The organism is Terriglobia bacterium (assembly GCA_032252755.1).
Classification (GTDB): Bacteria; Acidobacteriota; Terriglobia; order Terriglobales; family Acidobacteriaceae; genus JAVUPY01.
Genome location: JAVUPY010000002.1, coordinates 1 through 49,999 on the forward strand (window position 1 = coordinate 1; position 49,999 = coordinate 49,999).

Annotated in this window: 46 protein-coding genes and 2 tRNA genes; 19 read left to right on the forward strand and 29 right to left on the reverse strand. The window is 56.8% G+C overall.

Going from position 1 to position 49,999, the window contains the following annotated elements; translation table 11 throughout:
* Positions 1–96: 96 nt before the first annotated feature.
* From ROO76_00040 to ROO76_00050, 3 genes are all read right to left on the reverse strand, one after another.
* Positions 97–171: transfer RNA gene (locus ROO76_00040), tRNA-Asn, on the reverse strand.
* A gap of 282 nt (positions 172–453) precedes the next feature.
* Positions 454–2,901 (reverse strand): sodium-translocating pyrophosphatase, encoded by a 2,448-nt coding sequence (locus ROO76_00045; GenBank protein ID MDT8066534.1) that lies wholly within the window; start codon positions 2,899–2,901, stop codon positions 454–456.
* Positions 2,902–3,285: 384 nt separating this feature from the next.
* The gene (locus ROO76_00050) at positions 3,286–3,651 is read right to left on the reverse strand and encodes a hypothetical protein (protein ID MDT8066535.1); all 366 of its coding nucleotides are present in this window, start codon (positions 3,649–3,651) and stop codon (positions 3,286–3,288) included.
* Positions 3,652–3,758: 107 nt separating this feature from the next.
* Here ROO76_00050 and ROO76_00055 point away from each other — a divergent pair, with 107 nt between their 5' ends.
* Positions 3,759–4,658 (forward strand): mechanosensitive ion channel family protein, encoded by a 900-nt coding sequence (locus tag ROO76_00055; GenBank protein ID MDT8066536.1) that lies wholly within the window; start codon positions 3,759–3,761, stop codon positions 4,656–4,658.
* A gap of 18 nt (positions 4,659–4,676) precedes the next feature.
* On the opposite strand, the gene ROO76_00060 is transcribed toward ROO76_00055, so the two are convergent.
* On the reverse strand, positions 4,677–5,531 hold the full coding sequence (locus ROO76_00060; GenBank protein ID MDT8066537.1) for an isocitrate lyase/phosphoenolpyruvate mutase family protein: 855 nt from the start codon (positions 5,529–5,531) through the stop codon (positions 4,677–4,679).
* A 155-nt stretch (positions 5,532–5,686) separates the two neighbouring features.
* Between ROO76_00060 and ROO76_00065 the strand changes: the two genes are divergently transcribed.
* Positions 5,687–6,154 carry a DUF1203 domain-containing protein gene (locus ROO76_00065; GenBank protein ID MDT8066538.1) on the forward strand — a complete coding sequence of 156 codons (468 nt, stop codon included), beginning with the start codon at positions 5,687–5,689 and terminating at the stop codon, positions 6,152–6,154.
* Positions 6,155–6,382: 228 nt separating this feature from the next.
* Here ROO76_00065 and ROO76_00070 read toward each other — a convergent pair whose 3' ends face one another.
* Complete coding sequence (locus tag ROO76_00070) at positions 6,383–6,859, reverse strand: hypothetical protein (GenBank protein ID MDT8066539.1); 477 nt, start codon at positions 6,857–6,859, stop codon at positions 6,383–6,385.
* A 390-nt stretch (positions 6,860–7,249) separates the two neighbouring features.
* Between ROO76_00070 and ROO76_00075 the strand changes: the two genes are divergently transcribed.
* Positions 7,250–8,908, forward strand: coding sequence for a CCA tRNA nucleotidyltransferase (locus tag ROO76_00075; GenBank protein MDT8066540.1), 1,659 nt, complete (start codon positions 7,250–7,252; stop codon positions 8,906–8,908).
* Between the two features lie 124 nt (positions 8,909–9,032).
* On the opposite strand, the gene ROO76_00080 is transcribed toward ROO76_00075, so the two are convergent.
* A complete protein-coding gene (locus ROO76_00080; protein ID MDT8066541.1) occupies positions 9,033–9,602 on the reverse strand; it encodes a YdeI/OmpD-associated family protein in 570 nt (189 codons plus the stop codon).
* 67 nt (positions 9,603–9,669) lie between these two features.
* Positions 9,670–9,846: a hypothetical protein gene (locus ROO76_00085; protein MDT8066542.1), complete on the reverse strand. Its 177-nt coding sequence runs from the start codon at positions 9,844–9,846 to the stop codon at positions 9,670–9,672.
* Between the two features lie 89 nt (positions 9,847–9,935).
* On the opposite strand from ROO76_00085, the gene ROO76_00090 reads away from it, so the two are divergent.
* The 6 genes from ROO76_00090 (at position 9,936) to ROO76_00115 (ending at position 19,416) form a co-directional block, all read left to right on the forward strand.
* Positions 9,936–10,940 (forward strand): hypothetical protein, encoded by a 1,005-nt coding sequence (locus ROO76_00090; protein MDT8066543.1) that lies wholly within the window; start codon positions 9,936–9,938, stop codon positions 10,938–10,940.
* A gap of 180 nt (positions 10,941–11,120) precedes the next feature.
* Entirely contained in the window at positions 11,121–14,597 is a 3,477-nt protein-coding gene (dnaE, locus tag ROO76_00095; protein MDT8066544.1) for a DNA polymerase III subunit alpha, read from the forward strand.
* A 61-nt stretch (positions 14,598–14,658) separates the two neighbouring features.
* Positions 14,659–15,618 carry an acetyl-CoA carboxylase carboxyltransferase subunit alpha gene (locus ROO76_00100; GenBank protein ID MDT8066545.1) on the forward strand — a complete coding sequence of 320 codons (960 nt, stop codon included), beginning with the start codon at positions 14,659–14,661 and terminating at the stop codon, positions 15,616–15,618.
* Between the two features lie 227 nt (positions 15,619–15,845).
* Entirely contained in the window at positions 15,846–16,379 is a 534-nt protein-coding gene (locus tag ROO76_00105) for a dihydrofolate reductase family protein (protein ID MDT8066546.1), read from the forward strand.
* 158 nt (positions 16,380–16,537) lie between these two features.
* Positions 16,538–18,373 carry a 2-oxoacid:acceptor oxidoreductase subunit alpha gene (locus ROO76_00110; GenBank protein ID MDT8066547.1) on the forward strand — a complete coding sequence of 612 codons (1,836 nt, stop codon included), beginning with the start codon at positions 16,538–16,540 and terminating at the stop codon, positions 18,371–18,373.
* Positions 18,373–19,416: a 2-oxoacid:ferredoxin oxidoreductase subunit beta gene (locus ROO76_00115; protein MDT8066548.1), complete on the forward strand. Its 1,044-nt coding sequence runs from the start codon at positions 18,373–18,375 to the stop codon at positions 19,414–19,416. Before ROO76_00110 ends, ROO76_00115 begins: the two co-directional genes overlap by 1 nt.
* Before the next feature lie 72 nt (positions 19,417–19,488).
* Here ROO76_00115 and ROO76_00120 read toward each other — a convergent pair whose 3' ends face one another.
* Positions 19,489–19,809: a hypothetical protein gene (locus ROO76_00120; protein ID MDT8066549.1), complete on the reverse strand. Its 321-nt coding sequence runs from the start codon at positions 19,807–19,809 to the stop codon at positions 19,489–19,491.
* A 195-nt stretch (positions 19,810–20,004) separates the two neighbouring features.
* On the opposite strand from ROO76_00120, the gene ROO76_00125 reads away from it, so the two are divergent.
* Positions 20,005–20,340 carry a hypothetical protein gene (locus ROO76_00125; protein ID MDT8066550.1) on the forward strand — a complete coding sequence of 112 codons (336 nt, stop codon included), beginning with the start codon at positions 20,005–20,007 and terminating at the stop codon, positions 20,338–20,340.
* Between the two features lie 139 nt (positions 20,341–20,479).
* Positions 20,480–20,836 carry a hypothetical protein gene (locus ROO76_00130; GenBank protein ID MDT8066551.1) on the forward strand — a complete coding sequence of 119 codons (357 nt, stop codon included), beginning with the start codon at positions 20,480–20,482 and terminating at the stop codon, positions 20,834–20,836.
* Between the two features lie 128 nt (positions 20,837–20,964).
* On the opposite strand, the gene ROO76_00135 is transcribed toward ROO76_00130, so the two are convergent.
* From ROO76_00135 to ROO76_00160, 6 genes are all read right to left on the reverse strand, one after another.
* On the reverse strand, positions 20,965–21,846 hold the full coding sequence (locus ROO76_00135) for a tetratricopeptide repeat protein (GenBank protein ID MDT8066552.1): 882 nt from the start codon (positions 21,844–21,846) through the stop codon (positions 20,965–20,967).
* Between the two features lie 121 nt (positions 21,847–21,967).
* Entirely contained in the window at positions 21,968–22,702 is a 735-nt protein-coding gene (pal, locus tag ROO76_00140) for a peptidoglycan-associated lipoprotein Pal (protein ID MDT8066553.1), read from the reverse strand.
* 104 nt (positions 22,703–22,806) lie between these two features.
* The gene (gene tolB, locus ROO76_00145) at positions 22,807–24,132 is read right to left on the reverse strand and encodes a Tol-Pal system beta propeller repeat protein TolB (GenBank protein ID MDT8066554.1); all 1,326 of its coding nucleotides are present in this window, start codon (positions 24,130–24,132) and stop codon (positions 22,807–22,809) included.
* 80 nt (positions 24,133–24,212) lie between these two features.
* Positions 24,213–24,995, reverse strand: a complete 783-nt coding sequence (locus ROO76_00150; protein ID MDT8066555.1) for a TonB family protein — start codon at positions 24,993–24,995, stop codon at positions 24,213–24,215.
* An 84-nt stretch (positions 24,996–25,079) separates the two neighbouring features.
* The gene (locus ROO76_00155) at positions 25,080–25,490 is read right to left on the reverse strand and encodes a biopolymer transporter ExbD (protein MDT8066556.1); all 411 of its coding nucleotides are present in this window, start codon (positions 25,488–25,490) and stop codon (positions 25,080–25,082) included.
* 7 nt (positions 25,491–25,497) lie between these two features.
* Positions 25,498–26,202: a MotA/TolQ/ExbB proton channel family protein gene (locus ROO76_00160; GenBank protein MDT8066557.1), complete on the reverse strand. Its 705-nt coding sequence runs from the start codon at positions 26,200–26,202 to the stop codon at positions 25,498–25,500.
* Between the two features lie 1,096 nt (positions 26,203–27,298).
* Here ROO76_00160 and ROO76_00165 point away from each other — a divergent pair.
* Positions 27,299–29,530, forward strand: a complete 2,232-nt coding sequence (locus ROO76_00165; GenBank protein ID MDT8066558.1) for a protein kinase — start codon at positions 27,299–27,301, stop codon at positions 29,528–29,530.
* Positions 29,531–29,578: 48 nt separating this feature from the next.
* Positions 29,579–29,941, forward strand: coding sequence for a hypothetical protein (locus tag ROO76_00170; protein MDT8066559.1), 363 nt, complete (start codon positions 29,579–29,581; stop codon positions 29,939–29,941).
* A gap of 59 nt (positions 29,942–30,000) precedes the next feature.
* On the opposite strand, the gene ROO76_00175 is transcribed toward ROO76_00170, so the two are convergent.
* On the reverse strand, positions 30,001–31,380 hold the full coding sequence (locus ROO76_00175; protein MDT8066560.1) for a dipeptidase: 1,380 nt from the start codon (positions 31,378–31,380) through the stop codon (positions 30,001–30,003).
* Between the two features lie 484 nt (positions 31,381–31,864).
* Between ROO76_00175 and ROO76_00180 the strand changes: the two genes are divergently transcribed.
* Positions 31,865–32,830 (forward strand): alkaline phosphatase family protein, encoded by a 966-nt coding sequence (locus ROO76_00180; GenBank protein ID MDT8066561.1) that lies wholly within the window; start codon positions 31,865–31,867, stop codon positions 32,828–32,830.
* 202 nt (positions 32,831–33,032) lie between these two features.
* A complete protein-coding gene (locus ROO76_00185; protein ID MDT8066562.1) occupies positions 33,033–33,725 on the forward strand; it encodes a hypothetical protein in 693 nt (230 codons plus the stop codon).
* Between the two features lie 12 nt (positions 33,726–33,737).
* Here the strand turns inward: ROO76_00185 and ROO76_00190 are convergent, their stop codons facing one another.
* The 4 genes from ROO76_00190 to ROO76_00205 all read right to left on the reverse strand — a co-directional run bounded on the left by ROO76_00190 (position 33,738) and on the right by ROO76_00205 (position 36,700).
* The gene (locus ROO76_00190; protein ID MDT8066563.1) at positions 33,738–34,130 is read right to left on the reverse strand and encodes a hypothetical protein; all 393 of its coding nucleotides are present in this window, start codon (positions 34,128–34,130) and stop codon (positions 33,738–33,740) included.
* Positions 34,131–34,181: 51 nt separating this feature from the next.
* Positions 34,182–35,234, reverse strand: a complete 1,053-nt coding sequence (gene thiO / locus ROO76_00195) for a glycine oxidase ThiO (GenBank protein ID MDT8066564.1) — start codon at positions 35,232–35,234, stop codon at positions 34,182–34,184.
* Positions 35,235–35,270: 36 nt separating this feature from the next.
* Positions 35,271–35,834, reverse strand: a complete 564-nt coding sequence (locus tag ROO76_00200; GenBank protein ID MDT8066565.1) for a class D sortase — start codon at positions 35,832–35,834, stop codon at positions 35,271–35,273.
* A gap of 227 nt (positions 35,835–36,061) precedes the next feature.
* Positions 36,062–36,700: a hypothetical protein gene (locus ROO76_00205; GenBank protein MDT8066566.1), complete on the reverse strand. Its 639-nt coding sequence runs from the start codon at positions 36,698–36,700 to the stop codon at positions 36,062–36,064.
* A gap of 422 nt (positions 36,701–37,122) precedes the next feature.
* Between ROO76_00205 and ROO76_00210 the strand changes: the two genes are divergently transcribed.
* Positions 37,123–37,944, forward strand: coding sequence for a hypothetical protein (locus ROO76_00210; protein MDT8066567.1), 822 nt, complete (start codon positions 37,123–37,125; stop codon positions 37,942–37,944).
* Between the two features lie 71 nt (positions 37,945–38,015).
* Entirely contained in the window at positions 38,016–38,546 is a 531-nt protein-coding gene (locus tag ROO76_00215; GenBank protein MDT8066568.1) for a DUF421 domain-containing protein, read from the forward strand.
* 62 nt (positions 38,547–38,608) lie between these two features.
* Here the strand turns inward: ROO76_00215 and ROO76_00220 are convergent, their stop codons facing one another.
* The 4 genes from ROO76_00220 to ROO76_00235 form a co-directional block, all read right to left on the reverse strand.
* The gene (locus tag ROO76_00220) at positions 38,609–39,172 is read right to left on the reverse strand and encodes a hypothetical protein (GenBank protein MDT8066569.1); all 564 of its coding nucleotides are present in this window, start codon (positions 39,170–39,172) and stop codon (positions 38,609–38,611) included.
* 88 nt (positions 39,173–39,260) lie between these two features.
* A complete protein-coding gene (polX, locus tag ROO76_00225) occupies positions 39,261–41,009 on the reverse strand; it encodes a DNA polymerase/3'-5' exonuclease PolX (GenBank protein ID MDT8066570.1) in 1,749 nt (582 codons plus the stop codon).
* An 86-nt stretch (positions 41,010–41,095) separates the two neighbouring features.
* Positions 41,096–41,305 carry a cold shock domain-containing protein gene (locus ROO76_00230; GenBank protein MDT8066571.1) on the reverse strand — a complete coding sequence of 70 codons (210 nt, stop codon included), beginning with the start codon at positions 41,303–41,305 and terminating at the stop codon, positions 41,096–41,098.
* Positions 41,306–41,571: 266 nt separating this feature from the next.
* Positions 41,572–42,159 (reverse strand): NUDIX hydrolase, encoded by a 588-nt coding sequence (locus tag ROO76_00235; GenBank protein ID MDT8066572.1) that lies wholly within the window; start codon positions 42,157–42,159, stop codon positions 41,572–41,574.
* Between the two features lie 71 nt (positions 42,160–42,230).
* Between ROO76_00235 and ROO76_00240 the strand changes: the two genes are divergently transcribed.
* Entirely contained in the window at positions 42,231–43,100 is an 870-nt protein-coding gene (locus ROO76_00240) for a Rossmann-like and DUF2520 domain-containing protein (GenBank protein ID MDT8066573.1), read from the forward strand.
* Between the two features lie 15 nt (positions 43,101–43,115).
* On the opposite strand, the gene ribA is transcribed toward ROO76_00240, so the two are convergent.
* Complete coding sequence (gene ribA / locus ROO76_00245) at positions 43,116–43,739, reverse strand: GTP cyclohydrolase II (GenBank protein MDT8066574.1); 624 nt, start codon at positions 43,737–43,739, stop codon at positions 43,116–43,118.
* A 302-nt stretch (positions 43,740–44,041) separates the two neighbouring features.
* Here ribA and ROO76_00250 point away from each other — a divergent pair.
* A tRNA-Ala gene (locus ROO76_00250) sits at positions 44,042–44,117 on the forward strand.
* A 41-nt stretch (positions 44,118–44,158) separates the two neighbouring features.
* Here the strand turns inward: ROO76_00250 and ROO76_00255 are convergent.
* The 5 genes from ROO76_00255 to uvrA form a co-directional block, all read right to left on the reverse strand.
* The gene (locus tag ROO76_00255) at positions 44,159–44,782 is read right to left on the reverse strand and encodes a M48 family peptidase (GenBank protein ID MDT8066575.1); all 624 of its coding nucleotides are present in this window, start codon (positions 44,780–44,782) and stop codon (positions 44,159–44,161) included.
* A gap of 134 nt (positions 44,783–44,916) precedes the next feature.
* Positions 44,917–45,549, reverse strand: a complete 633-nt coding sequence (locus ROO76_00260) for a hypothetical protein (protein MDT8066576.1) — start codon at positions 45,547–45,549, stop codon at positions 44,917–44,919.
* Complete coding sequence (locus ROO76_00265) at positions 45,546–46,052, reverse strand: hypothetical protein (GenBank protein MDT8066577.1); 507 nt, start codon at positions 46,050–46,052, stop codon at positions 45,546–45,548. The genes ROO76_00260 and ROO76_00265 overlap by 4 nt, the downstream gene beginning before the upstream one ends.
* Entirely contained in the window at positions 46,049–47,374 is a 1,326-nt protein-coding gene (locus ROO76_00270; protein ID MDT8066578.1) for a tetratricopeptide repeat protein, read from the reverse strand. Before ROO76_00270 ends, ROO76_00265 begins: the two co-directional genes overlap by 4 nt.
* The coding region (gene uvrA, locus ROO76_00275; GenBank protein ID MDT8066579.1) for an excinuclease ABC subunit UvrA at positions 47,364–49,999 on the reverse strand (2,636 nt) is incomplete at its 5' end. The genes ROO76_00270 and uvrA, both read right to left, overlap by 11 nt.

A 49,999-nucleotide genomic window follows, 5' to 3' on the forward strand; every position in this document is an offset into this window, starting at 1 on the left:
GCCGGTTCTGCCGCCGCAGACGACCCAATCTGTGAGGGAATTGCTAAGTATTGCTAAGTGCCGGCCGAGGGTGCGCGGCGTAAGTCCTAGAAAGAATGGCTCCTCAGGTAGGACTCGAACCTACAACCCTCCGGTTAACAGCCGGATGCTCTGCCATTGAGCTACTGAGGAGTGAATGCGCCGAAGCGCCGTATTCAATTTTCAAATTCATTGTAACGGGACTCGAACTCCGCGTCAAAATTGAACGTCCCGAAGTCACGAATGAGCCCCGGCAAAATGCGCCGCTTCGCTCAAAAGAAAATGCCACAGCCAAGAGTGAGCACTCCAAAAGGAGACGCCACCCGGAAGGGTGGCGTCCGATAACCAGAAGCGAATCCTCAGAATCGAATCGTCTAGACCGAAACATCAGATCGACTCCTCAGATTCAATCCCGAGGACCGCTTCAGTGACCGTTTACGACCGTGTCGCTGCTTTCTGAGACGTTTCCACGTGCGATCCGATCCGCATTCCGTAGAACGACTTTCGAACGAAGTACACGGAGACCAGGAAGAACACGATCGCCAGCACTTCGCCGAGCACCGCTCTCTGTGCGCTAAACGTAACCGCCAGTTCCACAGCCAGCAATCCGAACAGGGTCGTGAACTTAATGACCGGGTTCATCGCCACCGAAGACGTGTCCTTGAAGGGATCGCCCACGGTATCGCCGACCACCGTTGCATCGTGCAGTGGCGTGCCTTTTTGCTTCAGTTCAACCTCCACGATCTTTTTCGCGTTATCCCAGGCACCGCCGGCGTTGGCCATGAAGATCGCCTGGTACAGGCCGAAGATCGCGATCGAGATCAGGTAGCCGATAAAGAAAAACGGTTCGACGAACGCGAATGCCAGGGTCGCGAAGAAGACTGCGAGGAAGATGTTGAACATGCCCTTCTGCGCGTACTGCGTGCAGATTTCAACCACCTTCTTACTGTCGGAGACCGAGGCCTTCTCGACGCCTTCGAGCTTGATATTCGCCTTGATGAATTCGACTGCACGATAAGCGCCGGTAGTAACGGCCTGCGTCGAAGCGCCCGTGAACCAGTAGATCATCGCGCCGCCTGAAATCAAACCGAGGAGAAAGGGGGCATGCAAAAGCGAGAGGTTGCCAACCAGCTCCGGCCGCAACCCCTGCGTCAGCGCCATTATGATCGAGAAGGTCATCGTAGTGGCGCCGACTACCGCGGTTCCGATCAGCACCGGTTTTGCCGTCGCTTTGAAGGTGTTGCCAGCGCCATCGTTCTCTTCCAGCAAGTGCTTTGCGCGCTCGAAATTCACGTCCATGTTGAAATCCCTCTTCAACTCGCCCTGAATCCCGGGAATGTTCTCGATGAGCGACAATTCGTAGACTGACTGCGCGTTGTCCGTTACAGGGCCGTAGGAGTCCACCGCGATCGTCACCGGACCCATGCCGAGGAATCCGAACGCGACGAGGCCAAAGGCGAATACCGCGGGAGCGAGCATCAGGGGTGCCATAGATGGGCCCGTAGTGAAGTAATAGCCAATGCCCATCAGCGCGACCATCGAGAATCCCAGCCAGTAAGCCGAGAAGTTACCGGCAACGAATCCCGACAGAATTCCCAGCGAGGCTCCGCCTTCCTGGGCTGATGTGACGACCTCTTTCACGTGGCTGGACTCGGTCGACGTAAACACCTTCACGAGTTCGGGAATAATTGCTCCCGCCAGCGTTCCGCACGAAATGATCGATGCCAGCTTCCACCACAACGTACCGTCACCAAGTGTTGGGATGATGAAGTATGACACGATATAGGTCAGGATGATGGAGATGATAGAAGTGACCCAGACCAGCGAAGTCAGTGGTGCTTCGAAGTTCATCTCATCCGAGTTGCCGTACTTCGCGTGGGCGAACACCCCGTTCAGGAAGTATGCGCCGGAGCTGGAAACCAGCATCATCACGCGCATGACGAAGATCCACACGAGCAACTGGACCTGCGTCTCGGGGTTTCTGACGGCCAACAGAATAAAGGTGATCAGCGCCACGCCGGTGACGCCGTAAGTTTCGAATCCGTCGGCGCTCGGGCCAACCGAGTCTCCCGCGTTGTCGCCGGTGCAGTCGGCGATCACGCCAGGATTACGTGCGTCGTCTTCCTTGATCTTGAAGACGATCTTCATCAGGTCGGATCCGATATCCGCGATCTTGGTGAAGATGCCGCCTGCGATACGCAGTGCCGCTGCGCCCAGCGACTCGCCGATGGCGAACCCGATGAAGCACGGTCCCGCATACGATCCCGGCACGAAGAGCAGGATGAACAGCATGATCAGGAGCTCGACCGAGATCAGTAACATACCGATGCTCATGCCGGCCTTCAGCGGAATGGCAGATATTGGATACGGCTTTCCCCGCAAGCCCGCGAACGCAGTGCGCGAATTCGCGAAGGTATTCACTCGAATGCCGAACCAGGCGACCCCGTAGCTGCCACCGATGCCAATCAAACTGAAAAGAAGAATGATCGGCAGCGTGACTCCTACGGATTTTCCGGGCACCGGGGCCAGGTACCCGAAGTACAGGGCAATGATGACGGCGATAAACGCCCAGAGTACAAGAATGAACTTGCCCTGCGTAATCAGGTAAGTCTTGCAGGTTTCGTAAATCAGTTCAGAGATGTCGCGCATGGAACGGTGAACCGGCAGGTTCTTGAGCTGCATGTAGATCATCAAGCCAAACAGCATGCCGCCCAGGCAGAAGAGCAAGCCGATCATCAGCAGTGAATGGCCGTTCATGCCGAGGAAGTTAACTTTTGTCAGGTCAGGAAGCACCAGGTTGGCCTCGCCGCCACCGTGTTCCGGTTGCGCGTAAGCGAGTGTGGGGAGTAGCAGGCCAGTCAAGGCCGCCACAGTCTTCGACATACGTTTCCTCCAGAGATCTGGTCTCGATTACGGGTTGGGGCGCATCAGTGAGCGGTCGGAGGCCCCGAGTCAGTCGTCTGATCCTTTCTCAAACGGTACTCACCCGGCTGTGAGCTTCGTCACCGACCTGTCGTTCGGTCTGAGTGCCGGAACCCCGAACGCGCTTCCACTTCAAAACGATAGGATTGAAATTTGGCCGCGTATGGGAAATCAGCGCTTGAATATCCTAAGGCGCTGAGCCAAAAAGCGTTTCTTTATAACATGCTGCAAAAAACCGGGTCAAACACCAAACTGCACGCAGGCCGCTGGGTCAATGGCTTGGATTCTCGGGGAGGATCGACGCGCAACCCGGAAACCTTAAAAAACTCCGTCAGGCGCTGGCTTTCAGTTGCCTTTCATCTTGGCGCGCACACTCTTTGAGAGCTTCTCGATCTGGTCACACTTGCGAATTACTTCCAATGACATAACATCTTGCCCTGACTTGTCGACGTATTGCTTTAATTCTGTCGCGAGTTCCAGTAACCTCTCAGAATCGCGCTTCAGGCTGTCATACCGGTCCCTCATCTGCTCCCTGGCCATGCGGTCGGCGATGTCCTTGGGGATAGGTTCCTCTTTCTGCCCCGGTACGCCAATCTGCCCCGGCTGCGGCTGCTGTGAGACAGGCGATTGCGCGAACATCGAAAGGGGTAAGTAGAAGAGAAAGAGAATCAGGATGCCGCCGAGAGCGCGACGAAGGTTAGCAGAGCCCATGGGAATGCCTCTTGTTTCGTGTTTGGGAGATTATACTTCTGGCTTATCTGTCCCGCAGAATCCACAATCGTTCCGTTGCAGCTTGGTGCCATTTATACTTTCTCGAAATGCTTGACCACCTGCTAGTAAGTTTCGGTCCTCCGGGCAAATGGGTTCACCTGCTCGATCAGTACGGTGACGACCTGTTTGACTTTTTGCATACCAAAGCGCCGAAGATCCTCGGTGTACTCATCATCGCTGCCATCCTGCTGGTGCTTTTCCGGATCGTGCGGAATCGCCTTGTGCACTTCACTGAGCGCGCGGCTGTGGCCGGAATACGAGCGCAGCAGATTCGGACGCTTGCCAGCGTGATTTACAGCGTTGGCGTTTTCCTGGTGGCGTTTTTTGCGCTTATGGAGATCCTGCCGCTGTTCAACATCAATATCGGTCCGCTACTCGCCTCGGCCGGAGTCGCAGGTCTCGCCATCGGATTCGGTGCACAAACGCTGGTCAAGGATTTCATCACCGGATTTTTCTTTCTTATCGAGAACACCTTCGACGTTGGCGATGTGATCCGGACCGCCGGCGTTCAGGGAACCGTCGAGTCGCTCACTTTGCGGCGCACCATGCTTCGCGACGCTGACGGTACGGTTCATATGATTCCCAACAGCCAGATGACAATCGTCAGCAATCTCACCCGCGATTGGACGCAACTCACGATGCACGTCGCCGTCGATTACAAGGAGAACAGTGATCGCATTGTTGCGCTGTTGAAAGAGGTCGCCACCGAGGTCCGCAATGACCCCAATTACGCCGATGCCATCGTGGCGGATCCTGACGTACCGGGGATCGATCGCGTGAGCGGCGATACTGTCGACTATCTGCTGCTGGTAAAGACGCGTCCGGGGCAACAGTACGCAGTCGCGCGCGAACTGCGGCGAAAGATCAAGGATTGCTTCGAGCAGCATGGAATCAAGCCGGCAGGTCCCAACCGTTTTTACGTAGTTGGCGACCCCGCGCACTCGTAGTGCGACGGCCGCGCGAACTCATGCTGCCCGGTTTCCCAGCGCCTGCGAAAACATCGCATTCAGGTCGGCGTATTTCGTGGCATCGTCGGCGAAATTGAAGGTGCCGTGCTCGATCATCTCGTGAGCGCCCCGTAGAAACGCGCCAAGGGCTGCTCGCGACAGTGCGCTGCCCACGCTGATTCGCTTTACGCCAATTTCCGAGAGTTCCGCCAGGCTCAGTTGAACACCCTGCAAGCCCATAATGACGTTCAACGGTCGATCCACCGAGCGCACAACGGTCGCAATGTCCTCCCTGGTTCTTAACCCAGGCGCGAACACGACGTCCGCTCCAGCCTCCTGGAACGCCTGCAGGCGGACGATAGTGTCGCGCAGATCCGGGCGGCCGACGATGTAGTTCTCCGCTCGCGCCGTCAGAGTGAACGGGAAGGGAAGTGCATGCGCTGTCTCGGCCGCGGCTCGAACGCGATCAACAGCCAATTGCAGTTCGTAGGGCTCTCCGCCGCGTCCAAGCGGAACGTCCTCAATGGAGCAGCCAGCAAGGCCCGCAGCGGCAGCCATTCGAATCGTTTCTCCAACCTTGGTGGGATCGTCGACGTAAAGATTCTCGAGATCGGCGCTCACCGGCAGACTCGTCGCGGCGACAATCTCCGCCGCATGTGTAATCATCTCGTCCCGGCTGAGTGCGCCATCTGGTTTCCCAACCGAAAAGGCATATCCCGCGCTTGTCGTAGCGAGCGCTTCAAACCCCAGCGACTCGAGCAGCTTCGCCGTTCCTATGTCCCATGGATTTGGAATGATGAATGCGTGATCCTGCTGGTGTAATTCACGAAAGCGCTTTCCTTTTTCTGCTTGCGTCCGCTGCTGATTTGGCATGGTCCGAACCCCTCAAGCATGGATGCGATGCGCCAATCAAAGATTCCGAAAGATAGCCTAGCCGGGAGATTCGAATTACCCGCAAGAAGCGGATATCGAAGATGCTCGAAACCGACGAAGATGGTCTCGTTAATTATGCGTGAGGAGATCTGTCCGTGAGCAATTACAGAATTATCGCGATTCCACCCAAAGTTGCCGACAAAGTGCGCGCTACCGGGAAGGCTCCGGGCTACGGGCATCCCGCCCATGTGGAGATCGCGACCGGATATGGTCCCTGCCGCCTCTGTCTGCAGACTTTTCGCATCGGAGAAGAGAGCAGAATCCTCTTCACATACGATCCGTTCTTCGGGATTGAAGCTATTCCTCTGCCCGGCCCTGTCTTCATTCACGCCCACAGATGTGAGCGCTATCCGGAGCACGGTGGCTATCCGAAAGAGATGATGGCCCATGCCGCGGTTCTCAATGCATATGCGAGAGGTCAGAACCTCGTGGCGCGAGTAATCGTCGATGCAAATGACGGGCACGAAGCAAAGGTTAGAGAGGTTCTGAATAGGAGTGACGTCGATTACATCGAAGTGCGCGATCGCGAAGCCGGCTGCTTCGACTTCCGCGTCGAACGCTGACCTAGTTGCCGCCCAGGGTGAATCGAAATCCCACGCGCGCAAGTATCGGCGGACCGATGGTGATCACCCGAGTTCGGCCAAGTTCGTATCGGCGGTCGAGCAGGTTCTAAGCTGCCGCGAACACTTCCAAGTTGTGTCGGATCGTCGAGACGTATGCATTCGCCACGAAATATCCGCCAGGAAGGAACTGGTTGCGATCATCGTCGTACTGACGTCCCTGGCCCCAAGCTACTGTTCGAACATTGGAACCTGGCGCAAGTCCTCTTCCGTGGGGCGACGCCTTGTCCGGCTACCGATGACGGCCAGCACCGTCATCTCAGCCAGAGCCGTACGTGGAATGAAAATTCTCTGCGTGTTCGCGCGCGTATCCGGAGGATTGAGAAAGAAGCCTTCTGCCGTGATCTGTGTCAGGTCATTCGGCATCAGCCCTTCGAGAGTCTCGTTGTCGCGAAACCGAACACGCACCCACAGACCCTCGGTCCGGGGACGGCTCGTGAATGTTTTTCGCGCCAGGGTTTCCGAATCCCCGAACTCCCGGACAAAATAGACCCCTTTAATGTCTCGCAGCTCGATGCTCACGACGTTGCCCGCCGTGTTCAACATCTCCAACTTGCCGTCATTCACGAAAGCGCCAGCCGCCACAAACCCGTTCACCGAGTCGCGGTCCATTTTCCGCACGACCACTTTCTTATGTGTTGAAGGCATTGACGGCAGGCTCCGTTGGGGTCTCCTTCTAATTTTGCCACCTTTTCCGGGCATTGGGTGCAGCGAACTCTGCTGCAGTAACCAATCGGTAATCGGTCTGCGTTATCTCAATGCCCCAGATCTGCCGCGATTCGCAGATGCCGTTTTTTTCTGGACCACCCACCAGCGACAATCGCGGTTTTTCTCAGAACTTTCTTTTCTTTATCAATGAAAGGCTTTATTATGCGTGGGTTGCAGGCTCGACTGCACCGAGAGTAGTGCGAAAGGTACTTTCCTTGTCCTGTGTGATTACTTATAAGTAAACATCAACGGAGCCAGCCTGGTTTTCCATACTTTTCGCACCGAAGATGTAAACAATTGATCATAAGGCACTTAGAAGGCTAGCAAAGAATGGCCGATTACATTTACACGATGGAAACCCGGCTCACACCGGACCAGATGCGTGGTGTGAACCTGATTCAAGACCTCGCCCTCAGCCACCAGATGAACGTTTACCTCACAGGTGGCACCATCCGAGACATTCTCACTGGCTTTCCCATTCACGACATTGACATCACGCTACAGGGAAACCCACATAAGTTACAGAAAGACTTGGAGAAAGCTGGAGCTACGGTATCCTGGGCCGATGAGGATCTGAAGGTCTTATATCTCGTCCTTCCGGGCAACGTCCGAGCCGAAATCAACATGGCCCGGCAGGAAATCTATGATAAGCCGGGCAGGGCCCCCGAGGTCCACCCTTCCGCCATCAACGACGACCTCCGCCGCCGCGACTTCACCGTGAATGCCATGGGACTCTCTCTGAATCCCGGCTCCCGCGGCCTGCTTCTCGACCCTTTCAATGGACTCGCCGACATCGAACTGAAGCTCATTCGGATCCTGCACAACTACTCCTTCCTCGAGGAGCCCTCGCGCCTCATCCGCGCTACCCGCTTTGCCGCCCGCTTCCACTGGCAGCTTGAGGAACGTACCCAGGCCCGCTACGACGCCGCCCGGGAAGGCGACTACATCCAGTACGTGAACAAGGACAAGCTTGGGTACGAAACCGAGCAACTTGCATACGAGGAAGACCCGCTCCACATCATTCGCATGCTTGAGAAGGACGGTTGGCTCAAGGTCCTCCATCCGCACTGGTCCACTGCAAAGATGGACACGGCTGATCTCGCCCGGCTCCAGAAATCGCGCGAGCAGATGATCAATGTCGGCATGACCGTCGATGCCGCTCCGGCCGTCCTCTATTTCCTTAGCCGCCGTATGGGCGACAAGGAAATCGGCGAGATACAGCGTATGATCCCGCGCAAGGACCTGGTCAATCAGTGGAAGCACATCGAAGATGGCGCAAAGGATCTCGCGAAACGCCTCACCGGGAAAGAAGCGGCGACGCCGTCACGTACCTGGGAGCTGCTCTCGCATGCCAGCCCTGAGGCCATCCTGTTCCTCGAACTGACAACGAAACAACAGGCCGTCGAACAGAAGATCGACAACTTCTTTGGCAAGTGGCGCCAGGTTCGCGAAAAACTACCCGTCCCGGAAATGGCTGAATTGCTCATCACCCCGGAGCACAAGGACTGGGAGAAACTCAACCATGAAATTTTCCTGGGCATGCTGGACGGGAAAATGCGCTCTCACACCGAGTTGATCAAGTTCCTCAAGCCATTTGCTCCGCCGCCGCCCCCGCCGCCGCCCCCGCCGTCGGCCAAACGCGGACGTGGCGCAAAGGCGGCCGCCGCAGCTGGCGCTACCGCTGCTGCCCAACCGGCGAAACGTGGCCGCAAGCCAAAAGAAGCTCCCGGCCCTGTCGCTGCAGCGCCCGAATCGCCAAAGCACGAGGCGAAGCCCTCGGCGAAAGCCGAACCAAAACCCGCTGCCAAGACCGAGCCAAAAGCGGCTGCCAAGGCTGAGCTAAAGCACGCTGCCAAGCCTGCAGCAAAAGCTCCGGCGAAGCCCGCCCAACACGCTCCGAAATCGGCCGCGAAACCCGCAAAGAAGCCAGCGCCCAAGCCGGCAAAGAAACCCGCGAAACCGGCAAAGAAGGCCGCAAAGAAAAAGTAGGGAAGCGTCAGAAATCAAAGAGGCACGAAGACGGTTTTAAGAATTCCGTTCTTCGTGCCTTCTGCTTTTCAGTCGTCGTGAGAAAATCGTCGATTGTCAATCTGGTTGTTCATTCTTCATTTCGTCATTCTTCAAACCACGACTTCTTCCCCTCCATCAGATACCGGATCGCCTCTCTTACCCACTTCTCCCTTGTCTCCGGCCTCTTCACGCTCTCAATCCGGTTCACAAAGTGCGCCTGGTTGCTGGGCGCAAGCTGCTCATAGAACGCCTTTGCCTTGGGATGTTTTTCAAACTCCTTCGCCAGGTCTGGTGGCGGCACTCGCCCCTTGCGCAGACTGATGAAAACTTTCCGCGTCCCATCCTTCCCAAACGCCTTGATTCCCGCCTCGGTCAGCAGCCCCGCCTTTTTCGCACGCTCATACCGCTCGACGTTGATCTCCGACCACGCGCTCTCTGGTTTGCGCGGCGTAAATCGTCGTGTGTAGCTATCGCTATCCATCTTCTTGATGATCCCATCGATCCACCCAAAGCACAGCGCCTCTTCCATGCTGTCCTCGTACGAGATCGTCGGCTTGCCGCTCGCCTGGTTACAGTACACCAGCCAAATGTGCGATGCCGTGGCATGATTCTTCTCCAGCCATTTGCGCCACTGCTTGCGGTTCTTGACGTAGAGCGTTTCGCCAATTTCCATCCGGGGTCGAGTCCTTTCCGTGTACTCGTGCCCTACCCCTCGCGTTTTTGCGAGAGGGTGGGGCCGTTCATCGCGCCGATGCCATTTGTGTGATCAGCACATATCCCAGCAACGCGGTTCCGGCGAAAATGATCACCAGCACTGCCATCCATATCAGCACAACTTTGGCCTCATCTTCGGGTTTCGGCGCGGTGATGCCGACGACATTGTGCAACCCGCGCATCAGATAACTCAGCAATCGCATTGTGCAAATGATAGCCTTTCATCGTCATTTCGACATGCGTCATTTCGTCATTGGTTCCCAATTGTCGATGTTGTCCTCCGGGAGGTGACATGAAACTCGCGATTGCCCTTCTGCTTCTTCTTCCTCTCTCGGCGCTTGGTCAGGACAACCATCTCGGCGTCACTCTCCCCGGCATCTCCGGACCGCCGCAGCGGCGAATCGATGTAGTGAAAGAACTCGGCGCAACCTGGTATCGCCCTGCTCCGGTTTATTTGAACGGCAGTGCGAAGTGCGAAGACTGCGACGCCGCTCACGCCGCCGGTCTCAACATCAGTCTCGTCGTCCGCAACGCAACCGAAGGAAAGCCAAGCACGCCAGCAACGAATCCCGACGATTTCAAGAAGAAGCTGCAAACCGTTCTCGAGCGCGACAAACCTGCCATGCTGGTCGTCGAAAACGAGCCCGAGGATCAGAAGAACTTCACTGGTACGCCCGACCAATATCGCGACGAATTTGCGGCCGCCTGCGAAGTCTCACACTCCTTGAAGATTCCGTGCGCCAACGGCGGCCTGAGTTCTACCGATGTCGGCGATCTCGTTATCGATCAGCGCTTTGCGTCAGACCATATCGACGCCGTGAATTTCGGTATAACGACCGAACTCACGCGGATTCACACTTCGAGCCGGTTCAATGTGCTGGGCAAGGGATTAGGTAACGACAAAGACGCGGAAGCGCAGCTCATCAAGGGAACCCAGGAATACCTCGCGAAGCACAAAGAAGAGATCGATCGCACTCGCAAGTTTATTGAAGCCGTCAATGCGGCGCATCCCGACCGGTTCAACTTCCACTGGAACGAACTCCAGCCCGACAACGTTCCGAAGGTCCTCGACAGCCTCCACCAACTCAGCAAGCTTGACCTGATGTGCGACGAAATGGGCCAGAAAGAGCAACGCGCCTTCGAAGTCGGCGAAAAACTCAAGAATGCCCTCGATAATTATGTCTGGCCAACCATCTGGCAGGGTACGGACGAGGATGGGATCGCCGGTCTGGTGGAGAAGAACGGCAAACTTCGGCCAAATGCAAATGCCTTCCAAATGGCTGCTAAAGGCCAATAGCGCTGTGCTCTGGCCTCCAGCATTCTGCAATCAGCACTCAGCATTGAGTCGTTAAGCTACACGGTCCTAAACCACTGAATGCTGACTGCCGAATGCTGAGTGCCCGTTTTTCCACCGCTCTCCACAGTATTCCCGCTATCAACCCAGCCCCCATTCCCGATACAATTTCTACAGGTTCCCATGTCCGACTTCGTTCATCTTCACCTGCACAGCGACTACTCCATGCTCGATGGCGCCAACGACGTCGAGAAGCTTTGCCAGCAAGTCAAAAAGCTTGGTATGCCCGCCGTGGCCATGACGGACCACGGCAACATCTTCGGTGCCGTGCACTTCTTCAATGCCGCGAAAGCCGCCGAGGTTAAGCCGATCCTCGGCTGCGAGCTCTACATCTGCAAGAAGGAGGATCATCGCGAACCGCCCGAGGGGGACAGCTACAACCACCTGATCGTGCTCGCTGAAAACGAAGAAGGCTACCGCAATCTGACCAAGATCGTCTCCGAGGCATCGCTGCACGGGTTCTATTACAAGCCGCGCGTCAGTAAGCGATTTCTGTCCGAGCACTCGAAAGGCCTCGTCGGCCTCTCGGCCTGTCTGAAGGGTGAAGTCGCCGAGCGCCTCACGGAAGGGAAGTACAACGCCGCGCGAGAAGCCGCCGCGACATTCCAGGACATTTTCGGAAAGGGAAACTTCTTCCTCGAAATTCAGGACCAAGGACTCTCCGAAGAGAAGGCGATTCACAAAGACCTGTTCGAGCTCGAGCAAGAATTGGGCATCCCGATGGTTGCCACCAATGACAGCCATTACTTGTGCGAAGACGACGCTCACGCTCAGGACGCGATGCTCTGCATCCAGACCGGAAAATCGATCCACGAAACCAACCGCATGAAGTTCGCGACGAACCAGTTCTACGTCAAAACCGCGGACGAAATGAAGAAGGTGTTCAACGGCGCCGAACAAGTCGTTACTCGCACCGTCGGAATCGCCGAGCGCTGCAATCTCAAACTCGAGAAGGTCAAGAACCCGTTCCCAAAATTCGACATCCCCGAAGGCCACACCAGCGACAGCTACTTCGAAGAAGTTTGCCGCAACGGTTTCAAGCGCCGCCTGGTTCTGCTCGGCGAACTGCAATCACAAGGCCGCCTGCGCCTGCCGCTCTCCGATTACGAGCAGCGCCTCAATCGCGAGATCAAGATCATCCAGCAGATGCAGTTCTCGGGCTACTTCCTGGTGGTTTGGGACTTCATCCGTTACGCCAAGGAACACGGCATTCCCGTAGGCCCGGGTCGCGGTTCGGCCGCTGGTTCGCTGGTCGCCTACGCCATGGCAATCACCGACGTTGATCCGCTGCAGAACAACCTCCTCTTCGAGCGCTTCCTGAACCCCGAACGCGTCTCCATGCCCGATATCGACGTCGACTTCTGCATGAATCGTCGCGGCGAGGTCATTCATTACGTAACCGAGAAGTACGGGCGCGAACAGGTCGCGCAGATCATCACCTTTGGCACCATGGCCGCCAAGGCCGCCATAAAAGACGTAGGCCGCGTGATGGACATGCCCTTTGCCGAAGTCGATCGCATCGCCAAACTCGTGCCAGCGACTCCGGGCATGACCATCGACAAGGCGTTCGACGCCTCACCGCAGCTCGACGAGCTCTACAAGAAAGAGCCACAAGTCAAAGAGATCATCGACACGGCGAAGAAGCTCGAAGGAATGGTGCGCAACGTAGGCGTGCACGCCGCCGGAGTCGTCATCTCGCCGCAGCCGCTCATCGATCTTGTCCCGCTGCACAAGACGAAGAACGAAGAAATCGTCACCGCCTACGACATGAAGGCGGTCGAGAAGATGGGCCTGCTGAAGATGGACTTCCTCGGGCTCACGACGCTGACGATCATCGACGATGCCCTCAAACTCATTAAGCAAACCAAGGGCGTCGAGATCGACCTGCAGAAGCTCCCGACGGACGACGTCGTCACCTACGAAAAGGTCTTCCACACCGGTCAGACCTCGGGCGTGTTCCAGTTTGAATCCGGCGGTATGCGCGACGTGCTCCGCCGCTACAAGCCCACCACCGTCGAAGACCTGACCGCCTTGAACGCGCTCTACCGCCCCGGCCCTATCCAGGGCGGAATGATCGACGACTTCGTTAACCGCAAGTGGGGACGCGCCAAGGTCGAGTACGAACTGGATGACCTGAAAGAAATCCTGCACGAGACGCTCGGCGTCATCGTTTACCAGGAACAGGTCATGCAGATCGCCAACAAACTCGCCGGCTATTCACTCGGCGAAGCCGATCTGCTGCGCCGCGCCATGGGCAAAAAGAATCCCGAGGAGATGGCGAAGCAGCGCGAGCGCTTCATCAACGGCGCGCTCGAACGCAACCACCCGTCGAAGAAAATCGAGAAAATCTTCGACTTGATGGAGCAGTTCGCCGGATACGGCTTCAACAAGTCGCATTCCGCCGCCTATGCGGTGCTCGCTTACCAGACGGCTTATCTCAAGACGCACTATCCCGTCGAATTCATGGCCGCCCTGCTCACGTCGGTCACGGGCAACACCGACGATGTCGTGAAGTATGTGAACGAGTGCAAGGAAATGGGCATCTCGGTCGAGCCGCCCGATATCAACATCTCCGACGCGAACTTTACCCCTCACGGCGAAAACATCCGCTTTGGCCTCGCCGCAATCAAGAACCTCGGCGGACACGCCATTGAATCTATCGTCGCCGCGCGCAAGGAACTCGGCAGCTCCTTCCGGTCGATCTACCAGTTCTGCGAAAAGGTAGATCTGCGCGTACTCAACAAGCGTGTGCTCGAATCTCTTATTAAATCCGGTGCAATGGATTCCCTTGGTCGCCGCGCCCAGGTCATGACCGTACTTGACAAAGCCATCGAGCAGGCCCAGAAAGCCCACCGGGATGCCGAAGCCGGACAACACGGCCTCTTCGGGGTCTTCGACGACGAACCCGAGCAGACCGCGAAGCACGAAAAGCTCCCGGACGTCGCCGACTGGGACGAGCACACACGCCTGCAGAACGAGAAAGAAGTCCTTGGCTTCTTCGTCTCCGGCCACCCGCTCGAAAAATATCGCGACAAAATCGAGGACTTCCGTGCCCTCTCCGCCGCCGACGCCCTCGAAATGAAGCGTTCCACCGGAAAGGGCGAAGAGCTTACTTTCGCCGGTGTCATCAGCGGCCTCAAGGTCCAGAAGTCCAAGAAGGGCGACCTCTACGGGCGCGGCTATCTCCAAGACATGACTGGCTCCGTTGAAATGTTCGTCTTCCCCGAGGCCTACAAGCGCCTCTCAGAGAAGGTGAAGCTCGAAGTTCCGGTGCTCGTTCGCGCCGGCGTTCGCGTTGACGAAGGCAGCGCCGCCCAACTCGCCATCTCGGAGATCACGCCCCTCGAGGACGCCAAGCCCAAGCTGCCCAAGAGCCTTCGCCTGATCATCTCGCTCGACACCGCCACAGAAGACACGATCGAAGAACTGCACAGCGTTTTTGAGAGCTGCAAAGGCGAAGCCAAGGTGATGTTTAACCTTGAGTCGCCCGACTTCGTGGCCGTCATGGAGGCCGACGGTTATAATGTGTTACCGGACCGCGTGTTCCTCCGCCGTGTCGAGGAACTCTGCGGTCGCGGCAGCATCAAGGTCATCGACTGAACGCTGATCTAATTCGAGTCCTTGTAGTTGACCCAGAACGGACTCCCCCAGGATCATTCGAATGGAATCATCGGGAAGTAAAGCCCAGCACGAACTCGAGCGTATCGAGCAGCAGATCCAAAAATTGGAAACCGTTGCTGGCGACAACCAGCTTGCGCACGACCAGCTTCACGCTCTCCTCGAACGCGTAGCCAACCTCCGCAAGCAAGTCTCGGCCACCCTGGGGCCGTGGGAGAAAGTCGAACTGGCGCGCCACCCGCAGCGCCCCTACACCCTGGACTACGTCGCGAATATCTTCACCGACTTCAGCGAGATCCACGGCGACCGCGGTTTTTCCGACGATGCTGCCATCATTTGCGGTATGGCCCGCTTCCATGGCCAGGAATGCCTCGTCGTGGGGCAGCAGAAGGGCCGTGACACCAAACAGAAGATCTATCGCAACTTCGGCATGCCCAGCCCCGAAGGTTATCGCAAGGCGCTTCGGGCCATGCACATTGCCGAAAAGTTCAATCGACCCATCTTCACCTTCGTCGATACTCCCGGCGCGTATCCCGGCCTCGGCGCCGAAGAGCGTGGCCAGGCTGAAGCCATAGCACACAATCTGCGCGAGATGGCCCGAATCAAAGTTCCTATCATCGTCACCGTTACAGGCGAAGGCGGCTCTGGCGGCGCACTCGCAATCGCGATCGGCGACCGCGTTCTCATGATGGAAAATGCCATCTACTCCGTGATCTCTCCCGAAGGCTGCGCCTCCATAATGTGGCGCGACGCCAGCAAGAGGGAACTGGCCGCCGCGGCCTTGAAGATCACCGCCAAGGACCTCGGCGAAATGGGAATGATCGATAACATCGTCAGAGAACCGGAGGGTGGCGCTCAGAACGACCACATCGAAGCCGCCCGCCTGCTCGACCTGGAGTTGCAGAAGGCCCTTGAAGAAGTGAAGAAACTCCCGGTAGACCAGATGCTCGACGCCCGCTACAACAAATTCCGCAAGATGGCCCAGTTCTTCAAGGAAGGCTAGGAACCGTCGCTGTCAGCCGCTAGTTAGTGCTGGTTCAAACTCAGCCCTGGGACTTTTGTCAGCAACCAGCGACCAATGGTAGTGTCTCAGTTTGAATCTCGGGATTGGGAAACGGACCTCTGGTTAATGGTCACACCGACAATGCGGCGCGGAGATAATGTTCAACCTCACCTCCGCGCGACGTCGGCTCAAGCTATTCTGAAGAACGTGGAAGGGAGATGTGCAGCATGGCAAAACTTGTCTACGGATTGAGCCAGTCCCTTGATGGCTACGTCGACCACATGAAGCTTGGGCCGCCTGCACCCGCGGCCTTCCGTCACTTCATCGGGCTGGTGCGCGGCGCGACGGGGCTCATTTACGGTCGTCGTACGTACGAGATCATGCGTTATTGGGACGAAGATCTTCCTGATTGGGACGCGGAGGATCGCGAGTTCGCGGTGGTGTGGCGGAGCCAGCCGAAGTGGGTCGTGTCGCGTTCCCTCAAGTCAGTTGGCCCCAACTCGACGCTTGTCGCTGATGACTTCGAGAAGGTGATACGCAGGCTGAAGGCCGAGCTGGCTGGCGAGATTCAAGTTGCCGGACCAGTCCTGGCGCAAAGCCTGACCGAGGCCGGTCTTATCGATGAGTATCGACTCTACCTCCGCCCCGTCGTGCTTGGTGGTGGCCAGCCATTCTTCGCGGGCCCCCGGCCGCCGCTCCACCTGGTGGCCAGTGATTTAATCGTCGATGACTTGATTCGGTTGACGTACGTTCCTGCTTAATCGCGCGACTCGCCCGACGTACTGCGCTCAGAAATTCTAACTGAGACACTACCCGACCAATCACAAGCGACGTTTTCTTGCCCCATCGGCGTATAATCGCTCATAAGCATTCGTGTGGGACCCCACATTTCAAGCCCATATCCAAGGATGGTGATCGAATGGCCTCCACGGACATAGCGGTCCATGAAGGGACCGCTGGTCAGACCCCTGAAAGGGTCATCAACGACTTTTCTATCCAGGTAGCAACGGTTAACGGCTCAGGCTCGCAGTCGGCCAATACCGTCCTTCTCCGAACCATCTTCCAGATGGGTGTCCCCGTCTCCGGCAAAAACATGTTCCCATCGAACATCGCCGGATTGCCGACCTGGTACACCATTCGCGCCAGCAAGCACGGCTTCATCGCGCGCAAGAAGGAAATCGACCTCCTCATCGCCATGAACCCGGAGACCGCGAAAGAAGACGTCATGTCACTCGCGCCCGGCGCCGCCGTCCTGTATGACGAGCCCCTGAACCTGCGCGAACTACGCTCCGACCTCACGTTCTACTCCGTGCCTTACGACAAACTCGTCGGCACTGTCTGCCCGGAAGCCAAGCTGCGCAAGCTGGTCAAGAACATGATCTATGTCGGCGTCGTCGCGCAGTTACTCTCGCTCGACATGGCCGAGGTTGAAAAGGCTCTGCGCAAGCAGTTTGCGACCAAGAAGAAAGCCGCCGACCTGAACTTCAATGCCGCGAAGGCCGGCTTTGACTACGCCGTGGCCACGCTCGAGAAGAAGGATCCATTCGTCGTCGAGTGCATGAACGAGAACGTCGGCAAGATCATCATCGACGGCAACTCCGCCTCGGCCATCGGAAGTATGTTCGCCGGAGTCACCGTCGTCACCTGGTACCCGATCACGCCGTCATCGTCGCTCGTCGAAAGCCTGATCGAGTACATGAAAGAGCATCGTGTCGGCCCCGACGGCAAGGCGACCTTTGCGATCGTTCAGGGTGAAGACGAGTTGGCATCGATCGGTATGGCGATTGGTGCCGGTTGGGCCGGAGCCCGCAGTATGACCGCCACCGCCGGCCCGGGCATCTCGCTGATGTCGGAATTTGCCGGCCTCGGTTACTACGTCGAAATCCCCGCCGTCATCTGGGACGTGCAGCGCGTCGGGCCCTCAACGGGCCTGCCCACGCGCACCTCGCAGGGCGACATCCTCAGCGTCGCCTTTCTTTCACACGGAGACACCAAGCACCCGATGCTCATTCCATGCTCACCCCTCGAGTGCTTCACCATGGCCCAGGAGGCTTTCGATCTTGCCGAGCTTCTGCAAACACCGGTGTTCATCATGAGCGACCTGGATCTCGGAATGAACAACTGGATGAGCGATCCGTTCCCATATCCCGAGAAGCCGATCAACCGAGGAAAGGTTCTTTCGAAGGAGGACCTCGATCGCCTCGGCGGCTTCGCGCGGTACAAAGATGTGGACGGCGACGGCATCGGGTATCGCACGTTACCGGGTACCGATCATCCGGCCGCCGCGTGGTTCGCGCGTGGCTCCGGACACAACGAGAAGGCGCAGTACAGCGAGCGTCCCGACGACTACGTTAACAACGTCGATCGTCTGAACCGCAAGTTTGAGCACGCCCGCTCCATCGTTCCCAAGCCCGAGTTGATTGGCAACGGATCGAAAGTCGGCGTCATCGCTTACGGTACAAGCCACTGGGCTATGGTCGAAACCGTCCATCAACTTGAAAACGAGAAGGACATCCGCATCGACTACCTGCGCATTAGGGCCTATCCGTTCACGAAGGAAGTTCACGAATTTATCGAGCAACACGATCGCATTTACGTCGTGGACCAGAACCGCGACGGCCAGATGTTCACGCTGCTCACGCTGGACCTGCCGAACAAAGAAGCCGCGAAGCTGCGCAGCGTGCGTCACTACAACGGACTACCTATTGACGCCCGCTCGATTACCGACGACATCACGCGGCAGGAGGGAAAGTAATGGCGACCACGACTTCTACACCGGCCCCCAAGACCAATCGCATCGGGCTCACCGTTCTCGACTACCGCGGGGGCAAAACCACTCTATGTGCCGGATGCGGCCACAATGCCATCTCCGAGCGCATTATCGACGCCTTCTACGAAATGGGCATCAAGCCCGAGCGCGTCGCCAAGGTCTCCGGCATCGGCTGCTCTTCAAAGAGCCCGGCCTACTTCATGAGCCGTTCAGCCAGTTTTAATTCCGTCCATGGACGCATGCCATCGGTGGCGACTGGCGCGGTTCTGGCCAACCGCAAACTCGTCGCCCTCGGCGTCACCGGCGACGGCGATACCGCCTCGATCGGCATCGGCCAGTTCATTCACCTCATGCGCCGCAATATGCCCATGATCTACATCATCGAGGACAACGGCGTGTATGGCCTGACCAAGGGTCAATTTTCGGCGACGGCCGATGTCGGCTCTAAGTTGAAGACGGGCGTCATCAACGAACTGCCGCCCATCGACACTTGCGCGATGGCTATCGAACTCGGCGCAACTCTCGTCGCCCGTTCGTTCTCCGGCGACAAGCGTCAGCTCCACGCCATGCTGAAAGCGGCGATCGCGCACAGCGGAACCGTGCTCATTGATGTCGTTTCTCCTTGCGTCACATTCAATGATCACGAGGGCTCCACCAAGTCCTACAAATACATGAAGGATCACGAGGAGCCGCTACACGACATTAACTTCGTGCCGGCATTCGAAGATATCGCCATCGACTACGATCCGGGTACGAGCATCAGCGTTACGATGCACGACGGCTCGCAGCTTCGCCTGCGCAAGCTCGAAGAAGACTATGACCCCACAAGTAAGCTGAATGCGATCAAGCGCCTCGCCGAAGCAAAAGAGAACAATGAAGTTCTAACCGGCGTTTTCTACGTCAATCCGAAGGCGCCAACGTTCCTCGAGATGATCGATATGACCGAGGATGCGCTCGCAACTTTGCCCCAGGACCGTGTTCGTCCCTCGCGCGAGGCTCTCGAACAAATCATGGAAGAACTGCGGTAAAACCGTCGCTGGTGATTGGTAGCTGGTGGTTGGTTTTTTCCACCAGCAACCAGCCACCAATCACGGTTTTTCTCATGCCGCTAAATCATCGTCCTTCTTTTCGTTCTGATTCTCTTTCTGGCGCTCTCCCGGGTCCTGATCAACCTCTTCCTCATCTTTTTCGACGTTTGAGTTTGTATCCCGTTCCAATTCGTTTCCCTCCTGCCTCTCTCCCGTGAACTCGGGTGTCTGCCCACGATTGTTCATTCCGCTGTCGTTCGCCTTGTTGAACGGGTCCTCGAATCTGTGGTCGAGTTGCGCTCGCAGCGGAGCCACGTTGGTCTTCTGCTCAGGCCTGTCCTGTTCCACCGCGCCCGTGTTTCTGAATGCGCTTTCCCGATTCGCTTCGTTCATGTTCTCAGGGATGGCTCCGGCATTCAGGCTGTTGCCATCCCAGAACGACAACCCGACACTTTTCGGGGACGATGGGCGGAATTCAACCTTAGTGCCAGAAAGTTGTCCGAAGCGATCCCATTTTTTCGCATCGTACTATGAGCAACAGCATGTCCCCTCCCTGAGGGACGATCCAACCAACAAGGAAGGGATTCCATGAAGAAAGCTACTCTGTTCCTCGCGACCGCTCTGCTCTGCAGCCCGGCGCTCTTTGCGCAGATGTCGAGCACACCCGCTCAGTCCACAACAACGCAGTCGACCACAACCTCGACAACGAAAACTACAAAAACGAAGTTGACGGCTGACCAGAAGGCGGAACTCAAGTCGCTCCACCAGAAGGTCAAGACCGAATGCAAGGCTGGTAAGACCAGCGAGGCCTGCAAGCAGGCCAAGGCTGACCTCAAGTCGAAGCAGGAAGAGTATGGCCTTACCGCCCATCATTCGATGAAGCACAAGAAGGGTGCTGCTGCGAGCACCACAAACCCCTCGTAAGACGAATCAAATCATCGCGCCTGCGGGCCATCGTGCCATTTCTCATGGCTCGACGGCCCGATCGCCCGATGGCTCGATTTCCCTCCCGGTATTACCTCGGATACTTCTCTCGAAGCCTGATCGCTCGTAGACTCTTCCCATGTCGACTCCCGGCGGACTCTTCCGTCCGTACCAAAAGCTGGTGAAGATTCGCCTCCTCGATCGCGAGTGTGAGGTCCCCGAGAACAACATGGTTCTCCGGGCGCTCCAATACCTCGCCACGGAAGGTATCGCCTATGGCCGCTTCTGCTGGAATGAAGAGTGTCAGTACTGCCGCATCGTCTACGACACGGGGGAAGGCTCCCCTCGCCACACCGCACTGGCCTGCAAAATGATGGTCAAAGAGGGAATCCGTATTCGCGAGATCAGCACAGAACTGAAGTACTGCCTGAGAGACTTAAAGCTGCAGTGCGGGCCGGAACAGTTGGTGAAGCAGATCACAAGAAATGACGAATGACGAATTTCGAAACGAGGAATGGGTAGATCGAAAAGGAAGGGAGTGTAAGAGCTGGTGTAGTTGGCAGGTCAATCGTAGATTGTCAAGCGACTTTCTCATTCGTAATTCTGTCGGTCCGACATTCGTCATTACTCCCCAGACCTTCTCCTTGCCGGCGAGGGCTTTGACGACTTCGGTGCAACTCCCAGCTTACGAAGCCGCTCTTTCGCCTGCGTAGCTTCTACTGAACGGGGATAGCGCTGGATGAGCGAGTTCAATTCCTGGATACCGGCGTTCTGCTGCCCCAGTTCGATCAGTGCATAGCCTTTCTTCAACTGCGCCGCCGCTGCCTTGTTTCCGCCCGGATATTGTTCCAGCACCTTGTCATAGTCCTTCACCGCCTGCTGGAAGTTCCCCTGGCGGTATTCGACGTCCGCGATGTAGTACTGCGCGTTCCCGGCAAGATCGGTGTTCGGGTAGTACTTGATGTAGTCTACGAACTGCTGCGAAGCCAAATCGTACCGCCCCGCGTTGTAGTCGCTTAGTGCGTTGTTGTAGAGAACGTCCGCCGGAGGCGCCTGCTGCTGTGGCTGGGCCTGCGCCTGCCCGCCGGGAGCGCCCGTTTGCTGCTGAGCATTCAAGTTCTGCTGCGCCGACTGGATATCGTTCAGCTGCTTCGACAAGTTATTCAGCCGTGCCTTCAGTTCGTCCACGGAGTCGTGCAGCGACTGGATCTGCCCGGAGACATCGTCGACCTTCGTCTGCGTCTGCTGTTGTGACGCCGCGATGTTCTTCTGCAGCGTATCGAGCGTCGACGCCAGCTTGTTCACCGTGTCCGAACTCTGCTCGATCAGGTTCTTCATCACGCCCATGCGCTCGTCGTTCGAGCGCTGCAGGTTCTGCATCTGATCCGTCAGCATCTGCATCTGGGTCTGCAGTTGGACAATTTCTTTCTTCTGTGCCAAGGCGGCAGCAGGGAACACCATTACCGCGGCTAGTGCCAGCGCAACCACACTTGCTTTACGAGTCATTGTCCCATCCCGTCTTCTCTTGATCTCAAAAACTTCGGGGCGCCGCCTCACTCAGACATTCTTCGGTCTTTGTTTCGGTCCGCCTTCGGCGAGCGCCCCTTATATTAGACGCAAATTCAGCCTATTCGGTCATAACGAAATGTGCCCGGCGGTTCTGCTGCCAACACTGGTCGTTGTGCTCAGTGCAGAACGGCTTTTCCTTGCCGTAGCTAATCGTCCTGATGCGATCCGCTGGAACGCCCGCCTGAACCAGTGCCGACTTCGCTGCATTCGCCCGATTGTCGCCCAGCGCCAGGTTGTATTCCGTCGATCCGCGCTCGTCGCAATGTCCCTCGATCGTAAACTTGATGTTGGGATGCGACTTCAGGAACTCTGCGTCCTGCTGAATCACGGCCTGATCGCCCGGACGGACATCGTACTTGTCGTAATCGAAGAAGATGTCCTTCACGTTCTTTGCGAATGCCTCGGCGTCAGTTTCTGTCGGCGGCGGTGGCGGTGGTGGTGGCGGCTGCGTTACGGTAACACGCGCCGTTGCATCTTGGGTTCCGCCGGGGCCCTTTGCGGTCAAGCGATAGGTAGTCGAGTCGGTCGGCGTGACCTGTGTCGAACCGTTCACATCTACTTTTCCGGTACCTTCCAACTCGACATCGGTCGCATTGGTCGTCTGCCAGGTCAAGGTGGCCGACTGGCCCTTCTCAATCGTTGTCGGATTCGCGGTCAGCGAAGCCGTGGGTGCTGGCGGCGGCGGCGGTGGTGGCGGCGGTGCCGGCTGCACTTTCTTCTTGCAGGCTCCCAGTACCAGCAGCCCACACAAGGCCAGTACGAGGACAACCCACTTCATTCTCTTTTCGATCACCTCATCCTCCAATGCGAGTTTCCTCGCCAGTAATGCTCTGCTGGGTGCGGCAGATTCCCGGTGCCGCACAGTTTCTAAACGCATCGGCTAGCCTGATGCCAGTATTACTTTGAAGCCCAGTTTGGTTGCGTGTTCGAACCCGTAGTCGTTAACTGCTTCTGCTGCGAACCATCTGCGAGCATCGACCAAATCTCTTCACGCCCGCTTCGGTTCGACTGGAACACAACATGGCGACCGTCGGGCGCCCAAGACGGAAAATCGTTTCGGCCGCCGTCATGCGTCAGTTGCACCCACTGGTGACTAGCGACGTCCATTATATAAATGTCCTGCGCCCCTGGCGCCCCCGGACCGTAGTGACGTATCCACGAGAACAACAGGTACTGCCCGTTTGGTGACCACGAAGGCGATACCGCGTATCCCTCGTTCGTCAGTCGCTGCAGGTTCGCGCCGTCCGCGTCCATGATGTAAATCTGCGGTAGCCCCGTCCGCCCGCTCACAAAGGCAATCTGTGCGCCCGTCTTCGGGTTGTAGACCGGTGAAACATCTGGACCCTTGTATGCCGTCAGCCGCTTCAGCCCTGTACCATCCGAATTCACCGTATAGATCTCGGGATCTCCCGTGCGCGAAGACGAAAACGCCAGCTTTGTTCCGTCTGGTGACCACGCCGGCGAAATATTTGTCCCGCCAAACCTCGGGAATCGTACCTGGCGCTTTAAGAGCCGTGAATAAATGTCGATATTTGGTCCGCCGCCCGCAAAGCTTGAAAACGCAACTTGCGAGCCATCCGGCGAAACTCTCGGCGAAAGCGTGATCGATCCAAGCTTCGTCACCTGCGTCTGGTTCGCGCCATCGTAATCCATCTCCCAGACTTCTTTATGTCTGGTGCGCGCGCTGATGAAGAATATCTTGCTCTCGGCTATTCCCGGCACCCCACCGCCCAACCGGAAAATAATGTCGTCTGCGAACTTGTGCGCGACCGTTCGCGCTCCATTGTCCGTCGCCTGGTCGTCATATTGTTTGCCCAGCACCTGCGGGTTCTGTGGATTCTTGACGTCGTACAACCAGCCCTGCATGTTCAGTTTGTCGCCATTCACCGTCAGGTTTCCGAAGGCGACCATACCGGCATTCGGTGGAGGATTTCCCCACGCGTCGAGCTTGATATCTGCCGGCGCGCCGAACTGTCCCAGCGGAAAGAAACTGGGCGACACCATGTCGAATATTCCCGAGTTTTCCAGGTCGTTGCGCAGGGTGTCGTCGAAGGTCTTTTGCAACTGGGCCGCCTGAGCTGCGTTGGTCGTCACCGCGAAGTCCGGCACCGCCATGCGTATCTTCTCAACGCCCTGGTTGATCCCTGTGAAGATCTGTCCTTGCTGTGCCTGCGCCGCCGTACAAACCAGCGCCAACAACGAAATCAGTAGAGCTTTCTTCATCACGCCCTTTCCGCCTCCCAAACTACCGCCATCCCGAGCAGAGCGCGCCGAGGCGCGCCAAATCGCGGTGACCTGCAGGCCTACCGCTTGTAATCGAACCAGAACTCTACGTTCACCTTGCTACCGGAGTACCCGCTCGGCAAGGGCCCGAACGTGTCAATCCGCTCCAGCGCGCGCTTAGCCGAAATATCCAGCGACGGCACTCCACTCGACTGTTCGATCTGAATATTCCCCGGCACGCCCGCCCGGTTGATATCGAACGCGATATACACGCGGCGCGCATCCGAGACGTTCGGGTCAACCTGGTACTTCAGCCAGTTCTCCGATACCTTCCGCCGAATCGTGTCCACGTACCATCCGTAAAGACTGCCGAAATCTCCCGTCCCGCCGGAAACCGAGAATCCGCCCTTCGCGTTATTAGTGCTGAATATGCCATACGGACCGCTTACCGGTCCGCCTTCGCCGTAGGGGATTCGGTTATCGACCTCGGCAACCTCTTTGGGTTTTTCTTCCGTCGGCGTCACCGGCTTTTTCGCGGGCTTTACTTTCGTGTGTTTATCTTGAATCGGAATCGCATCGGGCTCTTGAACCTTCGGTTTCGGTTCAGATTGCGTCAGCCCCTTGTTCTCGGTCGCAAGCACATTTTTTGCGTCAGGATGCGCAGGCAAGGGAATCGAGGAAACCAGGGTAGCGCTCATCGCCTCGCCGCCGATGCCGCCGCTCCCCCAACTCTGTCTCGGGCCGCCGAAGATGTACGCGTACCCAATCAGGCTGACGAACAGCAAAGCATGCAAAAAAACAGAGAACCCCAGCGGCCTCTTCCACTGTTCCCGCTCATCGTAAATTTCCGCGTTCAACGCCATCTTAAACTTATGTGCTCTGGGTGCCCCATCCTGGCCCGCAGTTGGCTAGGGTGGGGTAGTTGCCTTTTATCGTTGTTCTTCCGATCACTTCAACGGCTGCGTCACGATACTCACGTTCGTGATCCCCGTGCTCTTCACCGCATCCATCACCGTCGCGAACGCTCCGAAAGGAACATTCTCATCGCACCGCACGAACACCGACTGCCCGCGCGGATCGCGAATCTTCTGCCGCAACTTGTTTCCAATGTCGTTGATGTTCACCGGTTCGTTGCCGAGGTAAACCCGCTGGCTCTTATCGATCGAAATCACCGTGCGTTCCTCGGTGATTTCCTTGACCGTGCGCGTCTTCGGCACGTTCACGTCGATCCCTGACTGCAGGATCGGCGCCGTCACCATGAAGATGATCAGCAGCACCAGCACCACGTCGACTAGTGGCGTGACGTTGATGTCTGCCAGCGAACTCTGCGTCTTTCCGTTGCCGCTCGTAAAAGCCATAACGATCTCAGTCGTGACCCGCGCCCGTCTGCGTGCCGGTCGATCCGCGCTCGACCAGGTTCACCATCTCCAGCGTGAAGTCGTCCATCCGCGCCCCGAACTGCCGAATCTCGTTCAAGAAGTAGTTGTAGGCGATCACCGCCGGAATGGCCGCGAACAATCCCGCTGCCGTCGTGATTAGCGCCTCGGAGATGCCTGGCGCCACCGCTCGAAGCGATGCTCCACTCGCCGTACCCAGTCCGTGGAAGGCGTCGATGATGCCCCACACCGTGCCGAATAGCCCGATGAACGGTGTCACATTGCCCGTCGTGGCCAGCCAGGGCAGCCGCCGCTCAAGCCGCGTCAACTCTTCCGACGACGCGATTTGCGCTGCTCTCTGCACCGAGGGAACGTTTCTCAGGCCGGCCGACCCCTGCTTCCGCAGTTCGTCCACCACGCCCTCAAACACGCTCACCAGCGGGCTCGGCTTAAACTGCTCGGCCACCGCTGCCATATCCTGCAACCGCGGAGCTTTGCGGAACGCCCGGACAAACCTCCCGCTCTGCACCCGGGCACGCCGGAAACCGCTCCACTTGGAAATAATCACTGCCCAGGAAAACAGGCTGGCGAGCAGGAGAATGAAAAGTACCAGTTTGGCAACAGGACCGCTCTGCGAAATCATGTCGGCGATCTCGCCGCCAACGGCTACAAAAACGAGTTGGGGAATGAACATTCGTCTCCCAGACCGCGCAGGCGCGCGTTTCTTATCATTATAGAGAAACCCGCAGCAGCTTGGGGCTGTTGAATACTCGGTAATAGGCACTTAAATGATCAGAAAAGGCCCGGTGAACCACAAAGAGAAACACCTGAGTACGCATCGAGAGCAAACGTCGCATCCCAAACCAGGATTTCCACTGTCCCGTACCTCTACTCGCAACGGCCGATGTTTCCGGGTTCAAGGCTTTCGCGTCCGCAGCCGCTTGTCTACTCCAGGAAGCACTAAATTCGAAGTGGAGAAAGGCTCAATAGAGGAGGGCACGTCGCGAGTCGATCAGGCGGAGGAGTTCGGAGAGCTGCGAAGAGATGCGTCGCAAGATCCAGCAATTTCACACGCTTCACAACGCACGAAGCTGCTGATAACATCTCCCGGCCAACTGCAACACAACTCCCAGGCACGCTGCAATTACGACGGCTGTGTAGTCCACATCCTTCCTGTCCGCAAAGTATGGTCCCAGTGATCGAGTAGCTCGGAGACATGTCCCTCGAGCATTCCGGCCAGTATGATCACAGCCACCAGTAGTAGCAGCGTCTTGCGCATTGCGAATGAAACTGAGTCCAAAAGCGCACTACTTAGTCGTCAAATTCTGTACGGCAGCCCCTGTTCGAGAAGTCTGCTTCAGAGAATCGTTCGTTCAATAAAGCGTGTCTTTCGACGAAGGCAACGACTACTCCTACAGTGAACTCCCGCCGCATGCCACGGAAAATACTGCAAACGCATGGGTCTTTAACATCCTAACTTTTCATAGATTTAGGCTCTGTTTTGACGCAAAATATTGAAAACAATGAACGAGAATACTGGCGGGGTGGGGGGTGTGTTATCAGATGGTTAACAGCCTCTCCAGATTTCGCTCATAGCACTGTAACGTCGCTCTTTGCCTCCGCACTATTTCTCGACGGGGTCCTGCGGCAATCGAATAATCCAGTCCCTGCGCCTTGCGAAGGGGATATAATCGCGCCAATTTCGGTTTGGGCTTTTCTCCAGTCGTTAGAACTCGCGTCCCGGTGCAGGTGCTTTTGGGTGACCCTGCTACGAAGTAGAAGGTGGACGTATGGCACTCCCAGCTCTGGTGCCTCCCGAAAATCTCCTCGGCAACTACAGGATTATGTCTCGCCTCGCGGCCGGCGGCATGGGAGTTGTTTACAAGGCATTCGACGAAAAACTGCAGCGTAAGGTCGCATTGAAATTTCTCTCAGTAGATAGCGCGCTCACCGCTGCCGACCGCAACCGTCTCCTCCAGGAGGCTCGCGCTGCTTCTGCTCTTGATCACGAGAACATCGCCTCCATTCACGCAGTTGAAGAAGCTGGCGATGGAAAACTCTTCATCGTGATGGGTTTCTATGAAGGCGAGAATCTCGCGACGCGCATGAGTCACGCGCCGCTCACGATAGACCAGAGCGTCAGCGTAATTCGGCAGATTGCGCAAGGTCTCGCGCACGCTCATGCGCACAACGTGATTCATCGCGACATCAAGCCTTCGAACGTCATCCTCTGTTCCGACGGAGTCACCAAGATTGTCGATTTCGGTCTAGCGCGTGTGGTTAGTGAGGACGCGACCCAGAGCATCGGTGTCTCAGGAACCCTTCCCTACATGTCTCCGGAGCAAGTCACAGGAAAGAACGTCGATCGTCGCACGGACATCTGGTCGCTTGGCGTAGTGATGTACGAGTTGCTCACGCATCGATACCCGTTTCCTGTCGAGAATCCCGCGATGACGATCACGGCGATTGCTAAAGCCCAACCTGCGCCCATGGAGAACGTTCCCGAAGCCTTGCAGATGATCGTCTATCGGGCTATCGCCAAGCGTCCGGAGGATCGTTACCAGAACTGCTTGGAGATGCTTCGCGACCTGAAGCTCTTCGAGGCCACTCGCGCTGGAGCAACCATCACGCTCGATACCCGCGAACTCCGGCAGCGAATCCGAAGCGCTGGAGGAGATCAGCACAAAGTCCTGCCAACGAGAACGTCGTGGAGCTTTGCGGTGGTCATCATTCTGGCTGTCGCGGCACTCTTCATTTCCGTTCGTACAAACGTCACAGTTTCCCGAAAAGCAATGCAGAAGAAGTTCGCCGCGCAATCCGCGAGTCCCACCGCCTACGATGCCTATCAGAAGGGAATCGACCTCGTTCAGCACTATTACCGCAAGAACGCGCTGTCGCAGGCGATCGAGTTGCTCAACAGTTCAGTAAAGGCCGATCCGAGGTTTGCTCTGGCTCACGTAGCTCTTGGCGAGGCATATTTCCGGCGATTCCAGTTGGAAAGAGACAAGACCCTGATCGATGAAGCGGAGAAGGAGTGCAAAACCGCGCTCGCCATTGACGAACAACTTCCAGACGTTCATATCATGCTGGCGCGAGTTCAACTGGCAATGGGGAACCCGGGGCTGGCGCTGACCGAGGCACAGCGCGCGATCGACCTTGACCCCAACAATTCTAGGGCGTATTTGGCGCTCGCAGACATTTACGACACGCAAGGACGATCCGCCGAAGCAGAAACAACCTATCAGCACGGAATTGCGCTCAGTCCAGAGAATTGGGAGGGATATCACCGATTAGGATCCTTTTACTATTACCAGCGCCGATTCGAAGAGTCAGCGCAGCAACATCGTCGTGAACTGGAGCTTGTTCCTAACCAGGTTTATGCCCGAACGAACCTGGCGCTCGATTTGAAAGCATTAGGCAGAAAAGAAGAAGCCGAAGCCGAACTGAAGAAAGCGTTGGAGTATCAGTTAGTATTCGCTGCTTACGGCAATCTTGCGAACCTCTATAACGAGCAAGGACGCTTTTCCGAAGCGATTGAGCTGACCAAGAGAGCCCTGCAGGACAACCCGAATAACTACACAGCCTGGAATAATCTCGGAACATATTACGAGGAGATCGGCGATAAGAAGAACGCCGCCGAGGCGGATGAACACACATTTTCTCTGTTGAAGGAACAGATCAAGCTCAGCCCGCGTGACGCCACGATGAGGTCAGATCTAGGGATGCAGTATGCGAAGCGCCACATGCCGGTTGACGCGATTGCAAACCTCAATGCGGCCCTTGCTCTGCAATCGAAAGCGCCTCGCGCACTGCAAATTGCAGGCGATATTTACTGTCTGCTCGGAGATAAGCAAAAGGCAAAATCATATCTGCGCGACAGCATTCTGGCGGGGAACTCGGTCGAAACGCTGGCTCAGGATCCGGACTTGCGGTCACTCATGGCTGATCCGAAGGTCCGAGAGGAGTTGAACAGGGTTCAGAAGAAAACAGAATCGACAGCGGCAAACAAGACCGCGAGATAGGCTCTATTGGGGCACAGCATCGGATGAGTTTTCAAAGGAGAGAGAATTATGCCCAAGAAGATGAAGATAACTGCGAATTCCGTGATCCCCAACGTCCAGGACGCCGCCCGGTATGAGCCGGTTGAACTCACTGCAGAAGAAGAATGCATTGTCCTGCTCGGCCTCGGGTTAGGGATAAAGCTTCACAAGACTGAGACCTGCAAACTGGCAGCGACTGCGACTGGACATCACCGGTTCGACGTTGTGTACCTGCGCGACGGGGAAGGAGAGCCTGAAACGATGATTATGCAGGAGGAAAAAGTGGCCGTAGCGGGAAGCGACGCCGGCGGCGGAGTTGCGCTGATGAGCGGAGCCACCACTCTGTTAAACGCAGCAGCCGCCGGGCCGACTGGCGACATTCACGTTCCGTAGGAGGGGCAAACGAAAGGGCTGCCGAATAGGGCAGCCCTTCAATCCGAGGGAATTGTCGCTTACTTGCCTTCCGCCACGATGGTAAAGAAGCGGATGATCGCTTCGATTCCGCGGTAGAAGTTCGGAATGTGGAACTTCTCGTTGGGAGCGTGCAGATTGTCATCCGGAAGTCCCATGCCCATCATCACGGTTGGGATTTTCAGTTCGTTTTGGAAGTCCGAAACGATCGGGATCGAGCCGCCCGAACGGATGTAGACCGTGTCCTTGTGGAACACCTCATGCAGCGCTTCGTTTGCGGCCCTGATGTACTTGTTATCGGTGTCGACCACGCTCGCCGGACCCTTACTGTGTACCTGGATCTTCAACTGGATTCCTTTCGGGCACAGCGACATCACGTAGTCTGTGTACTTCTTCAGGATCTCTTCGGGGTCCTGGTCGGGCACGAGCCGCATCGAGACCTTTGCCGACGCACGCGCAGGAATGACAGTCTTCGCACCCTTGGCGATAAAGCCTCCCGGCATGCCGTGAACCTCGAGCGTCGGTCGCGCCCACGTGCGATAAAGCACCGAATATCCAGCTTCGCCGGTAAGAACGTTCGACCCGACTTCCTTCTTGCGGTACTCCTCTTCATCGAAAGGAAGCGCCTTCCAGGCTTTCAGCTCGTCTTTTGTAGGTTCCTTCACCTTATCGTAGAAGCCCGGGATGAGTATCTTCCCGTTAGGGTCTTTGAGCTTGCTGATGATCTCGACCAGCGCAAATAGCGGATTTGGCGCAGCACCGCCGTAGACGCCGGAGTGCAGGTCCTGCGCAGCGCCCTGCGCTTCGATCTCGGTGTAAACCAGCCCACGCAGTCCAACGCAGAGTGTCGGCAGGTCCGGTGCAAACAACTCGGTATCGCACACCAGCGCAAAATCCGCCTTCAAACGATCTCCGTGTTTGCGGACGAATTCGGCGATGGACTCGCCGCCAACTTCCTCTTCGCCCTCAAAGATCACGCGAATGTTGAGAGGGAACTTGCCGTTACCGGCCTTAAAGAGCGACTCGAATGCCTTTACTTCCATCCAGAGTTGGCCCTTGTCGTCTACGGCGCCGCGAGCATAGATGTTGCTGTTGCGCTCGGCAGGTTCAAACGGTGGAGTTACCCACTCTTCGAGCGGCTCTGCCGGTTGCACATCGTAGTGCGCATAGCAGAGCACCGTCGGCTTTCCCGCGGCATGGAGCCAGTCGGCGTAAATCAGTGGGTGACCCTGCGTGGGGATGACCTCGACGTTTTCGAAGCCTATCCGCTTCAACTCATCGGCGACGAACTTAGCCGCCTTCTGGATGTCTGGTTTGTGCTCGTCCAGCGTGCTGATACTGGGAATTCGCAGCAGTGCTTTCAGTTCATCCAGGAATCTTTTTTCATTTTCTTTTGCGAAGGCAACGGCGGTGGAAGACATGGCGGGGTCCTTTCAACTTGCAGGTTACGAGAGTTACATGACTGCGAACGGAAAAGTATAGCAATCGCGCAAGAAATGGGAAAACTTGGCCCTGAAGGACCTATTCGGGCTTTGCAGTTGTCTCTCCAACTGGGCCGCTGGTCGCGGGTTTTGGTCTACTACTAATGGGTTACGAATTCCCAAAAAAGGAATTCGGTATTGTGATTTGCATCACAGACACCAGAACTCACCTACCGTAGTCTTACATCAACAATTGAAATAATAAAGCGCGTACCGAATGCCATCCTCACCCCACACAAACTTCGGTACGCGCTTCTCCTTTTACTCATCATTAACAAATCAGGGAATTTCCGTGCAGCTTAACAAGCCACCAAAACCCAAGCTGCTCGAGACTTTTGCAGAGATACAGGACAACACCTCTGTCCAGCCTTGCGTCTGAACAAAGGCAGACGTTTCCCTGCTTGCGTGTTCGAAGTCGGACCTTATGAAGCGAGCTTTTGGGCTGAGTTGGATAGCATTGTCTCTGGTCTTTACATTGGTTGGTTGCCGTGGAATCGTCAACCTCACCAAGCCGCCAGATCCTATCCCCAACAAGGTCCCAGCCGATAGCCTCCCCCGCGTCTACCTGATCATGTTTGAGAACCAGGAGTTCGAAAAACTGGTCGGTAACCCGCACGCGCCCTATATCAACTCACTCGCTCAGCAGTACGCGGTCGCCACGAACTATTACGCGAACACCCACCCGTCGATCGGCGATTATTTTATGTTGACCACGGGAAGCATGGTAACGAACGATCTCTATTACGCCGAGGTGTATGACGGCGATAACCTTGCCCGGTTGCTGGGACAGCAGGGCATCACATGGAAAGCGTATCTCGAGAGCCTGCCCAGTGTCGGATACCAGAACGATCGCGCGTACCCGTACGTAAAGTCGCACAATCCCTTCGCCTATTTTTCAGACATCCATTTCATCGCCGAGCAGGACGACAACATGGTTCCGTTGACCCAGATGAATGCGGACATTGCCAGCGATTCTCTTCCGTCATTTGTGTATATCGTTCCGAACCAGCAGGACAATATGCATGATTGCCCGCCGACGATCTCACCCTGTACTAACAACGATAAGGAGGTATGGGGAGATGAATGGCTGAAGAAGACGATAGCGCCCATATTGGCACAACCCAGTTTTCAGAAGAATGGATTGATGATCATTGCCTGGGATGAATCCTGGGACAATGATGATCGGAATGGCGGCGGGCACATTCCAGTTATCCTGGTCGGCCCCAATGTGAAGCGTGGCTACCAGGGTAACAACTACCTCCAGCACGAATCAGTACTCCGCCTGATTTGCGAGACCCTGGGCGTGTCAAACAATCTGGGTGCAGCGGCAACGGCTACGAGCATGGACGATTTCTTGATTAAACCGCCTTCCAGCCCTTCGGGTCCCTAAACGGTCGCTCGCCATCTCCCTTGTAAATGCAGTACTGGTTCCCGTGGTCTGTCACCTGGTTGTACTTAGTACCGACCTGTGACTTTTCGCGTGCTAGAGCTATTGCCTGATTGAGCCTGAGTTGATGGTCCAGTAATCTCGCCTCTCAACCTTAAACCGCCCTGGCCTGAACGTGTGCGGTGTAACAGAGGAGGATGAAGGGATGAGATTGGCGGCAATCCTGTTTGCAGCATCGGTCCTGTCGCTCGCGGCCGTTGCACAGACAACGTTTAGCAACATCGAAGCGATGTCCGGCTGGCATTCCTGCAGCGGCTGTGCGAACGCGGGTGGTGGCGCGACTTACTCTATGACTCAACATATCAAGTCGCCTTCCCTCAACGGCAGCTCGACGAAATTCAGTCTCGGTGGAACTACTCCATGGTCGCACGCACTCTTTTATCGCAATATGTCCACCAACTCGACGGCGACGCACTTCGTTTATGACCTGCATTACTACTACAAATCCGCGAGCGGTTCTTCAGGAATGGAGTTCTCCGTCAGTCAACGCAAGGGCTACAAATGGTACCGCTGGGATACGCAATGCTCTTACCTCAACGGGAATTGGCGGCTCTGGGATAACAAGTACGCAAGATGGGTAGATACATCGATCCCGTGCCATAGGCCGTCGCCTTACAGTTGGACGCACGTGACCTTCGAGGGACGGCGATACAACGGCAAAGTTCTCTTCGTCTCGATCACGGTGAACGGCAAGAAGTACTACGTCAATCGCAGCTATTATCCCAAGTCGATGTCGTCCAGCAGCAGCCGGGTAATCATTCATTATCAGTTGAACGGTAACAAGTATCAGACCGACTACAGCACATGGGGCAACAAGTTCAAGCTCACGTACTGGTAGGAGGCTGGCCGATCAGGAAGCCGGAGCACCGGCCGTTCTTCGATCGGTATCAGTTTTGCGGATTGCAGCATATGTGCTCTCGGCTATTCCCAAAGCCGCGAAAACAATGATGATATGGCTCACCTGTATGGGGCCGAGATGGCGGAATGCCAACGGAAACTGCCTCAGGCCAATAACCGGCAAGAGAATCGCAGCGGCAATTCCGAGAACTCCCAAGGCGAAAATGCGCTTCGCAATCGCGATGATTGCCAGAATTCCCATGGACAGGGCAATCAGGAAACCGATTCCTATGTGAGAAGGAAGTACCTGTGGGAAGGTACCAAGCCAGATCAGGATCCCCAATACGATTGCAACGAGTGCTAATGCCCGGATGAGCATGATCAGGACTTTTGCAAATTTAGCCACGTAGCCTCCTCGAGTGTCCCCAGGTTCCTGCTATTAAAGATATCAGGGAAACTAGTGAAATCTCTCCGGTGCGAAAGGAATCAGGTTCATTTCCGGCGTCTCCCCGGTCACCAGATCTCCAATGATGCGTGCGCTAATGGGGGCGAGCAGGATTCCGTCGCGGAAGTGCCCTGTGGCGACGAGATAGCCGAGGTAGCTGGTCTCCCCGATCATAGGTAGTCCATCTGGGCTTCCGGGACGCAGGCCCGCCCAAGCCTCGAGGATCCGTCCTTTCCCGAGCTCTGGCATGAGGATAGCCGCCGCCTGGTGAAGTTCTTGGATTGCCACTGGATCCACCTGCTTATCAAATCCTGCTTCTTCGACCGTGGCACCGATGACGATCCGGCCGTCGCTGCGTGGAATCAGGTAACAGCCTGCACTTCGAACCACATGCTGAAGAGGGAAGTGTGTACCGTGCTTCGGTACGATCGACAGGATTTGACCTTTTACCGGTCGCGTGTGGAGGGAACCGGGAGTGATATTCGAAGCCCACGCTCCGGCGCAATTGATGGCAATACGGGTCGGGTACGTAGATTTATCGGTCCGGACCGCTGTGACCTTCCTCATTGCGGTTTCGACCGCAATCACGCGGCTCCCCGTCGAAATATCGACCTTCCGGCGGTGCAGAGCTTTCGCAATCGCCACCACGAGTCGCCGGGGATCGAGGCAAGCCTCCGGCAAGAAATAGGCCGGACTAGTACATACAAGGTGAGGTTCTTTGATCGCGAGTTCTTCCGCACTCATTCTCTGCCCGCACTCCGGGCTTGCATCGCCCAGAATAGCGATGGTGCCGTGCTGCCGAAGATCGACATGGACCCCGGTGTCCTCCTCAAGTTCGAGAACGAATTCGGGGTACATTTCGGCGGAAGCTTTGGCCAGGGGCCATAGCTTCTCGTGACTGTGAGGATCGCAGTGCGCCAGCATTCCACCGGCAGCGTGGGATGCCTCGTGCCCGAGTTCGCCACGTTCGAGTATGAGGACCTTACAGCCGCGTTTGTGCAGTTCGAGCGCGACACTGAGGCCAATGACGCCGCCACCGATAACGATTGCGTCCCAACTTTTCACGCCAGAATTGTAGCGAACGGGGAGACTGATGCGAAATCAGTGTGCGACGGCTCGCTGGGACAGCGGCTCCACCGACGGAGCACCGGAAGCACCGCTGGCAGCGGCGGTGTCGACCAGCTTCGAGGTGACTACCAACCTTTTGGGTGCAGGCCCGATGTAGTACGTCGGATAGCAGGTGATAAGAGTCAGCTCGGGATGATTTGAGGGCTTAAGAACCGACATGTCGGTCGGCTGCACAATTTGCTTCCCGGTGACTTCGTAATGGAAAGTCCGGCCGTTGCGCTGAACCAGTATCTCGTCTCCCTTTACTAACTGATGTATGTGGCGGAAGAAGGTATCACGGTGTCCGGAGATAACCGAGTTTCCCAGTTCGCCCGGTGCGGGAGTGTCTTCCAAATGTCCGGGGCCAAGGAGAAGGGCCTGGTGGTCGCTACCCTCAACCACGACAGCATTGAAATCGATGCTGGGGATTGAAAGCCTGGTGAGACCATCATCCTTGAGAGCGGCGGGTAAGGGGTGTGGCGTGGATCCTTTCGTCAATTTCGGCTGATGTTGCTGCAGCGCCCACTCAGTTTCCAACTGCTTTTGACTCCAGAACATCTCTGCGTATTCCGTACCCACGTACGCCAACAGAATAGCGCCGCAGAGTATCAGAGCTGTGGCGGCGTGTCGGCGAAAAAACGCGGGAAGCGCGAAAAGTGCTAACACGTACCTGCGCCAAGTTCTCGTATTACCACGCAGCGACATTCGCGGCTTCCTCCTTACGACGCGGGAGTTACAAAAAGTTGGATGCGGAATCCTGAGTCTTAGCGGGATTTTTCCAGCTGCTAGGAACGCGTCTTCATTGCAGAAATTATCCCGCCCACCAGCACTCCAAAGCCGATAATTGAGATCAACGGAAGCGGGCTGCTCGCCGGGGGAAGGTTTGAATCGTCGCTCTTTCCTGGGTCGGGCTGCTGAAACCTGAAACCGGCAATCTTCAACTCACGGTCCTTCGTTCCGGTTTCGGCGACTCCCTTGGGAGCTGTAGTAGAAGGCTGTGCTGTGGGGGAAGGAACGAAGAATTGAACAGCCGCGCGGCCGCCCTGAATCGGAGTTCCATTGGCGTCCACCAGTTCAACCGTGATCGTATGTACTGCGGGGGTGAGCCCAGTGAATACTTGCTGAGTCAGCGAGGTCTGGACAGGGGTTCTCCCGTCCATCTGCACGAGGTAATTTGGTGTGCCTGCGATTGCAGCGGGGTTCGTCAATTCGAACCGCACAGTCGTGGAAGTGCCAGCAAGGTTTTGGCTGGCGACCGGGGTCAGAATGCGAATGAGAGCGCTCTGGGACGCGGGGTTAACTGTCCCGGTAGTCGGGCTCGTACCGCCGGGTTCGCGCGATAGAGGCGCGGACGCTGTTTGCGCAGCGGCAAGCAAGGTAAAAGTGAGTAGCGCAATCAGAATAAATTTCGCGGCCCTGCCCATGTCTCTCCCCGAACAATGTGAGCACCTCAGGTTACGGTCTGAGTAGAGAGTTGCCCACCTATGGCGCTGTGCTTCCGCAGCTTCCGCAGACGCAGCGAAATCTGCTCTTTAACTTCTTCAAAACGCTGTGTTACTGCCCGTCCACAATCGTGCTGCTCATGACAGACTCATTTTCATGTGCAATTCCGATTCCAAGCCTTAGTCCTGGCGGGCCACCTCGACGATTTCTGCGTTTTTTCGGTACTTCAGTCTGTTGGTGGAATGGGACCTACAGCTGGAGACGCCTCGGCTGGCTTGCTTTCATGCAACGGGATCGCAGAGGAATGTGGTTTACTCTACCTGAATTCCCGGATTGACAGTGCCTTGTTTCTGCTAAACAATCCAGAGTTGCTGCCCATCCATTCATTCCCAAGGAGCCATCCATGTCTGACGAGTCTGGTGAGAACTACCCTCAGGAGACAGGCGAGTCCAATCTGCTGCGGAATGTTATCTACGCGGTCGTGGGTGTCTACATCATCCTCTCGCTTTTCCTGATCTTCGACCTGCGCAGTCGTGTGCAGGCCATGGAAGACCAGCAGAAAGCGACCATCGCGGCCCAGAAGGAGATCCAGGACAAGCTGCACATGACCAGCACAGCGATTGCGCAGTCGGTGCAGTCCGTGGAACAGAAGGTAGGCGAAACCAAGGAAGAATTCGCAAAGCGCACGGCTGACTTGCAGAGGCGTCAGCAGGCCGGCTTCAGCCAGCTTACTGAAGAACAGCAGAAACAGGCGCAGCAGGTTACGCAGGTCAGCGGCGAGGTCACAGGCGTCAAGACAGATCTCGGGGGCGCAAAGACTGACATTGCGAATACCAAGACCGATCTCGAAGCCACCAAGGCGAAACTCGAAAAAGCCATCGGCGATCTCGGCGTGCAGAGCGGCCTGATCGCAACCAGCCGTGAACAATTGGACGAGTTGAGGCGTCGCGGCGAGCGGAACTACATCGAGTTCACGCTGACTAAGAACAAACGGCAGCCCGTAGGCACCATCAGCCTCCAGTTGAAGAAAGCAGACCCGAAGCACAGCAAGTTCACTCTCAACGTGCTCGCCGACGACAAGACCATCGAAAAGAAGGATCGGACGGCGAACGAACCGCTGCAGTTCTACACCACACCCGGCGGGGTTCGGCAGCTTTATGAGTTGGTTGTGTTCACCGTGACGAAGAACCAGGTCAGCGGCTATTTGAGCACGCCAAAGATGTAAGTTATTGAAGAACGCATTGGCGAAGGCCTGCCGTCTGGCGGGCCTTTCGTTTCAAACAGGGAGACGGGAATATGTCTGGGCTTGTACCTTCCTTTAGTGTTCTGTTACAGATCCTTATTCGTACCGCTTGTATCTACATCCTGGTTCTGCTGGGGGTTCGGCTGACCGGGAAACGCGAAGTCGGGCAGATGACGCCGTTCGATCTGACGTTGCTGCTATTGCTGAGCAACGCTGTGCAGAATGCAATGACCGGGCCGGACACCTCTTTGGTAGGGGGTGCCGTGGCTGCAGTCACGCTCCTGCTCCTGAACTACGGGGTCGCAGAAGCGAGCGGGTTCAACCGACGCTTCCGGCGCCTGGTACAGGGTTCACCGTCTCTTCTGATTCACAATGGCGAATTGGTGCTGACGCATCTCGCGAAAGAGCACGTGACCGTCGACGAGATCCAGCGCGCCTGCCGCGAGCACGGCATCAGCAACATCTCCGACGTAGCCCTCGGCGTTCTGGAAGTCGACGGGTCTATTAGCCTGTTGAAGTATGACGATTGTCCCACCAGCGTTCATGCACCTCATCGGCTGAAGTTTTTGCAGAAGAAACAGTAACAGCAAGAGCTCTGCTAGCAAGGGTCTTGCCAGCAACTCGCGAAATTGCATTGCGTCCTGATTTATCTTTTAATCACCACCATCGGATGATTGTAGAAGCTAACGTTTGCCGATAAGCCACGACGCGCGTCGAAATCCTGCTTGGAGATCGGGAAGCTCACGATGGCGGTTCCGCTCACCTGGTTCCCGGGCGGAATAATGAGGTCGTACGGCAAACCCTCGATCGAGTGTTGCTGTAGGTCGGGAAAGGCCTGGAAATAGCGCTGGAAATTCGCGACCGAAGCAAAATCATCGTTGAACTCGCCTTTGTCGGTCTGAACGGTAATGTTGACATTCCTCAACTTGAGCGGCTTCTCGGTGAGGTTCTTCAGCGTGAGTTGCACGGTTGCCAGCACCGTCCCCTGGTTCGGAACGTCAACGGCGTACGCTTCGTCGATGCTCCCGCTGGCCACCGGTGTCGCACGGAAGAACCAGACGATAGCCGCCAGCGCGACCGCAACCAGGACCAGGGCTATGATCATGGGCCCTTTGTCGGGAAGGGTGTGCTTGGGGGAGTCGAATTCTTCGGTTATTGGAATATGTCCCGCATCTTGTGGATCGGGAGCCGGGTTGGACCGAGTCGCCATAAGTCCTCCTCGGAAAAGCGGCTTCTCACAGTCATGGATGCCGCCAGCAGCTCACGGGAGGCCGGAGCCCCGCGGTGCATCCAGCAGTTTATGCCCGTTTCAGCGCCGTAACCAGCTCTTCTGCGGGTAGAGTATTCAGAACGTCGGCCTTCGTCAACCATGCCCGCCGGGCCTGCAGTACCCCATACTTCAGCTTTTCAAAATGCGTCGTGTGATGCGCGTCCGTGTTGATAACGATTTTGACCCCGCGCTCCCGCGCCATCCGCAAGTGCCGGTCGCAGAGGTCAAGCCGGTCCGGATAGGCATTCAGCTCCATCGCGACTTTCTCTTTAGCGGCGAAATCAAGCACCTTGTCCATATCGAACTGGTAGGCGTCGCGCCGAAGGAGGATGCGCCCTGTCGGGTGCCCGATGATCATCGTGTTCCTATTGCTCATCGCCTTCAGAAGCCGATCCGTCATTTGTGCCGGTTCTTGATTGAATGCTGAGTGCACGCTTGCGACGATGACATCCATCTGCTCGAGGACCGAGTCAGATAAGTCGAGTTCGCCGTCCGGCAGGATGTCGACTTCCGCGCCGGCAAGAATCCGTATCCCCTCAATGTGCGCATTCACTTTGTGAATGCGCTTTATGTGTTCGACGGCGCGCTTGTCATCGAGCCCATTGGCGAACGCCAGGTTCTTCGTATGATCGGTGATGGCGATGTATTCGTATCCACGCTCGCGCGCGCCCATCGCCATCTCCTCGATCGTGTTCTTTCCATCGGTCTCCACGGTGTGCATGTGGATCTCGCCGCGAATATCCGTCAACTCGATGAGCTTGGGCAGGTGGTGCTCGGCCGCCAGTTCGATCTCCCCGCAGTTCTCGCGCATTTCCGGCGGAATGTAGTCGAGGCCAAGCTTGGCGTAAATCTCCTCTTCCGTTTTTCCTGCTACCAGTTTGTCATCGTCCAGCCGAACCAGGCCGTACTCGTTGAGTGTCATTCCCATTTTCAGCGCGCGCTGACGAAGGGTGACATTGTGCGATTTCGACCCCGTGAAGTACTGCATCGCCGCACCGAACGAGTCCGGCGGAAGGATGCGAACGTCCACCTGCATACCACTGCGCAACTTGAAGCTGACTTTGTTCTCGCCCTTGGCGAGTACATCCGTAAGCCCCGGAACGGCGATCACGCGATCGATCACGGCGGTTCGTTGTTTCTCGTTGTGGCAGCACTTGCCGGTGATCAGCAAATCGACATCGCCGACCGTCTCACGGCCCCGGCGGAGAGATCCGGCGGGGGTGATCTTGTCCACTCCGGCCAATCCCGACAAGTGGTCCATTATCTTCAGTGCCGTCTTATCTGCCTCGTCGAGATGGAAGCGGCCCGAGATGTTGCGATAGGTCTCGATTGCCTTCAGTATCTTTTGCTCCGACTTCTCGCTCATGCGAGGCAATTCGCGGAGCTTGCCTTCGCGCGCCAGTTTCTCAACCTCGGCTACCGATGAGACCTTGAAAGCGCTCCAAATCAGCGCGACTGTTTTAGGTCCGAGTCCCTGTATCTTCAGCAACTCGAGCATGGAAGGATGAAACTTCTCGAGCAGTTCCGAGTGCAGCGTGAGTTTTCCTTCGCGGAAAATCTCGTTGAGATTCGCGACCATGCCTTTGCCGATTCCAGGAATCGCCAGAAGTTGTTTGTCGTTGCCCGCTAGTTCCGAGATCTGCTGGGGCCATCCCTCGATTGCTTCGGCGGCATTGCGATACGAGCGAATTCGAAACGGGTCCTGCCCGGCAATCTCGAGGAGATCGGCCGTTTCGTAAAGGATCGTGGCGAGGCTGCGATTGTCCAGCGCTGGCATACTCGGCAACGATTGTACAGGCGTTCGAACTTGCAAAACAAAACCCAGCCTGGTGGCTGGGCATAATGAACCGTATTTAAAGCGTTTTAAGAAGCCTTCGTAACGTTTCCGGCTTGCGGCCCTTTCTGGCCTTCTACAATCTCGAACTCGACCGGGTCGCCCTCCTGGAGGCTCTTGTAACCTTCGGATTGAATCGCGCTGTAATGCACGAAAACATCGGGGCCATCCTCGCGCCCGATGAAACCGAAGCCTTTTGCGTTGTTAAACCACTTAACCGTACCTTTCAATCTTGCCACTTACAGTTCCTCCGTACGAATTCAGCGGCATGGGCTACCGCTGACCAAGCCTCAACAGGTGAGACCCAGTGTGTCGGATTACTCTGTCTTGCTGGCAATGCCGATGCTGGAATTTGGCCTTGTTGACAGCTGTTATTGGTCCCATTGTCCGCCTCCAATGAGATGTTGTCAATGTGGTTACTAGTAAAACCCGCGCCAGAAGCGGCTTTCGGAGAGACGCGAGCTCCTCATTCGCGGGGTTAATGTAATTCCGTCTTGCGTGTTCGTCAAGAGTTCGTTATCCGTCGGGCATACCAAAGTACTCCCGCTATGGTCTTTGCGTCCTGAATCCGCCCTTTCATGACCATGTCGACCGCTTTCGGAAGCGGAACCAGGCGGGCTCGAATCACTTCATCCTCCTCTGGAGTTGCCTTCCCGGGTTCCAATTCTTCGGCGAGAAAAATCGTCATGGTTTCATCCAAAAATCCAGGGCTCACGTAGAAGAACATTGCTTTCGACCACTTTCGTGCGCGATACCCTGTCTCTTCGCTCAGTTCGCGTTTTCCCGCTTCCAGCGCGGTTTCGCCAGCATCAATGCGGCCTGCCGGAAGCTCCAGCATCTGCTTGCGCGCCGCATACCGAAACTGTTTAGCCAGTAGAACACGCGCGTCTCTACCGGAGCTTTCGACGGCGAGCACAACAACGGATCCCGGGTGGCGTACGATGTCCCGCCGGGCCGTCACTCCGCTGGGCTCACGAACGATCTCCGATGTTACATAAAAAACCGGCGCGCGGTACGTGACTCGTGACTTCAGGATGGCAGCTTTACTCTTCTTAACATTCCTGGTGGAGGGGCGCTTCACTTTGGTGGCCATAGGTGAACCAATATAGCGGATCAACCAAAGCAGGTGTTCCAGGGTTTCTGCCTCTGTTATCCTCCGCGAAGATGGCGAACGCAAAGCAAACCGTAACCTTGGTTGGTGCCGGAAACCTGGCACACGCACTGGCCACACTCCTTCCGCGAGCTGGATACAACATCGCCGAGATAGTTACGCGATCCAATTCCCGGCGCACGCGGCTGCTTGCTGGGATGGTTGGCGCATCGGTGAGAACGATCGCCGATGCCGACTGGTCCGGAGACATAGCTTGGTTGGCTGTAAGTGACGGCGCCATTCGCCAGGTTGCTGCGCATCTGGCATCTCTCGCCGGCTGGAGAAATAAGCTCGTCCTTCATTCCAGTGGGGCACTTTCGAGCCATATTCTCCTGCCGCTAAAACGCCGCGGAGCGCACATAGCTTCCGCTCATCCCATGATGACGTTCGTTCCCGGTGAAACTCCTGACATGACCGGCGTGGCCTGGACGATTGAGGGCGATACCAAAGCCCTTGCGGCCGCCCACCGCATCGTGATCGCACTGGGTGGACGTCCGCTGAAGATAGATCCACAGCAGAAGCCGCTCTACCACGCGTTTGGAGCGTTCCTCTCGCCGCTGCTGGTAGTGCATCTTACGACCGCTTCAGAGGTCGCGATCAACGCGGGGATCTCGCGACGACAACTTGGCGAGGTGATGGGGCCGATTGTCGAAAGGACGATTCAGAACCTTTTTGCAAATATTGGGCGACGAAGCGGGGCAGGGAAGGCGTTCTCGGGGCCGCTCATTCGAGGCGATATCGAAACGATTCGCGCACACTTGCGTTCATTGCGCCAGGTTCGGGAAGCGCGCGAACTCTATATCGCGCTGTTGCGGGCTGCGCTGAAAAGCGGATTGCCAGTAAAAAACCGTGCAGCAATTGCGAAACTCGTGGCCGATTGCTGACACTTGTCCGGCAGGTTACGGGAAGCGCATCGAGAAGAGGTGACCCATCTTTTCGCGCTTGGTTTCGAGATACTTCTCGGCGTATGGAGTAGGCTCTACTTCGCAGGGAACGCGCTCAGCGACTGCGACCCCGCCCTTCTCAAGTGCCGCAACCTTGTCGGGATTATTCGACAGAAGTCGAACGGACTTCACGTTGAGTGCGCGAAGAATCTCGACCGGCATGTTGTAGTCGCGACAGTCGGCCTTGAAGCCCAGTTTCTCATTCGCCTGGACCGTGTCTAATCCCTGGTCCTGTAGTTGGTAGGCCTGCAGCTTTGCCATCAGCCCGATGCCGCGGCCTTCCTGTTCTTCGTAGATGAGGATTCCAGCGCCAGTCTCGGAAATCATTTGCAGCGCCATTTCCAACTGCTGCCGGCAATCACAGCGCAACGAGCCGAAAACATCGCCGGTGAGGCATTGCGAGTGGATGCGCACGAGTGGCGGTTCACTGTGAATGTTGCCCATTACGAGAGCGACAGCTTCTTCGCGGCGGCGTTCGCCTTCGCTGAGAAAATGACCCTCATAGCCCAGGATACGAAACTGTCCCCAACGGGTGGGAAATTTTGCCTCGGCAATCTTCTTTACTGATGGTTCGGTCACGGTCACCCTTAATTATAGCTGCTGGATTAGATTCCGCAGAGCAGAGAACGTTGCGCCCATGCGACGTGTGCTTTTTGTCACTGCGGCCTGTATAGCGCGTCACTGCCAACCTCGCGCATGCGGTTTGTGTATGCACGGAAGCTTTCGAACGCCATAGTACGTGCTCAACTCCAGCAGCTGTTCTTTGACTGTGCAGGGATGATGGAAGTGTCATGGACGGTTCAAGCGAGTGAGTTGGCGAATCGGGAGGTGGCTGATAAAATGAATGTTGTCGAGCTTTGCTCGGCACCTTCCCAGACAGTGGGGCTATAGCTCAGTTGGGAGAGCGCTGCAATCGCACTGCAGAGGTCGTGAGTTCGACTCTCACTAGCTCCACCAAAAAGCCTAAGAGATAAACGCAAGTCATTATTCCTTAAGCGTCAAAGCCTCTTGAGGTATTCCTTCGCTTCTTCGAGTTGTGGAAAGAGTTTCTCGTCTTGTTGGAACTCGCGCGGATGAACGCACCGGCGGCTGCCGCGCAGTTTGACGGGATGTTTCAGGTGAAGCATCTCATGGTAGACGAGATACTCGATCGCGTACTTCGGCACGCGCGGGTGGTCGAAAATCTTGCTGACGACGATAGCATTGTGAGCGGGATCATAGTGGCCGAGCGCATTGCGCGCGTGCACGCTGCTCCACGTCATCTGCGGACGCGCGAGCAGGCCATAGAAGAAGCGCGTGTTGAGGTCGTCAAAGATGGCGTCGAGGTCATAGCTGTGTCCCTTGGCGCTGACGATCTTCTTGCGGCCGCGCATCTGGCGAACGAGATGCGCCTTGCGGGAGAGATCGTGGCTGGAAACGTATCGGCGATAGCGCGTGGCGTGCTCGGGTTCAATGGGCTTGCGGTAGATCTTCGCGATGAGGATGTGAAAGATGGCGTGCAGGACACTTTCGGGCGCGCCTTCCAGCAGATCGGAAATGCGCAACTTGAGGACATTGTCACGGAGGCGAATGGTGTTGTTGATGTTCGCGAACGGATAAAACCGTATCTCGAACTCAGGCATGGGGGCACGGGGACGCAGTTCCCGGTAGGTGTGTTGGAGAAGTTTGTGAAGATACTCAGTCACGGCGATAAAAACAGATCTCTCGCAGCACCCGGAATGGCAAGAGGATCGGGCAGCAGCGGGGCAAGTTCAGATTAGCACGGAGAACAGGGTGGCTTGACTTCGTCGCTGTCGTTGCGCTTGTCTTTCTTCTTTTCTTCTTTCAGTTCCCTCTCTTTTTCTTTCTTTGTCTCCTCTTTAACGTTGCCGCGCTTTTCCAACTGGTCCTGGAGCATGGAGCGGGCGGAGTCGGCGCTTTCGTTGACCGAGTCGGTCACGTCTTCGAGCGCGATTCCGTAGTTGCGCAGTTGTTCCGGGGTCGACGTTCGCTTCAGTTCGGTGAGTTTGACCTGAAAGTCGGAATCCATTTCTATGACCGACTTCAATGGCTTGCGAAGGTCCTGGCTCTTGTCGTTGTAGTCGTCGAGGTTGTCGTCGATTTCGTCGACCAGAGTGGCGAGATCTTCGAGCCGGTTACGCATCTCGGAGCCGTCTTCACCCATGAGCGTGGGGTTAGTCCGCATGTTCTGGATCATTTCCATGCGGGCCTTGGCGAAACCTATATAGAGCTTCATGCGCTTTTCGGGTTCCTGAGCCGTCTCACGAAGTTCGTTTACTTCCTTGTCGTTGAGGGGATCGTGGTATCGCTGAGCAAGCACCGAAACTCCAGTGCCCAGAAATGACAGCAGCATGAGAGATAAGAATGCACGTCGGATGGTCGGGGTCATGGATTCTCCTTGTCCGGTGGGGCTGGCCCCAATTCTTTTTTGGGCTGATCGAACATGCTCATCAGGATGTCGCTACGGGTTCTGCTGATGCTGTTGACAATCTTGTGGACGGAAGGGCGGTCGTCAAAGTTAAGGGTCTCTTCGATTTGTGAGATTCGCCACTGCAACTTGCGCAGGCCGATCTCGGTTTCCTTGCGGCGCTTCTTGGTCTGGAGAGAGTCGTGGCCCGCCTTCAGGGCGAAGCGACCGGCATTGTTCATGGCGGTGTGAGCATCTTGTACGTTCCCCAGCGTGAAGTATTGATCGGAAAGGTCGACGAGCCTGCGGGCGGCCTCAAGACAGTCCTTGGTGCAGTCCTTTGGATTCGCGGTTTCAGCACGCGCCACGGCCTTATCGGCTTCCGCCTTGAGCCTGTCCAGATCCGGTTTCTGCTTGTCGGCGGCAGCAGAAAGGATTGGGAACAGCGCAAGTACGCCGAGGGCGAGGATGGAGCAAGCTTTCATTTCTTGCGGCTCTCCGGATCTATAGCGACGAGGCGATGACGCGCCTGCCACTCCTGGTCGGGATATTTCCCGTCGGAGACTTGCAGGAAATTCTTGTACTGCTCGCTGGCTTCCTTGTAGGCGCGAAGGTGATCGAAGCAGGTGGCGCGGAGGAAATAGGTACCGGGCGTTTCCTGCAGATACTTGGCCCGGGCATTCAGCGCCTGGATCGCGCCGGCGTAATTCTTCGCCTGTGAGGCGGCGACGGCAAGCTCGCCATAAGCGTCTCCCCAAGCGGGCTTGAGCTTGATTGCCTGCACGTACGCGGCTTCGGCCTCTTCGTATTTCGCTTCTTTGGAAAGTGTGTGGCCGAGCTGGAAGTAAAGTGTGGCGTCGTTGGGTTCCTTTGCGATCAGGTTGCGAACGGTGGCTTCAGCGGCCGAATAGTTCTTGCTGTCGAGCTGGACGGCAGCGAGTTCGCGAAGGGTGTCGGAATCGCCCGGTTTGAGTTCGAGGGCCTTCTCGAATTCGGCAGTGGCCTCGGGGTTCTTCTGTTCCATGCGGTAAACGCGTCCGAGCTGCAGGTGCCCGTTGATGCTCTGCGGATTGGCCCTCACGAACGACGCGAGCGTCTGTTCGGCGTCCGGCAGACGGTTCTGACGCAGATATAAATTACTGAGAAGAGCGAGGGCGTCGGAAGAATTCGGATCTCGCGCAAGGGCTTGCTTGTAGGCCTTCTCGGCTCCGGTTGTGTCCTTGCGAGATTCCAGAAATTGCCCGAGTTCGAGCAGCGGGGCAGGGTCCTTGGGGCGAAGTTCGGCGAGGGTCTGGTAGGCGTCGACAGCGCCGGCGGGATCAGTGGTCTTCAGCTTATTCGCGAGCAGTGCCCAGACCTGCGTGAGAGTTTTCTGCTGATCGGGTGTCGGTTTGAGCTTGGCGGCTTTGTGAAGATAGACACCGGCTTCGCTCTCGCCTTTCTCGGCAAGCAGAACGGCGAGATCAAGGTTCGACTCGATGACCGTGGGCTGCAAGGCAACGGCCTTGTGATAAGCAGCAATAGCGTCATCCGGGCGATTGGTTTCGCTGTAGACGTAGCCGAGATAGAACCAGGCCTGGTAGTTCTGCGGATTGTCCTCGGCGGCCTGCTTAAGGAGCGGCTCGGCGGTGGCGAAATCTTTCGCTTGAGCGGCGGCTACGGCCTTGCGGAATTCGAGTTCGGATTCGCTAGTGTGCCTTTTCGCCGGACGAGATGCGGTCTGCTTGCGTGCGCTCGATGACTGCGCGAAGACAGACGCACATAACGCCAGCACAACTGTGCACGCGATGATGTGTCTAGGACGCATTGCTATGAGCGTTCTCGTTAGCAGGTAAGATGCGGGTCAGCCATTTTCCGGTGTACGACTTTGACAGCCCCGCAATCTGTTCGGGCGTGCCGACGCCGACGACGCGGCCGCCACGCGCACCACCTTCCGGCCCGAGATCGATTACCCAATCAGCGACTTTTATGACGTCGAGATTGTGTTCGATTACGACGATCGATCCACCGGCATCGATGAGGCGCCTGAAGGCCGCCAACAATTTGCTTACATCGTCAAAGTGTAACCCCGTAGTCGGCTCGTCAAAAATGTAAAGCACGCGTCGGCGGCGCTTCGATTCCTCTCCCTCTGCGTTAACACGAATGGCGGAACGGGGCTGGAGATGGGCGGCAAGTTTCATACGCTGGGCTTCGCCTCCGCTGAGGGTGGTGGCGGACTGGCCAAGCCGCAGATACCCGAGGCCGACTTCATCTAAAACTTTAAGTTTATCGAGTATTTTCTGGGACCCATTGAAGAAGTGCATGGCTTCGCGGACGGTCAGGTTGAGGACGTCGTGGATGTTGCGGCCGTGGTAGTGGACTCGCAAGATCTCGGGTTTGTAGCGCGTGCCCTTGCACTCCTCGCAGATCAACTCGACGTCTGCGAGGAACTGCATCTCGACGGTGACGGTGCCGTCGCCCTGGCAGGCTTCACAACGCCCGCCGGGGATATTGAACGAGAAGTGTCCTGCGGCGTAGCCCTGTTTTTGCGATTCGGGCAGCGAGGCGAAGAGTTCGCGGATGGCGTCGAAGGCCTTGATGTAGGTGACGGGATTCGAACGCGGAGTGCGGCCTATGGGCGACTGGTCGACGAGCACGACTTCGTCAATGAACTCGTCGCCTTCGAGTTTGCTCCATTGTCCTTCGGGGGTAACACCGGTGGTTTGTTTCTTGGCGGCGGCAAGCGCCTGGTACAGGACGTCATGCACAAGCGTCGATTTGCCGGATCCCGAGACGCCGGTGACAGCGACGATCATGTCGAGTGGGAAAGTGATGTCGAAGTTCTTCAGGTTGTGGCCCCGGACGCCGCGTAGTGCGAGTTTGCGCTTGGTTGCGGAGCGGCGCTGCGACGGCATGGCGATGTGGAGGTCTCCGTGGAGATAGCGGCCGGTAAGCGACGTGTGTTCGTCACGGAGCGTCTCGTAGGTGCCTTGGGCGACCAGTTTGCCGCCATGCTCGCCGGCGCCGGGGCCAAGATCGAGGATGCGGTCGGAGGCTCGCATGATCTCGGGGTCATGCTCGACGACCAGGATGGTGTTTCCGAGATCGCGCAGGTTATGAAGGATGTTGATGAGGCGCTCGGTGTCGCGGCTGTGAAGGCCGATGGAAGGCTCGTCGAGAACGTAAAGCGTGCCGACGAGATGCGAGCCGAGCGACGTCGCGAGTTGAATGCGTTGCGCCTCGCCGCCGCTGAGAGTCGATGAAAGACGGTCGAGCGTGAGGTACTCGAGGCCGACGTCATTGAGGAAGCGCAGGCGCTCACGGATCTCTTCGAGGAGCTTGCCGGCAATGTCATTTTCCTGGCGAGTGAGTTTGAGGTCGCGGAAGAAGCCCGCCGCATCTTCGACGGTCATGGCGGTGACCTGGCAGATGTCCTTGCCGGCGATTTTCACCTGCCGGGCGTCGGCGCGGAGTCGAGTTCCGTTGCAGCTTCCACAGAGCGAGTATCCACGATAGCGGCTGAGGAAGACGCGAACGTGGAGTTTGTACTTCTTGCGCTCGAGATGTGCGAAGAAGCCCCGGACACCCATGAAGCGGCCTTCACCGTCGAGGATGAAATCGCGCTGGTTAGGCGTCAGGGCCTCCCATGGGACGTCGAGCGGGATTCCGGCAGCGCGCGCGTAACGCTTCATCTCGGTCGCGAGAGGCCGGTACTTCGGCTTGGTCCAGGGCTCGATCACGCCTTCGGAGAGCGTCTTGGTTTTGTCCGGGATGACGAGGTCGAGGTCGAAGTCGATGGTGTTGCCGAAGCCCTGGCAGCGAGGGCAGGCGCCGTAGGGATTGTTGAAGGAGAAGAGGCTGGGCTCGGGCTCGCGATAGACGCGGTGGCAGGTCTTGCACTCGAAAGCGGCGGAGAAGCGAAGTGCTGGCCGCACGGGCGGACGCGGCTTCGCCGCAGACACTTGCGGATCGAGCGTTTGAAGGTCGCGCGGGACGATCTCAAAGAGGATCTCACCCGATTCGCGGTAGCCGATCTCGGCGGCGTCCACGATGCGGGCGCGGTTCTCGGCGGAGACGGCAATGCGGTCGACGAGGACGAAGACGGGCAGGCGGAAGTCGATTTCCAGCAGCGATTCCGGCGTGGAGAACTCGTAGATGGTGCCGTTCTGATAGAGGCGGTTGAAGCCGCGCTTGCGGAGGTCGGCGAGGCGCTCGCGGAGCGCGTCGGACAAACCGCCGTGGGTGTCCGACGCCACGGGCCTGGCAGCTTTCTTTGTCCGACGCGCGGGCTTTTTCGTGTCGGACGCGGCGGCCTCGGCTGGCTGGGCCGGGGTGGTGGCGAGGGACTGCACGGGGAAGAGCGCGTGGAGGCGAGTGCCCTCTCCCAGGGCCAGAACCGCGGCGGCAATTTCGTCCACCGTGTCGCGTCGGACAATGCCGTTGCAGCCGGTGC

Excerpts from the sequence above, each read along its gene's own strand:
- ROO76_00045 (MDT8066534.1), bottom strand. The coding sequence starts at position 2,901 with ATGTCGAAGACTGTGGCGGCCTTGACTGGCCTGCTACTCCCCACACTC.
- ROO76_00050 (MDT8066535.1), bottom strand. The coding sequence starts at position 3,651 with ATGGGCTCTGCTAACCTTCGTCGCGCTCTCGGCGGCATCCTGATTCTC.
- ROO76_00055 (MDT8066536.1), top strand. The coding sequence starts at position 3,759 with ATGCTTGACCACCTGCTAGTAAGTTTCGGTCCTCCGGGCAAATGGGTT.
- ROO76_00060 (MDT8066537.1), bottom strand. The coding sequence starts at position 5,531 with ATGCCAAATCAGCAGCGGACGCAAGCAGAAAAAGGAAAGCGCTTTCGT.
- ROO76_00070 (MDT8066539.1), bottom strand. The coding sequence starts at position 6,859 with ATGCCTTCAACACATAAGAAAGTGGTCGTGCGGAAAATGGACCGCGAC.
- ROO76_00075 (MDT8066540.1), top strand. The coding sequence starts at position 7,250 with ATGGCCGATTACATTTACACGATGGAAACCCGGCTCACACCGGACCAG.
- ROO76_00080 (MDT8066541.1), bottom strand. The coding sequence starts at position 9,602 with ATGGAAATTGGCGAAACGCTCTACGTCAAGAACCGCAAGCAGTGGCGC.
- ROO76_00085 (MDT8066542.1), bottom strand. The coding sequence starts at position 9,846 with ATGCGATTGCTGAGTTATCTGATGCGCGGGTTGCACAATGTCGTCGGC.
- ROO76_00090 (MDT8066543.1), top strand. The coding sequence starts at position 9,936 with ATGAAACTCGCGATTGCCCTTCTGCTTCTTCTTCCTCTCTCGGCGCTT.
- dnaE (MDT8066544.1), top strand. The coding sequence starts at position 11,121 with ATGTCCGACTTCGTTCATCTTCACCTGCACAGCGACTACTCCATGCTC.
- ROO76_00100 (MDT8066545.1), top strand. The coding sequence starts at position 14,659 with ATGGAATCATCGGGAAGTAAAGCCCAGCACGAACTCGAGCGTATCGAG.
- ROO76_00105 (MDT8066546.1), top strand. The coding sequence starts at position 15,846 with ATGGCAAAACTTGTCTACGGATTGAGCCAGTCCCTTGATGGCTACGTC.
- ROO76_00110 (MDT8066547.1), top strand. The coding sequence starts at position 16,538 with ATGGCCTCCACGGACATAGCGGTCCATGAAGGGACCGCTGGTCAGACC.
- ROO76_00115 (MDT8066548.1), top strand. The coding sequence starts at position 18,373 with ATGGCGACCACGACTTCTACACCGGCCCCCAAGACCAATCGCATCGGG.
- ROO76_00120 (MDT8066549.1), bottom strand. The coding sequence starts at position 19,809 with ATGAACGAAGCGAATCGGGAAAGCGCATTCAGAAACACGGGCGCGGTG.
- ROO76_00125 (MDT8066550.1), top strand. The coding sequence starts at position 20,005 with ATGAAGAAAGCTACTCTGTTCCTCGCGACCGCTCTGCTCTGCAGCCCG.
- ROO76_00130 (MDT8066551.1), top strand. The coding sequence starts at position 20,480 with ATGTCGACTCCCGGCGGACTCTTCCGTCCGTACCAAAAGCTGGTGAAG.
- ROO76_00135 (MDT8066552.1), bottom strand. The coding sequence starts at position 21,846 with ATGACTCGTAAAGCAAGTGTGGTTGCGCTGGCACTAGCCGCGGTAATG.
- tolB (MDT8066554.1), bottom strand. The coding sequence starts at position 24,132 with ATGAAGAAAGCTCTACTGATTTCGTTGTTGGCGCTGGTTTGTACGGCG.
- ROO76_00150 (MDT8066555.1), bottom strand. The coding sequence starts at position 24,995 with ATGGCGTTGAACGCGGAAATTTACGATGAGCGGGAACAGTGGAAGAGG.
- ROO76_00155 (MDT8066556.1), bottom strand. The coding sequence starts at position 25,490 with ATGGCTTTTACGAGCGGCAACGGAAAGACGCAGAGTTCGCTGGCAGAC.
- ROO76_00160 (MDT8066557.1), bottom strand. The coding sequence starts at position 26,202 with ATGTTCATTCCCCAACTCGTTTTTGTAGCCGTTGGCGGCGAGATCGCC.
- ROO76_00165 (MDT8066558.1), top strand. The coding sequence starts at position 27,299 with ATGGCACTCCCAGCTCTGGTGCCTCCCGAAAATCTCCTCGGCAACTAC.
- ROO76_00170 (MDT8066559.1), top strand. The coding sequence starts at position 29,579 with ATGCCCAAGAAGATGAAGATAACTGCGAATTCCGTGATCCCCAACGTC.
- ROO76_00175 (MDT8066560.1), bottom strand. The coding sequence starts at position 31,380 with ATGTCTTCCACCGCCGTTGCCTTCGCAAAAGAAAATGAAAAAAGATTC.
- ROO76_00180 (MDT8066561.1), top strand. The coding sequence starts at position 31,865 with ATGAAGCGAGCTTTTGGGCTGAGTTGGATAGCATTGTCTCTGGTCTTT.
- ROO76_00185 (MDT8066562.1), top strand. The coding sequence starts at position 33,033 with ATGAGATTGGCGGCAATCCTGTTTGCAGCATCGGTCCTGTCGCTCGCG.
- ROO76_00200 (MDT8066565.1), bottom strand. The coding sequence starts at position 35,834 with ATGTTCTGGAGTCAAAAGCAGTTGGAAACTGAGTGGGCGCTGCAGCAA.
- ROO76_00205 (MDT8066566.1), bottom strand. The coding sequence starts at position 36,700 with ATGGGCAGGGCCGCGAAATTTATTCTGATTGCGCTACTCACTTTTACC.
- ROO76_00210 (MDT8066567.1), top strand. The coding sequence starts at position 37,123 with ATGTCTGACGAGTCTGGTGAGAACTACCCTCAGGAGACAGGCGAGTCC.
- ROO76_00215 (MDT8066568.1), top strand. The coding sequence starts at position 38,016 with ATGTCTGGGCTTGTACCTTCCTTTAGTGTTCTGTTACAGATCCTTATT.
- ROO76_00220 (MDT8066569.1), bottom strand. The coding sequence starts at position 39,172 with ATGGCGACTCGGTCCAACCCGGCTCCCGATCCACAAGATGCGGGACAT.
- polX (MDT8066570.1), bottom strand. The coding sequence starts at position 41,009 with ATGCCAGCGCTGGACAATCGCAGCCTCGCCACGATCCTTTACGAAACG.
- ROO76_00235 (MDT8066572.1), bottom strand. The coding sequence starts at position 42,159 with ATGGCCACCAAAGTGAAGCGCCCCTCCACCAGGAATGTTAAGAAGAGT.
- ROO76_00240 (MDT8066573.1), top strand. The coding sequence starts at position 42,231 with ATGGCGAACGCAAAGCAAACCGTAACCTTGGTTGGTGCCGGAAACCTG.
- ROO76_00255 (MDT8066575.1), bottom strand. The coding sequence starts at position 44,782 with ATGCCTGAGTTCGAGATACGGTTTTATCCGTTCGCGAACATCAACAAC.
- ROO76_00260 (MDT8066576.1), bottom strand. The coding sequence starts at position 45,549 with ATGACCCCGACCATCCGACGTGCATTCTTATCTCTCATGCTGCTGTCA.
- ROO76_00265 (MDT8066577.1), bottom strand. The coding sequence starts at position 46,052 with ATGAAAGCTTGCTCCATCCTCGCCCTCGGCGTACTTGCGCTGTTCCCA.
- ROO76_00270 (MDT8066578.1), bottom strand. The coding sequence starts at position 47,374 with ATGCGTCCTAGACACATCATCGCGTGCACAGTTGTGCTGGCGTTATGT.